This window comes from Paraburkholderia sp. MM5384-R2, from assembly GCF_014201025.1.
GTDB classification, from domain to species: Bacteria; Pseudomonadota; Gammaproteobacteria; order Burkholderiales; family Burkholderiaceae; genus Paraburkholderia; species Paraburkholderia tuberum.
Map to the genome: position 1 here is coordinate 57,036 of NZ_JACHDI010000020.1, position 55,798 is coordinate 112,833.

Here is a 55,798-nt window from a genome sequence, read left to right on the forward strand (position 1 = left end):
CGGTGCCGCGATGGCCGTGGCTGCGGGCCTGCTCGGCGTACAGCTCTGGCTGTTTCTGTGGGCGCCGCTGCATGGGCGCATGCTCGAAGTGTCGCTCGGTTATTTTCTGCTGCCGCTCGTGATGGTGCTGGTCGGGCGCTTCCACTATCACGAGCGGCTCGACGCGTTGCAGTGGCTCGCGGTCGCGTGCGCGGCGGTTGGCGTCGCTCACGAACTGTGGGTGACGGGTGCGTTCTCGTGGCCGACGCTCGTCGTCGCGCTCGGTTATCCGCCTTATTTCGTGGTGCGTCGTCAGATCAATCAGGATTCGCTTGCAATGTTCACCGTCGAGATGGCGTTGCTGCTGCCGGTGGCCGCCGTGTGCATTCTCGGCGGCGGCTCGCTGCAAGCAATCGCCGGCCGCGCCGAAATGTGGTGTCTGCTATTGCCGGGCCTCGGTGCGTTGAGCACGCTCGCGCTCGCTTCGTATCTGAAGGCGAGCCGACTGTTGCCGGTCGCGTTGTTCGGCATCCTCGGCTACGTCGAGCCGGTGCTGCTCGTGTTCGTGTCGATCACGCTGCTGCGCGAAACGCTGAGCGTCGCGCAACTCGCGACCTATGTGCCGATCTGGATCGCCGTCGCGCTGACCGCGCTGCACAGCGTGCGCTTCATTCGGTTCGCGTCGAACTGAGCTACGGCGCTCGCTCAGCGATGCGCGTCGGGCCTACCTCAGCCTCGATCGCATCGCGCAGCTCGGGGCGCCAGCCGACACCGAACAGCGCTTCGGCGAGCACGAATAGCGGGCCGATCAACAGGCCGATCACGTCGTCGACGAATGCCGGCTTGCGATGTTCGTAGGCCACGTGGCCGACGAACTGGAACACCCAGCCGACCACGAACAGCCCAATGCCGGTCGCGAGCCACACGAGCGTCGTTTGCGCGGCGATCCACTCGCCGAACCCGACACAGAGCGCCGAGACGCAGGCCATCAGCACGCCGAGCGGCACGTCGAGCGCGAGGTAGTAGACGGTCGCCGCCACGAACAGCAGCCACGCCGGCGACAACGTGACCGGGAACGTCCCGGCGCCAAACGACGGGCGGCTCAGCAACACCGCGAGCGCGAGCACGATCATCGGAATGCCGACGAAGTGCGTGGCGATATTGCGCCGGTCGCGATGGTAGGCCGCGTATTGCGTCAGTTGCTGCGTCAGCGTTCTCATCAGTGCCGCTCCTGTGTCAAAGTCAGCATAATCGCGGGCAGCGGATTTTCAAACCATCGGGTAGCCGACAATCAGCAACGACCGTCTACGGATATCGTCCATGACAGAGCGTTTTGCATCGAAGGAGCTTGCCGGGCTGCTCGAGCGCACGCCGGCTTACTGGCATGCGTTCGGTCTGCTGCTCGCGCACAAGCTGCGTCTGGCGTTCGAGGCGATCGAGGAAGCCGCGCTATTGCCGGCCGCACCGCGTGTCGCGCGGCGCCTTTTGCTAATGGCGGGCGGCTATGGCGAACCCGGCGCATTGCGCAACGTGCTGAAGGCCCCGCAGGAAGACCTGGCGATGATGCTCGCGTTGTCGCGGCAGACGATCAATCAGGTGCTCAAGCACTTCGAGGCGCAGGGCGCGTTGAAGCTGCGTTATGCGGAGATCGAAATCGTCGATGCCGACAAGCTGCGTGAACAGTCTCTCGTCGAGCGCATTTAACGCGCGCTCGGGTGGCTGACGCGACGTTTCAATGGACCGATCGTCGCGGCGGGCAACGTGGTGAGCAGCATGTGCAACGTGAAGTGGAGATCTTCGCGCGCGATGTCGAGTTGCACGCGGTCTTCTTCGCGCACGGTTTCCGTGTTGATTACATAGACGCCGAGCGGCGAATGAAGCAGTGCGCGCAAGTGAGCGTGCGGCAGCGTCACGAGTAGAGCCGCGCGCGCCGACGGAAACGCAATGACGTTGCTGTGTTGAACCTGCTTGCTGGCAGGTTGCGGCGAGAGCTTGTCGAGCGATTGGGTAAGAGCCATGTGATGCGGCGTTGGTGCGACGCGATGGTGAATTGGAACAATTCGAGAGTAGTCGTCCGCGAGTAAAGATGGTGCAAAAATTCGCGCGTTTGTTGGCAAAAAGATACGACGGGGAATGAAACGCGGCATAAAAAAGGCGAGTCATAAGACTCGCCCTCCCTGAACGGCACAGTCCGGCTTCGATCAACTTCTATTTGAACAGCACCTGCATGGCCGGTCAGCGCCGAAACCGATCACGTGTTATTGCGTTTTGGTCGTGTCGGCTTGTGCGCCGTCGGCTTTCGCCGGGGCAGTGCTGGCCTCTTTCGCACTCTCCGTTTTAGTCTTCGCTGCGCTCGTTTCGACGGCATTTTTGGCCGTGGACTTGTGGGCCTTCTTCGTATGGGCGGAAGTCTTTTTCACGTGCTTTTGCGTAGCGGCTTCGGCAGGCGCTTTCGTTGCGGTCGCGCCGGCTTGTACCGCGGTGCTTGCCTTCAGATTCGCCTGGCCGGTGGCTGGCAACTGCGTGGTTTGCGCGGGTTGTGCGGCAGACGGTGCGGCCGTTTGAGCAAAGGCGGTCGACACGAGCAGTGCGGAAGCAACAGCGGCGAAAAGCGTCTTCATGATGTGACTCCAGGTTGAATCGGTGGATTCGTTTGTCGCGGCTGAATCATTTCAGCGCTGCCGGTTTAACGTCGGGCGGAATACAGGAGTTGACGCCGCGCTGGTGACAAAACGTAAGTAGTGCGTCAGCGCGGATACATGTTGCGACTCACAAAGCGAATCCCCGGAGAGGCGCCACGCTCAATGAAGACGCGACCGCGGTCTTGCCGAGCAATTGCGCTAAAGCCTCCGGCGAGACCGCTGGGCTAAACAGGAAGCCCTGGGCCACCGTGCATCCGTGACGGACCAGAAACTCGCGCTGGACATCGAGTTCGACCCCTTCAGCGACGACATCGAAGCTCAGCGTTTCAGCAATCGCGATGATGGCAAGCGACAGAGCTTCGAGCTCCTTGTCTCTGCCGATTTCGCAAACGAAGGCGCGATCGATCTTGATGCGGTCGACGCTAAAGCGTTTCAGATAGCTGAGGCTCGAATAACCGGTGCCGAAGTCGTCGATAGCGATGGACACACCGAGTTCGCGCAGTTCACGAAAAGCTCGTTGCGCTTCTTCAGCGTTGCGCATCAACGTGCCCTCGGTGACTTCGAGCTCCAGCAGTTCGGCGGGCCAATGGGCATCGTCGAGTGCCGAGCGCACTACGCCAGGAAGGTCCGCCCGTTCGAGTTGAAGTGGCGAAACATTGACCGATATGCGCACGGGCGGAAGCACCGAGCGTACCCATGCGCTCGCCTGCAGACACGCCTGCCGCAATACCCACGTGCCGATGCTCTGGATCAGACCGGTTTCTTCGGCAAGCGGGATGAAGACGGCCGGCGAGACTTCACCGAGTTCGTCGTCGTGCCACCGCAAAAGTGCCTCGGCACCGACGATGCATCCGGTTTTCATGTCGATTTGCGGCTGATACGCCAGATACAACTCATTGGCTTTCGCCGCGCGCCGCAGTCGCGTCGTGAGCCGCAACTTCCCGGCGGCCGCCCGGCTCAGCTCCGGTTCGTAGAATTGATAGCCGTTTCTCCCGCGCGATTTCGCCACGTACAACGCGGCATCGGCATTTCGCGTGAGCAGTTCCGGCTGGGCGCCGTCTTGTGGAAAAGTACTGACGCCGATGCTTGCTTCGAGATAAAGCTCGTGCTCGCCGATGCGATACGGCTCGCTCATCTCGTGAATCAGCGTGTCCAGCATTTCGGTGAGTTGCTTCGCGTCGGCCCGTTCCGCGACGATGACGAATTCATCGCCCCCGTAACGCGCGACGAAATCCGTCGCGCGCAGCAGACGCTGAAGCCGTCGCGCCACGGCCTGTAGCAGCAAATCGCCAATGCGGTGTCCGAGCGAATCGTTGACGTCCTTGAAACGATCGAGATCGAGGAACAGGACGGAAATGTTCTGAGCTGTCGCTGCCGCGCGGACGAGCGACTCTGAAAGATGTTCGCCGAGCAGCACCCGGTTCGGCAGATCGGTCAGTGCGTCGTATCTGGCTTGATGCTCGAGTCTTGTGAGCGAACGACGAAGATGCGCTCCAATTCGCCCGTTCCAGTGAATCAGCGAAAGCAGCAACAAGGCCGAAGCGACGCCGCAGCTCAACAGCATGCGCGTAAACCACTTCCCATCCAACGAGGATTTGCTGACGACTAAAGCGACCTTGGCGTCGGCCGCGAGTCGTACGTCGACGACCCGCTCGAGAACGCTATAGAAATAGGCGTCGATTTCTTCGAGTCTGGGGTCGCCCACTGCCACACTGCCGGGATGTTCCGCGATCTTGCGCGCAAGACCAAAGCTCAGCTCGCTAAGTCTGCCGATCATGTCGTCCAGATCCGACAGCCTCGATATGCATTCCTGATTCTCGCTGCAGCTCTCGCGCGCATCGCGCGTCAACGCGAGCAGTTCCAGCATCGGAAAGCTATAAGCGGCGCGCTTGTAAAGCGGCACCGTTGCGATCGAGGTGTAGAGCGTCGCATGCTCATCGAGCATGACTTGCTGAACCTGGTCGAGATCATGGCGCAGCCGCCCGGAAGCCTGGATCGTCCGAAGCGAACTGTCCTGCTCGCTGCTCTGGCGGATTGCGAGGAAGGTACTCGTCGCAATGACAGCGAGAATGGCAAGTACGGCTATGACAGTACCGGCTTTGCGCGTTGCTTCCTGTCCCAAGGCCCTTCCCTTTCCGTCAACCCGGCGCGGGCGAACACCGACCCGCCCGGATAGTGAATGTTTAGGTGGCTGCATGACTTGCCTTAGGGCGCTGCGGATCTGCCTGTAACGGCGCGCGATGGGTCTGCTTATCCGCCTATCGATCGGCAAATTCCACGCGGTTGCGCCCGCTTCGCTTGGCGCGGTACAGAGCCGCATCGGCGAGGCCATATGCGGTGTCGAAACAGGTTCCGACCTCGTTGATGCTGACGCCAAAGCTGGCCGTGATGCGGCGCTCGACGGGTGGAACGACCAGCGAGTCACCGATGGCTTCTCGCATGCGCTCGGCAAGAATGGCACCGCTGGCCGGTTCATGACCGGGCAGCAGGACGGTGAACTCCTCACCGCCCACTCGCCCGATGAAGCCTTGTTCCCCGACGATTCTGCGCAGACAATCGACGACCCCCGAAATGACCGCGTCTCCGGTGGGGTGGCCGTAGTCGTCGTTGATCCGCTTGAATTCGTCGATGTCGAGGATGATCATCACCGCGCTGCTGATGCGCAAGACCTTGGTGGTCCGTTCGATCACGGCACTGCGGTTCAGTACGCCCGTCAACGCGTCGTGCGATGCGCGATACGCCAACTGCTGGGCCAGCGCCTGCATCTCGCGTTCGGCCCGGTCGCTGTGGCCGATCAGGCGCCGTGTCTCGCGCATCAGGCGCTGGAAGTGCTCGATCAGTTCGCCCAACGACTGGCGATACTCCGCGGGGTCCGCATCGATGATCGAATGCATGGCCCGAGCCTTTGCCAGCGCGGTGCTCTCGTTCTGGAACAGATCGGGTGCGCCGCCCGACGACACGTCAAGGGAAGAGGTCGAACGCACTTTACTTTCCCTGCTGCGCAATGGGACGATCGGTGAACTCGATCGCGCGGAAATCGGCTTTCAGTTCTTCGCCGAATTCGGCAATGGTCTCGTCTTCCTCGTCGCGATACCAGTTCATCGACACGCGGCTTCCCGATTCCGCCGCCTGATCGAGCGCGTCGAAGATGCTGAACAGCATTTTGGTACTCGAGCTGTTGAAGTACGTCAGCGCGACGTCGATGGTGATCTCGGCCCCGGCGTTCGCGGCGAGGTATTTGCGCATCTGCTCGATGATCGGCGCGTAAAAGGCGGCTGCGTTTTCGGGGTAGGACTCTCCCCTGATCGACAACGCGTGTTGGTCGAAGCGAAAATCGACTTCGGGCGACGTCGTCGTCGCCGGGATGTGTAGGTTTTCCATTGTTCGTGTGCCTTCCTGCTCAGATGATGGCCATGAGGCAAAACAGCGTGGTGCCCGGTTCGTCGGCACGCGGATGAAAAGCGAATTCAAGCGGCGCGCTCGCATCGCGCGCCATCGTCAGGAAGCCGAGCCCGGCGCCCTTGCTGTCTTTCGGAGCATCGGTGCGCAATGAAACCTTGTACGCTTGCTTGATTTCTTCGAGTGACATGTTGCGCAGAGGCTCCAACCTGCTTCGCAGGTCCTCGACTTCGGCGGTCGCGATGGGATTGACGCACAACATTACGTGATGTTCGCCGTGCCTGGAGATGCACACCGCGCCCTCGCGTATCTCGCCTGCCCGTTCGCCACCGGGCTCCAGCGCGTTCGACGAGTAATGAACGATGTTCTGTGCCAGCTCGATAAAGGACGAGAAGAGTTTGCGGCGAGTAGGACCGCTGACGCCGGCGACTTCGAGCTGCAGTTTCACGACTTCGCCCATCGACGCGACGATGTTATGGGAGAAGTAGCCCTTGTGATAGAAGAGCACGTTGCGCCGCTGCGCGAGTTCGAAAAAGGCGCTGTCTTGTTCTGGTAGTTGGGACATTCTGGGAATTCGCTAAATGCGGGCACAGAAAAGCGTGACGTCGTCACGGCGCGGTTGCTTGCCTTGCCACTGCGCGAGCGCGAGCCGGACGCGCTCGCAAATCGTCGCCGGCGTTTCGGCGCGGTTTTCGAGTATCAGGTCGAGCGCACGGCGCCGGCCGAAAGAAATGTTGCGCGGGCCGCCGATCTGATCGGCGAGGCCGTCGGTATAGATGAACAGCAGGCTGCCCGCCGTGACCGGAATCGAGCGCAAGCTCCACGCATAGTCGGCGCGACTGTCCACATAACCGACACCCATGCGGTCGGCGACGATCGTTTCGAACTCCGCGGCATCGGGCGACAGGATGTGCAGAGCGATCCTCGCGCCGGCAAAATGCAGCACGCTCTCCGTGGCGTCGAACCAGAAGAGTGCGGTATCCAGACCGTCGTTGGATTGGGTTCCTTCGTCGGCACTGTTCACTTGCCCAAGCAAGCCCTTGACGTATTGATTGACGGCCGCCAGTAGCGCGGCGGGGTCGCGCGGACCGATCTGTTCGAGCGCCTTCGACAGTGACGCCGAAGCAAGCAAGGTCATGAAGGCGCCCGGGACGCCATGTCCGGTGCAATCGGCAACAGCGCCAAACCAGCCGTTCGGAAAGGCCGCGAAATGATAGAAGTCGCCGCCGACGACGTCGCGAGGTTCCCAGACCATCGCCGCGTCGCGCAGCTTCATCGACAGGGTCTCGCTGGAAGCACGCAACATGGCGCGCTGTATCACGCTGGCGTACTCGATACTCTGCATGATCTGGCGGTTCTTCTCCGCCTGCATTTCCGCGACCGCACCGATAAGCTGCAGACCACTGCCGAGACCCGAGAAGAGTCCGTCACGTGTCACGATGAAACCATCGACCAGCGCTTTTTCTCCCGCCTCGACGGTCCTGAACGTCAGCGCTTCGATGCTCACGTCGGCGTCGACGATGAGCGGTTCCTTGTCCATGAACGCGATGCAACTCTTCTTGTCGTAAAGCTCTCGATGGAACGGCTTGCTCATTTGCGACATGAAGATATCGCGGTTGATCAGGCCGATGGGACGGTGGTCGTCGATGACAGCGAGACTTTGCATGTCGCGGCGTGCCGAGAAGATTTCCATGACCACGGAGTTGGGATCTTCAACGTCTACGGATGGAACTTCCTGGCACAAGTCTCCGGCAGTGCGCGGATTACCCTGTGCGGAAGAACGGCGAAATCTCGAGAACGCAGCATGCATGGCGACGCCAGTCGATGTGTGAAGAAACCTCGCACGCTAAGGTTTCTCTATGTACATTATGTGACAGAGGGGAGGCGATCCGCTCTATTGGCGCGAGATTAGAAAACTAGCGGTCACGCAAAGGTTTGCGTGACCGACATCAGTAAAAATTGCGATCTGCGAGGTTGCGCAAATGCAACGCCGCCGAATCCGTTATTGAAACGGGTTCTGCACGATACCCGGTTTAGCATCCGGCTCGTCGTGCACCTTTGCCGGTAAATCCTTCTGTGCCTGCAGGCTCGCGACGATCGCATCGAGCGCTTCCTTCAGCGCGAGCGCCGCCTTCAGTCCGCGTTGATCGCGCGTCAATTCGAGCGTGCCGTTCAGCACGACACGCGTCGTGCCATTGCTGAGCGTGAGCGCATCGCCTTGAATGTTGAGCACGTCGTCATCGTTCGAATAGGGCTTAAACACCTTTCAGTCCTCCTGGCCGCTGGTCCTTGAGGTTGTCCGGAATGCCCGGAAAGCGGATGCCCGACATCGCTTCGAGTTCGTGAATCGTGCGGATGTCGTAGCGGTTGGTCGCTACATTATCAACCACGACTGCGAAGGCCAGTTGACGCGACGGCACGTAGACGACCTTGTACAACTGGGTGGGCACGAACACGCGCGTCGGTCCGATCGTCTGCAATTGCTGGCCGGTGAACAGCGGTCCGGTGACGACGTACGTGTCGTCGTAGGCGAGTGCGATCTTGCGCACGGCAGTTTCGATGCGTGCCCACAATCGTTGGTTGTTCTGACGATTTTGCGGAACGATGTTCGCGAGCGAGAACGATTGCGCCATCGCCTCGTCGTTCCACCGATTACCCGCCGGACTCATATGACCGCGATCGAAGCCGCTGCGTTTGTAGTCGGCGAGTGTCGCGCCTTCGCCTTCGGGCAGACGCGCGTCTTCGAAGAACTTGTTGGTGCGCACCATGTCCTTCGCTTCTTCGATGTGCTCACGCGTCAGATGCTCGGCAGACCACAGCGGACCGTGCGTGATACCCGAATGCAGCACCGCGAAATCGCTATAACAAAGCAGGCGCGTTTTCGGCGCCATCTTCTGATTGGTGAGGACGGGCCATTGCGCATTCGGCGTGAATCCGGTGCAGGAAGGCGCCGCGCTCGCATGAGCGGCGACGGCGAGTAACAGACAGGCAAGCCACTTCTTCATGTGTCGGTGGTTCGATGAACGGGGACGCAAGTATAGCGTCGTGGCCCGCATCGAGCGACTGCACAATGCGAATCGAAGGAAGGGAATTGGAAACGGCAGAGGCGGCGTGCGCCGGACAAAAAAATGGGCCGCTTTGCAGCGACCCGAATGCGTGGACTTCCGAATCTACGCACGCAAGCTTAAGAAGGTCTTAAGGCGTGCGCTATCGCGGCAGGTTATGTTCGATTGCGCACGAACAGATTTACGCGTATGAACAGTGCTCGCGCAATGAGCCGGAAGTTTCGACCGGAAAAGAGAAGCGCGACGAATCGCGCCAGAACTTAATTACCGAACACGCTGTTTTCAGCGTGCACTTTTTGACGATCCACCGCCTGCAAACGCCAGAAGCCGCTAGTCGCCTTGCGTGTTTGCAGCGCGGTCCATGCAGCGGCGCCTTGCGCGGCGCTCACTCGCTCCTTGCGATCGACGTGCAGACCGCGCAACGTACAAAGCGGCGCGTCGGCGCTCGGTGCGCACAGCGTGGTCACGCCGTTTTCGTCGCGCAGTTCGCCCCATGGGGGCAGGTCGATCCCTTGATGCGCTTCTCTCGACCACCGATGTTCATCGGTATCGAGCCAGAGCACAGCGTAATCATGGCTTACGGTGGGATCGGAACCGTTAATCAGGATGGTCAGTCGCATATCAGTTCCGTTCATAAATTGCGAAGCGCCTTATCAGTCTAGGCGGCGCGGCGCTTTATGCAAGACAAAGGCATGCTGTGCGAATGGAAAATCAAGTCGCCAAAAGGTGTGGCGAGGTACGGTGAATCCTTACTGCGCCGCGGCGTACGCGATATGCATGCAGTAACGACCACATGCAGACCGCGAGCCGCGACAAATCAACGCAGCCGAGAGGGGCTCAAGCAAGATCGAGCGAAGCGGTCAGATCGCCGAGCGGCGCGAGTCCGTTGCTTGCGAATGCCTTGTCGCGCGCGACCACGCCATCGAGTGGCGCGAGTCCATGCACACGGTTAATGAAACGCAGAATCGAGTTCGTGTCGTACATCGTGTGATCGACATAAGCCTTCTTCGCCAGCGGCGAGATCACGAGCGCGGGAACGCGCGAACCCGGGCCCCAGCGATCGCCGATCGGCGGCGCGACGTGGTCCCACCAACCGCCGTTCTCGTCGACGGTGACGATCACGACCGTGTTCTGCCATTGTGGGCCGCGCTGGATGTGCTCGATCAGCGTCGCGATGTGACGGTCGCCCGAGGCGACGTCCGCATAGCCCGCGTGCATGTTCAGGTCGCCCTGCGGTTTATAGAACGTCACGGTCGGCAAACGTCCCGCGTCGATGTCGGCAATCAGGCGATTGGTCGACGCGTCGTTACCCATGCCGCCGTCGCGCAGATAGCGGCGGCGCGCGGCGGTGCCCGGCGCGTAATTGGCGAAGTAGTTAAACGGCTGATGGTGGTACTGGAAGTCGGGCATCGACCCCGTATCGCGATGATCGAGCGCGAATTGCCACGCGCCGCTGTACCACGCCCAGTCGATGCCCCTGCCGGTCAGCCGGTCGCCGATCGTCGCGTAATTCTGCGGCGGCATCACCCGCGGGTTCGACGGATCCGCGAAAGCCGGGTCGCCGCCTTCGGCCGGACGCACACTGCTCGGCTGATACGGCGGCGCCATCGTGTTGACGGCATAGCCGTCGGCGGTGAAAGCGCCGTCATTGACGAACTTCGGCGGCCCGTCGAGCGCCGACGCAGGCGAATTGGGCGCGAGCTTCAAACGGGTGCCGGTCGGATCGTCGCCTTCCACGACCGACACCATCTTCTTCGCCGGACTGTTTTGGATGTCCGGATAGTAGGGCGCCTGCGCCGAAATCAGGAAGATATGGTTCAGCCACGAGCCGCCGAAGGCGGCCATGAAGAAGTTGTCGCACAGCGTGTACTGCTGCGCGAGATTCCACAGACGCAGCGTGTCGGCGGAATTGCGGTAGTGCCCCATCACAAGGCCGCCGGAATCGCCCCACGCGGCGAACTGGTTGTTGCGCCCCGCGTTGATCTGCATCTGGTTCTGATAGAAGCGATGGATGAGGTCGCGCGTGATCACGCCGGTCGGCAGCGGCGCGCCGTGCGCATCGACGATGCGGAACGGCCGGTTGCGCAGATGATCGAGATCCTTTTCGCCGATCATGTAACGCTTGCCGTCCACTTCCTGCGCCTGCGGCACGAGCCCGCCCCAGATCGCCGGCAGCCGCGGCAGCGGCGTCTTGCCGTCGCGGTCGAGCTGGACGTATTGCTCGGCGGTGACCGCGTCGAGCGGATGCTGGACGCCCGGGTAGTTGCCGTACAGGTTCGCGAAGCTGCGATTCTCCGCGTAGATCACCACGATGTTCTTCACCTGATCGTGCAGCGCAGCGTTGAGCCGCAAGTCGGCGGCGCTGCGCGGCGGCCCGTTGCCCGCGAGTGCCTCGCCTGTTTTGCAGCCGGTCAGCGCAAGGCCGAGGCCGACCGCCGCGAGACCGGTCAGTACGCGCCGGCGTTCGGGATCGTCGGGGGCGTCGTCGGTGTTATCGATTGAATCGGGGTTGTCCAGTTTCGGCGGCAGGTGAGGATCGTGGTCGGTCATCGGTGAGTTCCGAAGGAGACGTGACAGTCGCATCGGGGCCGCTCGAAGCGGCGCGCGCGACACCGGTTACGGGTCCGCCGAGGGCGGCAGGGCTTGCGGCTTTACGGCAGCCGACGCTTGACGCACCAACTGTGATGCGTGGCATCGACGGCCAATAGTAGCCAGTGCCGTGCGTCGATCGGATGACGTTTTTGCGTCGCATAACGGTCGACGGTCAATTCGAGTTCGTCGTGTGCGCGCCGATGGCAGGTGGCGTGCGCACCGGAACCGTCCGCGAATTCGACGCGCGCCTCGGCGACGTTTGACGCGCAGGCCGGCTCGGGAAGATTCGCGACGCGCACCGCGCAGCCGGGATAAAGATGCGAGTCGGCAACCTGAATCTGGACCGCGTTGGACATGACGTGGCCTCCTACGCTTGGGCGGCGCGAGCGAGCGGCTGGAATACACCGCGCCACCGGACCGGATCAAAGCATAGCACCGCGCATGGCCGATTCGCCGCATGCTTCGCGCTATCATCCTGAATTGAACCCGATGAACCGCATAGAGACGGCAGCCAAGATGGCAAAAGAAGAGCAGACAGGAGTGGGACGCAGGCAGGCCAAACCGCGTGCGGCAGTGTATGAACGGGTGCGCGAGAGCGCGGCGCTTGGCTATGCGGTCAGCGAGGCGTCGTTCGAGCGGGGGATTTCGGTGGTGAGCGCGCCGGTGCGTGACCAGAGCGGTAAGATCGCCGCCGCGTTGACGGTGACGATCCCGCGTTCGGATATCGGCGAGACCGCCGAGCGCGAACCGCTGATCATCGCCGGATGCCATGCGGCGCTGGAGCTGTCCGAGCGCCTGAGCTATCGCCCGAGGCAGGACGATCCGACCGCGATGCAGGCGCGCCGCAGATCGGTTGCCGCGCATTGAGTGCGCGCTGCCTTCACGGCGCAACTACTTCAAATACTTATTTCATATCTGTCGGCGAGTCCTGCTGCACTGCACAGCCGGACTCGCCGTGTCACGTCGTCAAAATCATCAGAACGACGATCTTCGCGCCGGCGATCGTGTCGAAGACGATGATCGGCGGCAACCTGGAAGTGGCGTTCTATATCCTCGCCGCCGTGCCGTTCATCGCGGCGGTGGCGGTGCACTTCCTCGGTATCGAAACCAAGGGCAAGGTGCTGGAGCAGCTCGAGGCTTGACCGGGACTGCGTGATGACCGCTTGAGCAGTAAAACGAAAGGCGCACCGGGTGGTGCGCCTTTCGCCGTTAATAGGCCTCTCTGATGAAGCGCGGTGCGTTAGAGCGCTCTGCGATACACAACGAAGCCGGACTTATCCGCGACCTTGTCATAGAGCTGCATCGCGGTGTGATTCGTCTCGTGCGTCTGCCAGTAGACGCGTTGCGCACCGTCGGCTTTTGCGCGCGCATAGACGGCCTCGATCAGCGCACGGCCGACACCCTTGCCGCGCTCGCTATCGAGCGTATACAGGTCCTGTAGATAGCAGATCGGCCCCGCCATCGTCGTATGACGGTGATAAAGAAAATGCACGATGCCCTGCAACTGCCCGGCGCGTTCCGCGACGAACGCATGCATCGGCTCGTAGCCATCGAAAAAGCGATTCCACGTGATTTGCGTGATCTCGCGCGGCAACGCGGTCTCGCCCGAGCGGCCATAAAACGCGTTGTAGGCGTCCCATAGCGGCAGCCATGCATCGAAATCGTCACGGGTGACGGCGCGAATCTGCAGCGGGGCGGACATGTGGATGGTTCCTTTGAAAAGCTGTGGAACCGCCAGCATAAAAAATTTGCGACGCGATTGTTAGCTCCACCATGCTCGCAAAATCTGGAGCCACGACGCGTGCGACAGTGCGGTGAGCCGATGAATCACCGCATGCCGCGAGTCAGTGCTTGCTATGTTGCTTGTGGCGCAGCTCGTTACGGACCTTCTTCGCGGCGAACAGCGGCACGTAGTCGAACACGCGCGCCTCGTTCCGGAATTCGGCGAGCGTATCGGCGTACATGCGCGACACCGTTTCCGCCGGCGTGTCGGTTTCCTCGGCGATGCTTCGGACCACTTCGTCTACATTCGGCTCAGGCTGCGACATGGGCTCTCTCCGGGTAGGGCGGCGGGCTGGATGGACGGTACGCGGACGGCAGGAGTCCATTACAGGATGCGAACCGCGAGCGCGCCAATTGAATCGACCTATCGTTCGACTGATTTCACAGAGATTTTTTTCTTGCGCTGCGGCAAGCGCCCACGCGGTGAGGGCGTGCGGAAAATCAACTGGCTGCGCGGTGGTGAATACCCGGTGAATCTCTGGGAAGCGCGCAGGGTGAAGCGAACGGCGTCTCTACTTCTCGACCTTCTGCGCCACATGCGCGATCCGGTCGCGCACGAGGCCGATCGCCTGCTTCAAAGCGTAAACATCCTGAAAGTAGCGGTACGGAATTCGGATCTGACTAGCGTTCGCGTCGATGCTTTCAATCTCCTCACTCCATTGCGCGATCTGCGCGCGAGACGGCTCGGCGTTCTTCCACACTTCGTCCTCGAGCGCCTTGATCGCGCGGTACCAAACGATCAGGCGTTTCTTCATCCGCGCTTCGAGCATGCGCGGCAGCGCCTGCGCGAGGCCGATCAGCAGCGCGAGGAACGGCACCAGAATCAGCAGCCGCCGTTCGATCAGACTCGCGAGCCAGAACGGCAGGTAGCGATACAGAAACGGCCGGCCCGATTTGAAGTACCGCACGCTTTCGTCGGAGATCGGGAATTCTTCGGTGTTCAGATTGGGGAACCTGCCGAGCGGCGTGAAGTAGTCCTCGCCGCCGTGTACCGTGCGCGCCGCGTCGAGCAGCAGATAGACGAGCGCCGGATGCAGCGTGTCCTTCGACACGAGCAGCGCCGTCGCCGCGAGCAGCGTGACGTCGCTGCGCGGCAGATCGTCGGCGACGCTCGTCGAGGCACGCGGCAAGATGATCTTCGACAGCGATGGGAATTTTTGCGCCAGCGCATCGGCCTGCGCGAAGCTCATCAGCTTCAGGTTGCTGGTGAGCAGCGTGTGCTGCATGTCGGCGTCGGGCCGGCCAATGAAGAATGCCGCGTCGACCTGACCGCTTTCGAGCCCCTGGTATGCGGCGTTCGCGTCCATCTGCAGCAGCGTCGAGTTCTGACTCGTGACGCCGCTATAGCCGAGCAGCACCTGCGAGACGTTGAGCAACCCGCTGCCTGGCACGCCCATCGAAATGCGCTTGCCGCGCAGTTGCGACAGCCGGTCGATCGTCGCATCGCCGCGATAGAACACCCAGATCGGTTCGTACGACACGGCGGCGATGGTTTGCAGATTGTCCGTGTCTTTCGGACTGGTCGTGCCCGACTGGATGAAGCCGACCTGATAGGCGCTGTCCGGGTCCGCGAGCCGCTGGTAGTTTTCGACCGAGCCCGACGAGCTACGGATGTCGAGCTTGATGCCTTCGCGCTTGAGCACCGGCGCGTAGCGATCGGCGAAGCCGCGATAGATGCCGCCGTCCGCACCGGTGGTGATGACGATCGTGCGCTGGAACGCGGGCTCGAGCACGAGCGAGAGCATCCAGCCGAATGCGGCGATGAGCACGATCGCGCCGACGATCAGAAGACACCGGCGCCGCCGCGTCGTCGGGGTTGTCGGGCTGCGGTACAGCGCGGGGTCTGGTCTCGGCATCGTTACACGGTTTGGTCAGGTCCGGCCTTGGTGACTAATGGGATGGAGGCGGTCTCTATTTCCTCAACTTTACGATATCAGGGGGTTTTATTGGATAGTCAGTGATGTGCATTGAAAAGGTCTGGCTGACACTGTCATCGGGGCACAGGTCGGTTGGCCCTGATGTCGAAGATTCCGGTAACGACGCCGTTGCTGCCGTCTTGGGCATACTGGACTATGTATTCCTTCTTCCCCCCGGCTGCCCGATCATCATCTGGACCGTCACGCGTTGCGCCTCGGATCGTTCTGACTTGCGTCCGCGTTGATTGCACTATTCGGCAGACGGTTTCACTTGCGTCCAGACTAGTGGTGCTTCAGTCGTCACTTGCAGGCGTGCCCGAAGCTCGGGGTGCGCCTTAGTGTGGCAGAGCATCGCCATGCTTCCGAGCTTCCGTGCGTCTTCATCCGTAATTGGGGTGTCGGAGTTTTCGGGCGCATCCGGGGGGACCGGAATTGTAAGCGCGCGATCGATCGCAGATTGCACGTGCGCACGCTGAACGACGCAAAATTTGATTTGCTGCGCTTGCTCGTCGTAATAGGAAATGAAGGCGGATTCGTTAATTACTAGAACGCTCTGCAAGTCTGGTAGATGGAGAACGCTTTTCGCTTGCACAGTAGGTACGTTCGGGAATCTGTGAATGTAGCGCCGATCATGTCGCACGCCATCATATCCTGCTCGTACTTCGCAATGCATTCCGCTTCATGCCCTTCACTCACTCCGCGCGCTGCAATGGTCTGCACGAACCGCGGCAGCTATAAGCCCGGTTGCCATTTTTCGTTATCCAAATCCATTTAACGAGAGGTGCAGTGAACAGCAAAGGGTCTGCTCGTGGCTTCGCAGGTCCGAGCCCCAACAGCGTGAATCACAACAGTGCTGTTAGTGCCGTGGTAGCGGCATACCAGATAGGGGTCAACGCCCGTTAAATCCCACTGGTCAGATGTTTTTCCTGACGCAGGAATAAGGTCTGCCTCGTGCTCTGGAGGGCCATCGAACAGGGATGCGTTATCCAGAACATGATGTTGCCCTCCTGAGGAAAGCGCGTTTGGGCATTTGAATTGGACCTGTGTTGGCGACGCGCACGCGGCGCTTGTTGCCAGGAGGCAAACTGCCAGGAAAAGCACCTTATTCGACAACATAATATCGGCTGCCATCATTAACGGGCGAGCCCTTGCCGCGACGGAAGTGGATAGTACGCCGATGCGGAGGTTGTTTGGTATGTCCGTTCCACTGGTCAATCACAGTGATTCCAGCCAGTGTTTGCCCGAGATAAATTGCCGCGTGGCTGGTTCCGTTCGTGTGATTTCCATAGCGTCCATTGCTGTCGAATGTAGCTATTACGGTTCCTTTGTGGATGAGGACATTGCCCTGGACCCGGTCTCCCTTTTTCCACAAGGAAGACGGCGGAATTTTCACAACAGCATGAACTAGTGTAACGCACTGGCCATTCCCGACCAGATGCCCTTGGTTGATCAGATCATCTGCCTTTTCCGTATCAGCGACATAGCGCATCTTTTCTACTTCTCCTTTGCCAGTAAAAGGGACAAGACTCAACGCACACACTAGCGAGCCCAGCCCATCCAAACAAGCAGTACTCGAGTTTTCAGATATTGACGATCCACTGATTAGTCCGTCCAGATTGCGATTCAGCTTCTCGCGAGCGAGAAACAGCCCTCCTGCTCATTGTGTCGCAATGTGTCGGGTAGCTCCGCCTCGAGTCAACCGCTGTGCTGCACTACGCCCCCGCCCCCACCCCCACCTCACCCCCCAACTCCCGCGCAATAAACTCGACAAACGCGCGAATACGATTCGACATCTGATGCCGCGGCGAATACACCGCGAAGATATCCGCATTCGGCGTGTCGTGATCGGGCAGCAACTGAACGAGCGATCCTTCCGTCAGATACTGCCGGATGTCCCATTCCGCGCGCATCAGGATGCCGTGTCCTTCGAGCGCCCATTTGACGGCGATCTCGCCGTCGTTGGTGGTTAGCGTGCCCTTGATCCGCACCGCCTCGGTCTTGCGCGCGCCGCCGCGTCCCGAGGTCAGCCGCCACACGCCGTACGCTTCGTCGCCCTGACGAATGCCGATGCAGTTGTGGCGCGTCAGATCGTGCGCCGTGAGCGGCATGCCGTGCGCCGCGAGATACGACGGCGCCGCGCACAGCAGACGCCGGTTCGGCGCAAGCCGGCGCGCGACCACGCGGGTATCGGGCGGCTCGCCGAAGCGGATGCAGACGTCGAAGCTGTCGTCGGTAAGCGGCGGGGGCGTGACCGACAACTGCAGTTGAACCGACACCTGCGGATACCGCGCGACGAAGCGCGAGATCGCCGGCCCGACATGGCTGCGCCCGAAGCCGAGCGTCGCGTTCACGCGCAGCAAGCCCTTCGGTGTCTTCTTCGCCGAGCCGAGCAGTTCGGCCAGTTCGTCGATCTCGTCGAGAATCCGCCGCGCGCGCTCGAGGTATAGCTCGCCTTCGGGCGTCAGCATCATGCGGCGCGTCGTGCGGTTCACGAGCGCGACGCCCGCGCGCTGCTCCATCTGGGTCAGGCGCTTGCTGACGGCCGCCGCGGTCAGCCCCAGTTCGCGCGCGGCCGCGCTGAGGCTGCCGCCCGCGGCGAGCGTCGAGAAAAAGCCCAGATCGGCTGGCTGGACGGTGTCGCGCATCGTCTTTTCCGCGCCTTCGCATTTGTGAATGCAAGTTAAAGATGCTTTGAGTTTAGCACCGGTTTTTACCCGTGGCATCGCGCTAGAGTCCGCTCACGCCATTCACCAAGCACAGGACGCAGACATGAAGACCTATCGCATCGCAACCATCCCCGGCGACGGCATCGGCAAGGAGGTCGTGCCGGCCGGCGCGCAGGTGCTCGAGGCGCTCGCGAAGACCACGCGCGCCTTCACGTTCGAGTTCGAGAACTTCGACTGGGGCGGCGACTACTATCGTCAACACGGCGTGATGATGCCGGCCGACGGGCTCGACGCGATCCGCAACAAAGATGCGATCCTGTTCGGCTCGGCGGGCGACAAGGACATTCCCGATCACATCACGCTGTGGGGTCTGCGGCTAAAAATCTGCCAGGGCTTCGACCAATACGCGAACGTGCGCCCGACGCGCATCCTGCCCGGCATCGACGCACCGCTGAAGTACTGCAAGCCCGAGGATCTGAACTGGGTGATCGTCCGCGAAAATTCGGAGGGTGAATATTCGGGCGTCGGCGGCCGCGTGCATCAGGGCCATCCGATCGAAGCCGCGACCGACGTGTCGATCATGACGCGCGCCGGCGTCGAGCGCATCATGCGCTTCGCGTTCCGCCTCGCGCAGTCGCGCCCGCGCAAGCTGTTGACCGTGATCACGAAGAGCAACGCGCAGCGTCATGCGATGGTGATGTGGGACGAGATCGCGCTCGAAATCTCGAAGGAGTTTCCGGACGTCACGTGGGACAAGGAACTCGTCGACGCGGCGACCGCGCGCATGGTCAATCGTCCCGCGACGCTCGACACGATCGTCGCCACCAATCTGCACGCCGATATTCTCAGCGACCTCGCGGCCGCGCTCGCCGGCAGCCTCGGCATCGCGCCGACCGGCAACATCGATCCGGAGCGCCGCTATCCGTCGATGTTCGAGCCGATCCACGGCTCCGCGTTCGACATCATGGGCAAGGGGCTCGCGAATCCGGTCGGCACGTTCTGGTCGGTCGTGATGCTGCTCGAACACCTCGGCGAATTCGACGCGGCCAGGCGCGTGATGCAGGCCGTCGAGGCGGTCACCGCGAACAACGCGTTGCATACACGCGACCTCGGCGGCACGGCCACGACCGCGCAGGTGACGGCGGCCGTGTGCGGGTTCATCGAGCGGGCGGCGACGCCCGCGGCGAACGCGGCTTGAGCGCCGGCTTCGCGCGAACTGAAGCGGACTGAGCGGAACCGCGCGCAAATCAGGCGCGCGGTCTACGCCCCGGCCACGACGTGGCCGGCACACAACCTTGACTCGATTAGCTCGGCCCAACGTCGGCCGGCGCGAGGCTCGCGCGCGGTCAACAGCCGCGCGCCGCAGGAGGAGACAATGACTTCGGAACTCGAAAGCCGGGTGTCCCGCAAGCTGATGCTGCGGATCATCCCGTTCGTCATGCTGTTGTACTTCGTGAGCTTTCTCGATCGCGTGAATGTGGGTTTTGCCGCGTTGTCGATGAACAAGGCGATCGGTCTTTCGCCGACCGCGTTCGGCCTCGGCGGCGGGCTCTTCTTTATCGGCTATTTTCTGTTCGAAGTGCCGTCGAACCTGATCCTGCACAAGGTCGGCGCGCGGCGCTGGATTGCTCGCGTGATGGTGTCGTGGGGGCTCGTGTCGCTCGCGTCGGCGTTCGTCGTCGGGCCGAACAGTTTCTACGCGCTGCGCTTCATTCTCGGCGTCGCGGAAGCGGGCTTCTTTCCCGGCATCATCCTGTATCTGAGCCTGTGGTTTCCGGCGCGGCAGCGTGCGGTCGCCGCGGCATGGTTCATGGCCGCCGCGCCGATCTCGACTGCGATCGGCTCGCCGATTTCCGGCGCGATCATGAAACTGCCGCCGATTGCCGGACTCGTCAACTGGCAAATGCTCTACATACTCGAAGCGTTGCCCGCGATCATCCTCGGCTTCTGCGTGCTCAGGTATCTGACCGACAAGCCCGCGCAAGCCGAGTGGCTGCAGCCTGAAGAGCGCGACTGGCTGATCGCGAGGCTGAAGCTCGAAGCCGACGCGCGGCACGCGCATGCGGGCCACACGGCCGGCGCGCTCAGCGCGTTGCGCGATCCGCGCGTGCTCGCGCTCGCGCTGATCTACTTCGGCACCTCGGCGGGACTTTATACGCTCGGCTTGTGGGCGCCGCTGATCATTCGCCAATACGGTTTCGGCACGTTCGAAACCGGCTTGCTCGCCGGCGTGCCGAGCGTGCTCGCGGTGATCGCGATGGTGCTATGGGCGAAGCACTCGGATCGCACCGACGAACGGACGTGGCACGTCGCGATTCCGTGTGCGCTTGCTTGCGTCGGCTTCGTGTTCGCCGGTAATGCGACCACCGCGTTGATGATCGTGCTTGCGCTCGTCGTCGTGAACGTCGGAATCAGTGCCGCAAAGGCGCCGCTGTGGGCGATGCCGAGCATGTTCCTGTCGGGCGCCGGAGCGGCGGCGGGCATTGTCATGATCAACTCGATCGGCAATCTCGGCGGCTTCGTCGGGCCGTTTGCGATCGGCTGGCTCAAGCACGTGACGGGCGGCTATACGGCAGGGCTTTATGTGGTCGGGGCGACGTTGGCGGTGTCGGCGGTCGTGACGCTGATGTTGAGCCGGCAGACGAAGCATGCGCCGGTCGCAGTGGGCGAACGGCCGGGGCATTGAGCGAAGCACCGATGAAGCGAGCGCGCCGCCGGTTGAAGAGCCGGCGGCAACCGCGAATTCATCCGATACGTCAGTACCCCACTACCGGAAGCCGTAGACCAGAACCTTCTTCCCTTCGAACGCCTCCTGCACACCTTGCACGCAATCCATCGGGCAACTGTAGCCGTCGGGGGCCGACGCGGCCGACGGGATGCTCGCCCGATAGACGACGGATTCGACCTGCGTGCCGTCCGAAGTGACCACGATGTTCAGGTCGGTCACGACGCCGGCTGGCGTGGGTCCTCCGGCGATATAGACAATCGACATGGTGCCGGTGCAATCGGAGTTCACCGAGTAAGTGCCTTTCTGCGCCGGATTGAAGGTTATCTGCCCACCTTTCGGCACGCCGTTGATGCTCCCGAAATCGGTGCGGGTAAATTTGCCGTTGCCGTCGAATGTCACGAGGGCGACGTCATCGAGGATCGACTGGGTGGCGAACGGATGCAGCACGTTGCTCGAATCCAGCAACCCAAGGATCACGCCGTGACCGATGAACCCATAGGGTCCTTTTAGCGTTGCGTTCGAGCAAAGACCGCCGCCACCGCCACGGCCCCGGTCGCCGTCATCACCACCGGCCTGCGCGGTGCCACTCAGCGACAGAAGTGCAACGGCTACAGCCGACCAAATGCTTAATTGCCGGGTCTTCATCTTCATCTCCTTGTCAGCGAATCAGGCGCGTGAAATCGCGGCGTGCAAGGGGCCTATCGGCTGCCGGATCAGGCGCCTGATTCAATCAAGCGAAAATAGTCGATTTGAAATGGCCGCAGCGATACCTGGTCGCCGTCGTGTGAGGGACCAGGGGCGGGCCAAAGTGGTGAATGGCGAAACGCTTTCACCAAGCAGTCGTATTTCGCCCGGTGTCGGCGGATACGTGCGGAAGGGATGCACGAAAGTCCGCGCAATGGTGACCTCGTGGGTCAGCCACGCTTTAAAGTCGCATAGCGAAAACCAGTGTAATCGATGCTACTTGCGGCGACCTGATGAATATCGGACAAAAGGAAGGCACATTCAGATCGCGCGCTGCGAGTCGTCGCGCTGTCTTTCGGGAGCCCCTCACCGAACCTTGTCCTCGGAATACGCTCGCACCCGTCGACGCCGCACCACCGTCAACAAACAAACCCCACTTGCCGCCACGATATTCACCGCCGGATAAAACGCCACGGCCACACTCCATTTCGGCAGCGCAAGAATCGCGAGCGCGTATTTAAAAACACAGAGCGCAAAGTACAAAAGACTCTCACTCCACGGATCACGAATAGTCTTGCGAACCGTCGGCGCGAGGCCGACGAGTTCGATCAGCGTCACAAGACAGATCGACAACGTCGGATCATTGGTGAGTATCCAGAGCGGAATGGCCGACAAGGCAGCGGCAAGGCAAAGCCAATCAAAAGCGGTCCGCTGCCGTTCACCCCGAAAGACGCTCGATACGAGAACAAAGAAGCAGGTGGCCGCGATCGCCGCCGTACACCACGCCGAAGGACCCGCACCGGCGACGAACTGTCCCACAGCCGCAATCGCCGTGACGAGCGACCAGATCAACCAGGTAAAAAGATGAGGGCGTACGGTGCCGCGCCAGATCGCAAGTCCATAAGGCAGAAACGCGACCACGGATACGATCGATCCCATGACACCGAACAGTCGAGTCATGTCCTGATCGATGCTCATCATAGGACGATCACACCCGGCATCGCCCCCGATACCGCGCCGGCGGCGCCCCACATGCACGCGTAAAAAACCGCGTAAACGCCGTCGTCGAGGCAAAGCCGACCCGTTCGCTGATCTCGCTGATCGACATCGGTGTATGCGCGAGCAGCATGCGTGCTTCGTCGATACGCGTTTGCATCAGCACCTCGCTGAAGGTTTTGCACTCCGCCGCGAGCTTGCGTTGCAAGGTCCAGCGCGTCAGCGACAGCCGCTCGCAGACGATCGTCTGCAGGCTCTTCGGCTCGATCGCATCCGCGTGCTCGCGCAGCACGTCACGCAGACATCGCTCGACCGTCGGAGAAAAGCGGCCCTGCTCGCGAATCCGCTGCAAGATTCCATGCGCGGCATGCATGTGAATCTTCGCGAGCGGCGCGTTGTAGACCTCGAACGCGCGATCCAGCGCGGACGACTGCAACACCATCCGATTGCGAGCCTGATCGAGTTGAACGCGCACGCCCAACGTCCCGCTCAGCGCCGCGATCGCCCCGAGCCGCGCATCGGTGACACCCGCGTCGCGCACGCGCAGGCGCACGTCGTAGAGCTTTGCCACACCCGCTATCAGCGCGAAGTTGCCGAGCGCGCTCGATGCGTTGCGCCCCTCGCCCTCCGTCACATATTCGAATGCGACTTCGTCGCCGTGCTCCTGCATGACGAGCCAGTCGACATTACCGATCAGGTCGCGGTACGTGACGTAATTGCGCAATGCATCGCGCAGCGTCGGTCTATTGCAGAGCACGCCCGCAAGCTCGGGGAAATACAGCAGACCATCGAACACGTCGCCCTCGGGCGCGCCGCGCATCAGGCAGCTTTCCGCAAGCTGGAGCATTGCGACGTGCTTGTCGCCCGGCACTCGCGCATCGGCCGCGGCGATGTCGGCCTCGTCGATGCCGATATCGTGGGCCACTTTGCTGCGATCGAGGCCCTCGCGCTCCGCCGCGTCGAGCAACCCTCGATAGATGCGCGCTGAAACGGACTTCTGACGCAAATCCACTTTGCCTCCTCCGGTCGAAACCTGCCTGCGGGTTTTCCTGACTCTTCATCGGTCAAGTGCTGCACCTATCGGTCAAGCGCGTTTCGGGCGCATCCCTAGAATTTCTTTCGGCGCATTACCACGAGCGCTTAGCGTAACAGGACGCGTCACGTGCCGGTAGCGCGTCGATACAACGTGACGCAATGCAAATCACATGACCGACAACGACAACACGGAGCGAGATGATGAGAAGGAAGCTGACGATACCCTTTGCCGCAAGCGCCATCGCCTGCGGTGCCGCGCTGGTACTCGCCGCCTGCGGCAATGGCAGCAACATCAGTGACCCGCCGTTGCCGTCCGATCCCGATGCGCGCGCCGATGCGCGTGCCGCCGCGCTCGTCCAGAAGATGACGACCGCCGAAAAGATTCAGCTCGTGCACGGCGTGGGCATCCCCAACGCGGGACTCGGCGGTCCGTATCCGGCCGGCGTCAACGGAGCCGGCTACATTCCCGGCATCGCGCGGCTCGGCATTCCGGGCCTTGCGATGGCCGATTCGGCCGGCGGCGTCAATGTCGTCAACTCGAACGCGACGGCGCTGCCCGCGCCGGTGGCGCTCGCGGCAAGCTGGGACCCTACGCTGGCGAACCAATACGGCGCGCGTATCGCGACCGAGCTGCGCGTGCTCGGTTATGGCGAAGGTCTCGGCGGCGGCGTCAATCTCGCGCGCGAACCACGCAATGGCCGCACCTTCGAGTACATGGGCGAAGATCCGGTACTGACCGGCACGCTGAGCGCCGCGCGCACGATCGGCACGCAGGCGCAGAACGTCATCGCGACGATCAAGCACTACGCGATGAACGATCAGGAAACGAACCGCATGACCAGCAACTCGGTCGTCGACGAACGCACGATGCGCGAAACCGAACTGCTCGCGTTCGAACTCGGCGTCACGCAGGGAACGCCCGGCAACGTGATGTGTTCGTACAACCTGGTGAACGGCGTGTACGCGTGCGAAAACCCGTATCTGCTGACCACCGTGCTGAAGAACGAGTGGGGCTTCAAGGGCGTGGTGCAGTCGGACTGGACAGCCACGCACAGTACGGTCGCCTCGGCATTGGCTGGCCTCGATGAAGAAGAGCCCGGCGATCTCGGCGGCGGAGCGTCGATTCCGGGCTTTACGCTGACGTCGTATTTCAACACCGCGCTGACGAGCGCGGTCAACGCCGGCAGCGTGCCGATGTCGCGACTCAACGACATGGTTCAGCGCAAGCTTCGCACGATGATTCGCTATGGCGTCTTCGATTCGCCGCCAAACCCCGGAGGAAGCGTCGATCAAACCGCGGGCAATGCGCTCGCGTTGCAGGTCGCGCAGCAATCGTCGGTCTTGCTGAAGAACGCGGTGGCGAGCGGCGATTCGCAACCGGTGCTGCCGCTGAACGCGGCGGGGCTGTCGTCGATCGTGGTGATCGGCGCTCACGCGGATGCGGGCGTGCTGTCGGGCGGCGGCTCGGGCGCGGTGCCGGCGGCCGCGGGCAACGCGGTGTCCGGTTGCGTGTCGCCGTCGCCGCTGTTGAGCACCTGCGCGACGTGGTACAAGTCGGCACCGCTGGCCGCGATCCAGGCGAAGGCGCCGAACGCGAGCGTGACCTTCGTCGACGGCACGAACGCGGCGGCAGCGGCGACCGCCGCCGCGAAGGCGGACGTGGCGATCGTGTTCGCGACGCAATGGGAAAGCGAGGGCGCGGATCTGCCGAGCCTGAGCCTGCCGAGCAATACGACTGACAGCTATAACCAGAGCTACGATCAGAACGCGCTGATCAGCGCGGTCGCGGCGCAAGCGAAGCGCGTGATCGTCGTGCTCGAGAACGGCAGCCCGGTCCTGATGCCGTGGCTATCCAACGTGCACGGCGTGCTCGAAGCGTGGTATCCGGGCGTGCAGGGCGGCCAGGCGATTGCCGATCTGTTGTTCGGCGCCGTGAACCCGTCCGGCAAATTGCCGATCACGTTCCCGATGCAGGACGCGGATCTTCCGCAACCGACGATCTCGGCCACCGATATCACCGTTACCTACAGCGAAGGGCTCCTCATGGGTTATCGCTGGTATGACGGCAAGCAGATCGCGCCGCTGTTCCCGTTCGGTTATGGGCTGTCCTACACGAGCTACAGCTACTCGGGCCTCAACGCGCAAGTGGATGCGAGCGGCAACGTGAGCGTGACCTTTACCGTCAAGAATACGGGCTCGCGCGCGGGCGCGGAAATCGCCGAAGTTTATGCCGCGTTGCCGAGCGGTCTGGGCGAACCGCCGAAGCGTCTGGTCGGCTGGCAAAAGGTCGCGCTGCAGGCGGGGCAGTCGCAGCAGGTCAGCGTATCGATTGCGCCGAAGCTGCTGTCGACGTGGGACGCGACCAACCACGTATGGAAGCTCAACGGCGGCGTCTATCAGATGATCGCGGGGGCTTCTTCGCGCGATCCGGATGCGTTGACGGCGTCGGTGACGATCGCGGGGCATTGAGCGCTGAGGTTTTGAACCGGAAAGCCTGGTAGCGGGGTACGGGGTCGAGCGCCGTATCCCGCCGGCACGCGTTCGGCATGTCAGTCGCCGGGCAGACGATAAGCGAACTCGTACGAATGCGCGCCGTCGACGATGTCGATCCTGAACTCGCCTTCAATGCCGCTCAGCTCGCCCGTGCCTGAATCCGGCACGACCGTCACCGTCAGCGCCGCTGCGCCGCGATTCATCACGCCGATATGCTGCAGCACGAACGTGCCCTGCTTGCCCGCCAGCGTGCCAGTGACCTGTTCGAGCGCGACATAGCCGGCCGAGCCTTTGACGTTCGTCATCGCGCTCAGCATTTGCCCTTGGGTGGTCGCGGCGAGATCGCCGGAGATCTGCTTGTCGATCGACATGCGGCCGAGCTTCGATTCGGCCTCCGCGTTTTCGAACGGCATCGGTTGAAGGGAGACGATGAAGGTGCCTTTTGCGACGTGGTGAGTCATCGGAATTTCCTCCTGGCTTGAACGGGCGACGGCGAAGCGGCGAAACGAACCGTGACGCTTCCGAACCGTAGCACACGTCGCTGTCAGGGCGCTGCACGCGCAGTGCCGTCGCTCGTGCCGAACGCGTCCGCGAACTCGCGCTTCAACCACGCGAGCGCCGGGTCCTGGTCGTGCGCCGCGGCCCACATCAGCGAAACCTCGTAGCCCGGCACCTCGAATGGCAGCGGACTCAGCGCGAGACCGAGCGTATCGCGCCAGACGCGGCCGATGAACTCCGGCACCGTCGCGATCGCCGCCGTGCGTTGCACGATGAACGGACTGGTCGCGAAGTTCGAGCTCGAAAACACGACGTCGCGCTTCAGTCCCTGCAACTCGAGTCGTTCATCGATGAAGCCGCGCAGCTCGGCGCTGAACGAAGTCAGCACATGGCGGTGGCGCAGAAACTCGTCCATCGACAAATGCTTGCGGCGCGTCCTGACGAGCTGGGGGTTGTAGACGCTCACGAAGCGCCATGAAAACAGCGGCGTGAGTCGCTGCCACGGCACGCATTCGCGGAATACGCCGACCGCGAGTTCGATCGCGCCATCGTCGAGCATCGCGGCGGCGCGCGTCGAATCTGTGGAGCGCGCGATCAGCTTCACGCCGGGTGCGGTGTCGGCGAGGCGCGCAATGATCTCCGGCATCAGCAGCAGTTCGAGCGAATCGCTGAGGCCGATGCGGAACACGCGCTGCGCGCGGGCCGGATCGAAGACTGACGGCTGCGTGAGCGCCTGATGCAGCGATTGCAGGAACGGCTCGATCTGCCGCGCGAGTTCGAGCGCGCGCGGCGTCGGCGTCATGCCTTGCGGCGTGCGCACGAACAACTCGTCGCCGAACGTCTCGCGCAAGCGCTTGAGCGCGCCGCTGACGGCCGGTTGCCCAAGAAACAGCCGCTGCGCGGCCCGCGTGACGCTGCGCTCTTCCAGCAGCGCGCGGAAGGTCAGCAGCAGGTTCAGGTCGAAGCGCCGAAAATCATTTTCAATGATGTTGGCCATGACTTTAAACGATTTGAGTGATGGGCTCGCACCGCGCATTCTACTGCCACGGGGTCTTCCGTTCACACTCAGGAGCAAAGACATGGACTGGCAAAATCAGAAGGTCGTGGTGCTAGGTGGCTCGTCGGGCATTGGGCTCGCGCTGGTGAAGCGGCTCGTGACGGCTGGCGCGAGCGTCGTCGCGGTGGGGCGCGACCGCGCCAAACTGGACGATGCGCTGATTGGCATCGGTGGACAGATGACGAGCGAGGCGCTCGATTGCGCCGATCGCGCGGCGCTCGGACACTTCTTCGGCGGCCTCGGCCGGATCGATCATCTGGTGATGACGCTGTCGGGCGGCGAAGGCGCGGGGCCGTTTGCCGAACTGGATCTGGCCGCGCTGCGGCGTGGCTTCGAGGCCAAGTTCTGGCCGCAGCTCGAAGCCGCGCAGACCGCGCTGCCCACGTTGCGTCGCGACGGCAGCCTGACGTTTCTGACCGCGATTTCGGCGCGTATCGCGAATCCGGGCACGGCGGGTCTGGGTGCGATCAACGGCGCGCTCGAAAGCATGATCGGCACGCTGGCGCGCGAGCTTGCGCCGCTGCGCGTGAACGCGGTGTCGCCGGGTGTGATCGATACGCCGTGGTGGGACAGATTTCCCGCGAGCGTGAAGAGCGAGCTGTTTCGGCAGCAAAGCGAAACGTTACCGGTGCAGCGCGTCGGGCAGGCCGACGATGTCGCGCACGCGCTGCAGTTTCTGCTGGAGAACACGTTTATGACGGGGGCGGTGATCGAGTGTGATGGCGGCTTGCGGCTATTGTGAAGCTCGGGCGCGGGAATGCGTGGTCAGGCGTTCTTCGCCCGCTGAACGCGAACCGGCAGAAACATCGCCGCCGCGAAGCACGACAAATGCAGGCCGGCGAGCAGCACGAACGTCGGCAGAAAGCGGCCGGGCTGTGCACCCGAAACACCGTGCAACGTCGACGCTATCGCCATCGAAAGCAGCGTCGTCGCGAACGGACCGCCCACTCTCTGCGCGATGTTCAACGCAGTATTCGCAACCGCGAGCCTTTCTCTCCCGATCGACGAATACGCGGCCGAGATCGACGGCACGCTGATCGTCCCCTGACCGACGCCCGCAAAGAACAGACCGACCGCGGCCCATCCGGCGGAGAACGAATCAACGCTCAGCCACAGAAACACGAGCGTGCTCAGAAACGCCAGCAGTGCGCCGCCCGCCGCGAGCGCGCGGCAGCCGAGCCGCTCGGTCAACCATCCGAGCAGCGGAAACGAGCACATCATGCCGACGCCGGTTGCCGCGAGCAGGCCGCCCGCGTGCGCGGCCGACAAACCGCAGCCCGCGATCAGAAAAAGCGGCACTACGAGCTGCCGTCCATACATGATCGCGTTCGCGAAGAACTGCGCGAGTGCGGCGACCGAGAACGTACGTGTCGCAAACATGCGCACGTCGATCAGCGCGGTATGGCCTTTGCGCGCCGCGTACAGCGCGAAGCCGGCGAGAAACGCGACGCCCGCGAGCAGACACGCCAAGCCCACCGCTCGCGACGCGTCCTGAAGTCCATAGACAAGCGCGACGAGCCCAAGGGAGATCAACGCAAAGCCGGTGAAATCGAACGGTCGCTTCTGCGACGCGGCGGCATCGCGCGGCAGCAGCAACACCGCCATCGCGACGCCGAAAGCGCCCACCGGAACATTGACGAAGAACAGCCAGGGCCAGCTCGCGTGCGCGAGCACGAGGCCGGCCAGCACCGGGCCGAGAATCGGACCGAGCAGAATGGGTAGCGCGGTGTAGCCCATCACCCGCTCGAGGTTCTTGCCGGCCACGCGTCCGATCATCATTTGTGCCATCGGCACGAGCACACCGGCAACGAGGCCCTGGAAGATGCGCGCGCCGATCAGCTCGCCGATCGTCTGCGCCGCGCCGCACAGCATCGACGCTATCGTGAACGTCGAAAAGCAGAACAGGTACAGCCGCTTCGCGCCGATGCGGTCGACCAGCCAGCCGTTGAGCGGCAACATCAACGCCATCGCGAGCAGGTAGCCGCTGACGATCCACTGCGCGGAAGCGATCGACGCATCGAGCGTATGGCCGATCGCCGACAGCGATACGTTGACCAGCGTCGAGTCCATCTGCGACATGAACGAGCCGATCGACACGACCGCCGCGACTTTCCACACGGTCGGATCGATCCGCGTGGAAGCGGATGCGCAGGCGCGCTCGCGCATGCCGCTCATCGGTCCGCGCGTGTACAGATGAAGGTCTGGCGTTCGGTCGAGCTCATGTGCCGGCTCACGCTGCCTTGCCGCTCGCGCTCGCCGCGGCCGCAGGCTGTACCTGCTCGAGATGGCGCAGCAGCTTCGTCACCATCACGACGACGACGAACGCGAGGACCACGAAGAACAGCGCGAGCGGCGTGAGCACCTGTACCGACACGAAGCCGGCCAACCCCATCATCGCCGATGAAACCAGCAGCAGCGCGCAGCCGAGAATCGCGCTCGTCAGACCCGCGATGTGCGGGAACAGCGAGTTGCCCTTCGCCATCAGCGTCGGATACATTGCGCCGGCGCAGAAGCCCATCACGAGCACAGGCGTCGCGAGCGTCCACACGCGCAGACCGACCGTCAGCGCGAGCAGCAGCATCGCTAGCGACGCGGCCGCCATCAGCCGTGCGCCGATGCGCAGCCGCTGCTCGGCGCTCGGCAGGCCCGGACCGTGCAGGCGATTCGACAGACCGCCAAGGAAGTACATCATGCCGATGCCGAGCGCGAGGTAGCCGAAGAAGGTCGGCGGCTTGTGCAGCGTGGTCTGCACCATGAACGGCCCGACGATGTTGAACACCAGCAGGATGCTGTAGCACAGGCCCTGCGCGAGGAAGCAGCTCTGGAACACGGGGCTCGCGAGCACTTTGCGCGCGTTCGCGGTCAGCGTGCGCGGTTCGAGATGGACGGGCTGCGGCAAGGTCTCGCGATAACGCCACAGCAGCGCCCACATCACCAGCGAATAGATCAGCAGAAACACGAGGCACGCGCGCCAGCCGAACGCGGTCTGCAGATGCGCGCCGATCACCGGCGCGACGATCGGCGCGAGCCCCCACGCGATCGACATGTACGTGAACGCATGCAGCAAGGCCTGGCCCGCGAACGAATCGGTGATGATCGCTTTCGCCAGCAGGTTCGTGCTCGCGATGCCGAAGCCCTGCAGTGCGCGGGCGAGGATGAACGTCTCGAGATTGGGCGCCGCGAGCGACAGCAGGCAGCCGACCGTGTAGACCGTCAGACCGAACGCGAGCACGCGCTTGCGGCCATACGCGTCGGCGATCGGACCGAAGATCAGCTGACCGAACGCGTAGGCGACCATGTAGCCGGTGACGCTGGTCTGGATCGCTTGCGGCGAGGTGCCGAAGTAGCGCGCCATCGCGGGCAGCGCGGGCACGTAGATGTCGATGGCGAGCTGTCCCGCGGACGCGAACAGGCAGATCAGGAATAGCAGGAAGCGCGGCGAGTTCGGGGCGGAGTCGGCGGAAGCGGGGCGGTCGGCGGTGGCGTGGCTCATGGGTGCATCGAAAGGGAACACTGGCGGCGCGGGCATCGATGGGTTCGGATATCGAACGGAAAAGGCGCGAATGCCCCCGGCATTATCGCCGGGTATTGTGCCTGTGGTATGGCAGGAAGTGGGGTAGTCCCTGGCGGCGGTGTGGGATGGCGCGGCCGACGAGCGCGCTATCCCGCCGCAGCGAGGCTCATTTCGCGCAGTCCTCGATCGAGCGCAGCAACGCGCCCTGGTCTGCCGGGTCCTGGAAGAACGCGACGAAGCTCGCATGCTCGTCGTTTGCGATGCGGCCGGAGCAGTCCTTGCCTTTGAGCGGGGGGCGAGACGCCGTCCAGATCATCGCCATCACGGCGAAAGCCAGCACGACGCCTGTAAAGACGAGCCCGAGCAGTAACGACCTGGCGTCGTCCGATATTGCGTCTAGCCGATGCGAAGCCTCCCGCGGCTCGCAACTTCTGGTTGAAGGTGAGTTCATGCCAATGGCCCCCATGGTGAGCGTTGAAAAAACCAGCGCCACCATCTTCCGTCTGCACGTAAGATTGGAAAAGTTGAGTTTGCTGACCGCGTGATTCAGCTTTTCTGACCAATGCCATTCCGATTCCCATTCCGATGAGAGAAATCAGTCTCGACCGTCTGCGCACCCTTGTCGTCGTCGCCGACCTCGGCTCTTTCGCCGAGGCCGCTCGCGTTCTGCATCTCGCGCCGCCCACGGTCAGTCTGCATATCGCGGATCTCGAGAGCCGCGTCGGCGCGCCGCTGTTGTCGCGCAAACGCGGTCAGGTGCGGGCCTCGGCGATCGGCGAGACGCTGGTGGCCTATGCGCGTCAGATGCTGGCCAATGCCGAGCAGGCACTGGAGGACGTGCGGCGACAGGTGGAAGGGCTCGGCGGACGGGTTCGGCTCGGCGCTTCCACCGCGGCCATCGCGAATCTGCTGCCGCAGGCGTTGGAACGACTGGGCGCCGGGCATCCCGGCATCGATGTGCAAATCGCCGTGCTGACTTCGCAGGAAACGCTGACGCGACTCGCCCAGGAGTCGCTCGACGTGGGCATCGTGGCGCTGCCGCAAGCGCCGCTGCGAGGGCTATCGATCGAAACATGGCGCCGCGATCCGGTGGTCGCGTTCATGCCGGCCGGGTGGACGTGTCCAGCCCGCATCACGCCGCAATGGATCGCCGCGAAGCCGCTGATTCTGAACGACGCGACCACGCGGCTTTCGCGTTTGACGACGGAATGGTTCAGCGCGGCGGGGCAGCACCCCACGCCGCGCATCCAGCTCAACTACTCGGATGCGATCAAGAGTCTCGTCGCAGCGGGATACGGCGCCGCGCTGCTGCCGCAGGAACCGAGCCGCTCGTCGGCCGACGCGCGCATCGTCACACGTGCGCTGCGCCCTGCGCTATGGCGACAGCTGGGCCTGGCCTTTCGCGCGGGTACCGTGGAGCGTCCGACTCAGTATGTGCTCGACGTATTGCGGAGTTTGCGGTTGAGCTAGCGGGCCGTGTTACGTCGCCGACGCTTTCCGCCTCTCCTGCTCCTCGCGATAAAGCACGAACTCTTCCGCCAACGCTTTTGCAACGGAAGCCCTACGCGTGATTCAAGGCGGTGTCGCGGCGTGCTCCATACTCAGGTCTCGATCAGATGCAGAAACTGCCTTACCCGTGGACTGCTGCCTTCACCAAAGAAGGCTTGCGGTGTCGTGTCTTCGGCAACCACGCCGCCATCCATAAAAACAACCCGATCCGCTACATCTCGCGCAAACCGCACTTCGTGCGTGACGATCAGCATCGTCATGCCCGCTTTGGCAACGTCGCGCATGACGGTCAGGACATCCTCCCGCAGCGCTGGATCGAGGGCAGACGTGGGCTCGTCGAAGAAGATGACCTCTGGATCCATCGCGAGCGCCCGCGCGATCGCTACGCGCTGCTTCTGACCGCCGGACAGCCGTGCCGGATATTCGTTGGCTTTTGCGGCCAGGCCAACCTGTGTCAGCAGGTGAATTGCGCGCTCCGACGCTTGCGCACGAGGGACACCCTTGACGCTGACCGGACCTTCCATCACGTTTTCCAGTGCTGTCCTGTGCGGAAAGAGGTTGAACGACTGGAACACCATCGCGGTGCGCTGGCGGATCGCGCGGATCTTCTTCTGATTCTGGCGTGACGGTTTTGACAAACCGTTGCATTCGACATCAATGCCGCATACTGTCACGCTGCCGGCATCCGGTACCTCGAGGAAGTTCAGCGAGCGCAGCAGCGTGGTCTTGCCCGACCCGGAGGGACCCATTACAACGACAACCTCGCCTTTCGATACGCTGAAATCGACGCCGCGCAAGACCTGGTTGTCGCCAAATGCCTTCGAAAGTCCACGGACTTCAATCGTCCTGATATCAGTATTCATACAAAACGCCTCGAAATGCGATTCTCGAGGACGGTCTGGACTATCGTGAGAATCTGGTTGATGCCCCAGTAGATCAGGCCGACCATCAGGAACATTTCCATGTAGCGGAAGGTGGAGGCGCCGACCTGGTCGGCGACGCGGGTCAGCTCTACCACCGTAATTGTCGAAGCGAGGGATGTATCTTTGATTAGCGCAATCATGCGGCTGCCGACAGGCGGAATGGCGATGCGTAGTCCTTGGGGAAGAATAACCCGCGACATGGCTTTCCAGTAACCCATGCCCAGCGACATCGCAGCTTCCCACTGGCCTTTGTCCACCGCGTTGATGCCGGAACGGAAGTTCTCGCTCAGATACGCGGCCGAAAACAGCGTGAGCGCGAGGAGCGCGGCGGGAACCGGGTCAAGTGTCAGACCGTACCGGGGCAAACCGAAATAGATCAGCAGTATCTGCACGAGCAGCGGCGTGCCACGGAAGATGGATACATATGCGAATGCGAAGGCGCGTAGTGCACCTATGCTGGAGATACGAGCCAAGGCGACCAGCAACCCTAGCGTCGAACCGAGCACAAACGACAACAAACCGAGAAAGAGTGTCATCAGCACCGCACTCTTTAACAGCGGAAGCGAGCGCATGAAAAGCTCGATCATGACTACTCCTTTTGCGCCTTCGCTTTGGTGATCGTGCCGGGCATATCGTAATCCCGCCCGACCCACTTCCTGGCAATGGCCTCGATCGTCCCGTCAGCCATCATGTCTGCAATCGCCTTATCGACCGCTGCGAGCAGGGCCGGTTGGCCTTTCTGCAAAGCCGGCGCTGATAGCTGGTAGATCAACGGTTCGCCCACTTCCTTGACCGGTAAATGGTTGACGTTGGCGTACTTCATGCCGCCGAAGTGCGAGATGATGACCGCGTCGATACGTCCATTGCCCAGATCGCTGAAGACGAGTCCCCCGTTATCGTACGAACGGATGTCGGAGTCATGCAGGTGTGCTCGTGCCCATGTTTCATTGCTCGAGCCAGTGACCACTCCCACTCGCTTGCCTTTAAGGGTTTCCTGGCCCTTGATGTCTGTGTTGCCGGCGGGTACGAAAATGCGGAAATCCTCCACGCCGTATGGATCGCCGAAATCAACCTGTTGTTCCCGTTCAGGTGTAGGTGTGAGATCGTTCATCACGAGGTCGTACTTGCCCGTCTTCAACCCTTCCACGAAGTTCTTGAACGAATCGGCGACGAATACTACGTTCGGCACGCCAATGCGCTTGCCGACTTCCTTTGCAATTGCAACGTCATAGCCGACAGGTTGATTGTTTTCGTCAAGCATGCTCCATGGGGGACTACTCTGGGTGTTGGCCACGCGCAATGTGCCATTCGCCTTCACCTGCGCGAGAAGATCCGCTGCCTGCACAGTAGCGGGTGAACTGAATGCCGCGGAAAGCGTGACGAAACTCGCTACCGTGACAAAGCGTCTCCATCTCTTGATTGATTTCATCTCGTACTCACTCATCCAGGTAAATTGAATTAAAAAATCTACGCAGCGGTTGCCCGGGCGCGTCCGAATGCGTCAAGACCGGCATTCAGATCCGCAAGCAGCATCGCCGGGTCCTCCAACCCGATCGAAAGGCGCACGATAGGCTGGTCGGTAAGCGGGAACGCACGCTCGGCCTGCAACGGGGCCGGGTAGTAGGCAGCGAGGCTATGCACGCCTCCCCAACTCGCCCCGATGGGGAAATACTGGAGCGTATCGAAGAATGCGTTGAACGCGTCCTCCGCCGCGGGCTGGAGGATCAGGGAGAAGAGACACCCGCTGCTCGCAAAATCCCGCTTCCAGATGGCATGACCGGCATCGGACTGCAGTGCCGGGAACAGCACCTTGCTCACTTCCGGGTGACGTTCGAGTTCCCTCGCAATCTGCAGCGTTGAGGCGCTCTGGGCAGCGAAGCGGACCTTCAGGGTTTGCAGGCCGCGCATGACGAGGAAGCAGTCATCAGGGCTGGTCTGCTGGCCGAGAACGCTCTGCGTCTCGCGCAAGGTCGCGTAGTAATCCGCGTCTTTCATGCTGATGCAGCCCGCCAGGAGATCCGAATGACCACCAAAAAATTTCGTCGCGGCTTCGACGCTGAAATCCACACCATGTTCGAGCGGTTTGAAAGCGAGCGGGCTTGCCCAGGTGTTGTCCATCATCGTCAATACGCCGTGACGTTTCGCGACTTCGACGATCGCCGGAATGTCGGGCATCTCCATCGTCACCGTCCCCGGCGACTCCATGCAGATCATGCGGGTGTTGGGCTTGATGTACTTTTGAATCGCAGCCCCGATTGCCGGCGGATACAGTTCGACCTCGACGTCGAAGTGCGCCAGCCACTTATGCGCGAATGTCTTGAGCGCGCCGTAGCAGGCAGCGGACACCAGCAGGTGATCGCCGCCGCGCACGAAGCCCATCACGGTCGTCATCAGCGCGGATTGACCGGAAGGCGTCACCACGCAATGCGCGCCACCTTCGAGCTCGGCGATGCGGTGCTCCAGTTCACGAGCCGTTGGCGTTCCGGTGATGCCATAGCTGTAACCGTCCGGTTGCCGCTCCTTGCGGCGCGAAAACTCGGCCAGAGAATCGAATACAACCGTCGATGCCCGCATGACGGATGGGGACAGGCTGCGGAACGGCTGCGGCGCTTTCTGGGGATTGCTTGTCATCTTGCTCCCGGCGATGCCTCGTGGTGGATTGATGATCGAAGTTTACTTTCACGCGGGATTGCATCAACATCGGAAATAATTAGCTCAATAAGTCTAGGTTATGCGGATCAGGGATATTGAAGTGTTCAGGGCGGTCATGAACGCAGGAAGCACGAGCAAGGCGGCGGCCCTGCTCGGCATTTCGCAACCGGCTGTCAGTCAGGCCATCAGGCGTCTGGAAACCATGGCGGACTTCGGCCTGTTCGAGCGGATACGCAGCCGGCTCGTTCCCACCCAGGAAGCCGTCGCACTGATGCGTGAGGTTGACCAGTACTTTCGCGGATTCGAGGTCATCGAGCATCGAATCCGTAGTTTGCGGTCCTACGGATTGGGCCGCATGGCGATCGCCTCTCTGCCGGCACTGGGCACAGGCTTTCTGCCACGTGTCATCGCGGCGTTCGATGCCCCGTCCAGAAACGTGCAAATTTCGCTACAGGTGATGAGTTCGCGCGAAGTGCATGAGAAGGTCTCGGCTGGACAGGTGGATTTCGGCCTGATGTCCGACGAGATGTCGATGGCCGGCCTCGAACACTCGGTGTTCGCGCGTATGCGGGCTGTCGCAGTGATGAACTCGCATCATCCTTTGGCCACGCGTCCTGTCATCGCTGTTGCGGACCTGCCTGAATTTCCTTTCATCGCGCTGAATCCCGAAGACAGCACCAGGCTACGCCTGGAAACGCAACTCACGGCACGCGAAATCCGTCTCAAACCGGTCGTCGAGACGCCGTATTCGCACACGATCTGCGAACTGGCGCTCGCGGGAGTCGGTATAGGAATCGCTCATCCGCTCGTGACGTTGGACTTCGCAGAGCGGGGACTCGTCGTGAAGCCGATCGACATCGAGGTAATGTTCACAGGAGTGCTGGTGTTTCGCCCTGGTACCCCACTCACGGAAGCCGCGAGGCAGTTCATGCGGCACATGAGAATGCAGCTCGAACGTGACCAGAAGGCGCTCAAAAGGGCGCTGGCGAATTGATCGGATAGAAATCGGAGACGCTTGATCGCTACATCGCGCCTTGCCTCGTCACGTTCGACACCGCGTTCGAGCGACGGCTCGAACGCGCGCAAGCGCGAGGTGAACTCGATGCTGCCGCGAGTCCCGCGCTGATCTGCGGGACGCCAGCCAGAACATGGGCCAAAACACCAGCTAAAAAGCAGCCACGCGAGTGCGATTTGCGCGCGCGTCGTGCATCCTAAGCCGGAAACAAACTGAAACACGCAGGTTAAGCGCTTTGCGGAATAAAACGGCACACTTGGGCGTTTGCCTGATACCGGTAGCGTCGATTTTCAAACAGCTTTCACGGCATTCATCGCCCTCGCGAACGGAACCCCCATGAACACCCAAGCGAATTCCCTGACCGATTCGACCGATGCCTCTCGCCCGCCGCGCTATACGCGCACCGCGATGACGCTGCACTGGCTGATCGCGTTGCTGATGTGCGTCAATGTCGTGCTCGCTCTGTCCGCCGATTCGCTGCCCGACGACTGGGTGCGTCCGGTGATCGACACACACAAATCGATCGGCATCACGGTGCTCGGGCTCGCGCTGCTGCGCATCCTGTGGCGCGTGTCGCACAAGCCGCCGCCGTTGCCGCGCGAGTTTCCGTCGTGGGAAAAGATTGCCGCGCACCTCGCGCACTTCGCGCTGTATTTGCTGATGATTGCGTTGCCGCTGTCCGGCTGGCTGCACGATTCCGCGTGGAAAGACGCGGCCACGCATCCGATGCAGTGGTTCGGCCTGTTCCAATGGCCGCGCTTCGGCTATGTGATGCATCTCGACCCGACACTGAAAGAGACGTTGCACGATCGCTTCGGCGCGCTGCATGCATGGCTCGGTTATGCGCTCTATGCGTTGCTGGCGATGCATATCGGCGGCGCGCTCAAGCATGAGTGGCTCGATCGCAAATCGGTGTTGAAGCGCATGACGCCGTGAAGCCGCCGCGTGTTTTTGATGGCGCGCGAACACAGCTTCGCCAACTAACCGCAACCCAACTGAACCTGAAACACTCGCCTTGAAGAAGACTCTCGAACAGGCATTCGCTGTCGCGTCGCCGCGCATTCTGCCGCGTCGCGCGACGCTATCGAGCACGCTGATCCATTCCAGCGTCGTCGTGCTGTGGGCACTGCTGTTCGCGCGAGCATTCTTTCTGCGTGGCGCGCTCGCGTGGTCGACCGGTATTGCGTATGTCGCATACGACACGTTGCTGCTCGCGTTCGTCACGTGGAAGTCGTTGCCGCTCACGCGCCGCGCGGCGCCGCTCGAAGCCGACCACGAACGGCGCGAGTTGCCGGGCATGGGTGTCATCGTCGCGTCGCGTAACGAGGCGGCCGTGTTGCCGGTCACGCTCGCCGCGCTGCTGCGGCAAACGCACGGCCCCGCGCAGATCGTGATCGCCGACGACGGCTCCACCGACGCCACCGCCGAGCTGCTCACGCAACGCTTCGGCCTCACGCCCGCCGCCGATGGGGTGCTGAGCGCGCCGAGCTCGCTGCATCCGAACCTGTTCTGGCTGCGCGTGCCGCACGGCGGCAAGGCCCGCGCGCTGAACGCCGCGATCACCGTGATGACGACCGACACCGTGATGACCGTCGACGCCGACACGCTGCTCGACGACGACGCCACCTACGCGATGCGCGCCGCGTTCGCGAGCGAGCCGTCGCTCGTCGCGGCAGCGGGCATTCTCGTGCCGGTCTGCGGCAAGTCGCTGTCGGGCCGCGTGTTCCAGTGGTTCCAGACCTACGAGTACATGCGCAACTTCATCGCGCGTTTCGCGTGGATGCGCGCGGACAGCCTGCTGCTGATCTCGGGCGCATTCGCGTCGTTCCGGCGCGATGCGCTCGTCGCGGTCGGCGGCTTCGATCCGCAGTGTCTGGTCGAGGATTACGAACTGATTCACCGGCTGCGCCGCTATTCGGTGGATCACGAGCTCGGCTGGGACGTGCGCGTGGTCGGCGAAGCGCATGCGCGCACCGATGCGCCCGACACCCTCGCAAGCTTTCTGCGCCAGCGCCGCCGCTGGTTCGCGGGCTTCCTGCAGACCCAGTACTGGAACCGCGACATGACCGGCAATCCGCGCTACGGCACGCTCGGCATGCTGATGCTGCCGGTCAAGGCGGTCGACACGATGCAGCCGATCTACGGCCTCACGGCATTCGCATTGCTACTCGGTTTTCTGTTCGGCGGACACGGGGCGATCGTCGTGTCGATCTTCAGCGTGATCGGCCTGAAAACGGCGATCGATCTGGCGTTTTACCTGTGGAGCATCCATCTCTACCGGCGCTGGACCGGCGAGCGCAGTGGCAACAGTCTCGGCATGGCGATGCTCGCGGCCGTTGCGGAGCCGTTCACGTTCCAGCTCGCGCGTCATCTGGGCGCCGCGCTCGGCTGGCTGCATTTTCTGCGCGGCGGCCGCGCGTGGGGCGTGCAACGGCGCTCCGGGCTCGTCGCGCTCGACGAGGATTGAGCAGCTCGAAGTGCAGGTCAATGTTTCTGTAGGGCGGGTGTGGTAAAGGTAGCTCGTTCATCCTGATGCGCGCTGCCGCGCAATGTGTGCTGCGATGCATCGCGCATGCCGGCGAAAGTGCCATGCGACGGCTGCATCAAGTAGACTGGTGAAGATGCCGCGCTGCCTTGCAGCGCGGCAACCTTCCATCCGCTGGTGCACGGAGGCTTGACCTATGCATGCAGTTCCCCCGCTCGAACAGGAACAGGAATCCGCAGGCGCAACGCTCGCTGCCGCGCCTGCTCAAGCCACTCACGAGGCGCCGGTGCGCGATCTGCGCCGCGTCGCCATTCATCCGGATTACTGGTACCCACTCGCGTGGTCGCATGAAGTGAAGCGCGGCAAGACGCTCGGCGTGACCTTCGCCGGCGATCCGATCGTGCTCGCGCGCACCGAGAGCGGCAAAGTGTTCGCGCTGGAAGATCGCTGCGCGCATCGGCAGGTGCCGCTGCATCAGGGCGTGGTCGACGGCGAATCGATTCGCTGCGGCTATCACGGCTGGACCTACGACTGCTCCGGCAAGTGCATCGACGTGCCGTACCTCGGCCGCGAGCGTCTACCGAACGGTGTGCGCTCGTATCCGTGTCAGGAAGTGGAGGGGCTGATCTTCGTGTTTCCCGGCGACGCCGCGCTCGCGGAGGAGCGGCCGTTGCCGGGCTTTCGCTCGGTGTCCGACCCGAAGTACAAGACGCGCCGATTCGGCCGTCCGGTCAAGTGTCATTATTCGTTCATGCACGAGAATCTGATGGACATGAATCATCAGTTCCTGCATCGCCGCCAGATGGGGCGCATGCGCGCGCGTTCGCTCGGGCGGCGGCGCGGTGAGGGCTGGGTCGAGGTCGACTACACGTTTGCGCGCATGGAGGGGCAGCAGCCGCTAGGCGAGGCGATGGTGTTCGGCGAGAGGCGCAAGACCGGTGGCTCCGGCGACAAAGACGTCATGACGATCCGCACCGAATACCCGTTCCAGACGCTGCAAATCCGCAACGACGAGCAGACGCTGGTGATGGACCTGTGGATCGTCTATGTGCCGCTCGACCGCGAGCAGCGCACCAACCGAACGTTCGGGCTGCTGTCGATCCGCAAGCCCGGCATTCCGGGTGTGATGAATCTCGCATGGCCGCTGCTGGTGTGGTTCACCGAACGCATTTTCAAGGAGGATCGCGAGATCGTCGAGGCGGAGCAGCGCGCCCACGATTCGCAGGGAGCGGACTGGAATCACGAGGTGTTCCCGGTCATCAACGACTTGCGCGCGCTGCTGCGCGAGTGCGGCGCGCCGGACCAGGTGGTCGGCGCGGGCACCGGCGATACGGCGGTGATCCGTTTCTGGGATTCGCGTCACGGCGATCCGCTCGCCAAGACCTGAGCGCGGCGCGGCGCGGGTGTGTTCACCGGCGCCGCGCACCCCGTCCCGCCACGGCTTTCCCCCTCGCCTGGAATTAATCCATCTCCCCACGGTAGACAATGCGCGGCGCGCGAGCGGCGATAATATCGCCCGGTACTTTGATTGCGCGCGAGTTTGCGCCAATCGACATTCGTCGCGTCCGCACCCGTGTACCATTGCGCTTTTTCCGAACTTCAAGACTCGCTCGTGACCACGCAACAAACCCCCGCCAACTCGCGTAAATCCCTCACTCTGCTGCAGTTGCTTGGCCTGATCGGCGCCGCTGGCCTGATCGCCTCGATCGCGCTGAATCTGCTGGTCCACGCGCACTGAAGCAGCGCCCGCGTCGCGCGGGCAGCCTTGTGCCGGCGCGCGTCGCCGGCTTTCTCGAGATTTTTGATTGCCATGTACAAGAAGGGCGTAGCCGTAGAAATCCAGTTTTCCCCCGAGCGGCTCAACGACGGCGCCGGCGATCCGTACTGGATCGATCTGACCCGCGACGAAGCGCAGCGCCTGCTCGACAGCCTGAAGGCGCGGCTCGCGGGAACCGGTAGCGGCACGGTCGCGCCGCTCGTCGTGAGCCTCGATGCGACGGCGCGCACGTGCGCGGCGGATGCCGCTGCGACCGGTACGCCCGATGCGCCGTCGGCCGCGAACGTCGCCACAGCCGACGACTTCAAGCAATGGGTCTGCGTGATCTGCGGCTGGGTCTACGACGAAGCCGCCGGCGTGCCGGAAGAGGGCATCGCGCCGGGCACGCGCTGGGCCGATGTGCCGGCCGACTGGCGCTGCCCGCTGTGCGATGTGGGCAAGGAAGATTTTGCGCTGGTGGAGTTTTAAGCGGCGGGCCGAGGCTCGCCTGATAAACCTGCTCTACGCCGTCCCTTCCGGATAATCCGCCCCCTCGCTCGTCGCTCGCCAGGTGTCGAAATCGCCGCGCAGAAAGTCAAGCTTCGTGTACGCGAGATCGAGCGCGGTCTTGCCGAGCAGCAGCCGCAGCGGCGGCGCGTCCGACAACGCCGCATCGATGATCGCCTGCGCGGCGCGCACCGGGTCGCCGGCCTGCTTGCCGCTGCGCGCTTCGGTCTGCTTGCGGCGCTCGCCGGCGGTCGACGCATAGTCGTCGATCAACGTTGCCGACTGCTTGATCGACGGACCCGCCCAGTTGGTGCGAAACGGCCCAGGCTCGACGATCAGCACGCCGATGCCGAGCGGTTTCACTTCCAGCGCGAGCGATTCCGACAGCCCTTCCACTGCGTACTTCGTCGCATGGTAGTAGCCGGTCGCCGCGAAACTCGCAATCCCGCCAATCGACGACACGTTGACGATCAAACCGCTGCGCTGCTCGCGCATGATCGGCAGCACGGCCTTCGTGATGTCGACGAGGCCGAACACGTTGGTCTCGAACATCGCGCGGACTTCGCTGTCCTCGCCTTCCTCGATCGCGGCCAGATAACCGTAGCCCGCGTTGTTGACGAGCACGTCGACGCGGCCGAAATGGCGCTTCGCCTGCGCGACCACCGTTTCTATCTGCGCGCGATTGGTCACGTCGAGCGGCAGCACCAGCGCGCGCTCGCCGTGCCCCTCTGCGATGTCCTTCACTTTCGATGCATCGCGCGCGGTGACGACCGCGCGCCAGCCGCGTTCGAGCACGAGCTTCGCGAGCTCGCGGCCGAAGCCGGTGGAACAGCCTGTGATCAGCCAGACGGGATTGTCTCGATTCATCATTTGGAACACTCCTGTTGAGGGTCTATGACGTGAAGGCTGGGAAACGGCGCTAAAAACGGCGCCCCGATGCGGCGCAGACGCGCGGCGCGTCGGCAATCGGTATGCGGGTGATGTCAGCTCGAAGCGTGCCCGGTTCGCGCGGCGGACGGTTCGGGCGGTGGCCCCGCGCGAACGCGCGTCGCGCTGCGCGGATTCGCCCGGCGATGAAGCGGGGACGCCGCCGTGACTGCTATGAATGCGATGACCGCTTGGGGCTGGTGTGGCGCTTCAATTGTAGTCGCAGCGCGGCGGCTTCGCTTTGCAGCGCGCCGACGAATGCGTCCGCGAGCGGATGCGCGGGCCGGTGCTCGGGACGGATCACGCTGACGCGAAACGGCAGCGACGACGCGAGCGGCCGGATATGCAGATTGTGGCCCGCGAAATCGAGCGCGGTCAGCGGATTGACGATCGCAATGCCGAGCCCTTGCCGCACGAAGCTGCACACGGACACCGCGGTCGGCGTTTCGATCAGCAGGCGGCGCACGATGCCGGCTCGCGCGAACGCTTCGTCGATTTGCAGCCGGTATGGATCGTTCGCGGACAGGCTGATGAACGCCTGATCGGCGAAATCTTTCAATGCGATCACGCGTTTCGCGAGCAGCGGGTGAGCGTCGGGCAGCACACACACTTCATCGACGGCGATGAGCGGCGTGAGGCGCGTGCCGGGCGGTGGCGCGTCGTGCTCGGTGAGGCCGAGGTCGTAGCGCTGCGCGCTCAGCCATTCTTCGAGAAACGGCGACTCCTGCGTCGCGATCGATACGCTGACGCCCGGCTGCACATCGTGAAAGCGTTTGACGGCGCCCGGCAGGATCGAATGCGAAAACACCGGCAGCGCGATCAGGGATAGCTGGCCACCCTTGAATTCGCGCAGCGCGGCCGCCGTCGACGCGACGCGTTCGAGCCCGACATACGCGCGCCTGATCTCGTCGAACAGCGTCAGCGCGGATTGCGTGGGACGCAGCCGGCCCTGCACTCGCTCGAACAACGCGAAGCCGATGCTCTGTTCCATGCGCGCGAGTTCGCGGCTCACGGTGGGCTGCGACGTGAACAGCATCTCGGCTGCCTTGGTCACGCTGCCGGCCGTCATCAGCGCGCGGAAGATTTCGATGTGCCGGTGCGTGAGCGCCATGGTGGGTCCGTGCTATATCAAAAGTGAATAGGCGAGCAATAGATTGGTATTTTACTGAATGATCGCCGCGGATCATCATGTCGGCTATCGCTTTCGCAAAGCATCGACATGCAACCGACCATGACGCCATTCGACTCCCGTCAACTCGCGGACCTCGCGCGCCAGCACGGCACGCCGCTATGGGTCTATGACGCCGACACGATCCGCCAGCGCATCGCGCAGTTGCGCAGTTTCGACACGATCCGCTACGCGCAGAAGGCCTGTTCGAACGTGCACATCCTGAAGCTGATGCGCGACGAAGGCGTGATGGTCGATGCGGTCTCTTTGGGTGAACTCGCGCGCAGTTTTGCCGCGGGCTATGCGGCTCAACCCGCATCGAACGGTGGGCCCGAAGGCGTCGTCTTCACCGCCGACGTGCTCGACCATGCGACGCTGGCCACCGTGCTCGACGAGCGAATCACGGTCAACGCCGGCTCGCCCGACATGCTCGAACGGCTCGGGAGACACGCGAGCGAAGGCCATCGCGTGTGGCTGCGGATCAATCCCGGCTTCGGTCACGGCCACAGCAGCAAGACCAACACAGGCGGCGAGCACAGCAAGCACGGCATCTGGCGCGATGACCTGCCAAGCGCGCTCGAACTGGTGCGGCGCTATCGGCTGAAGCTCGTCGGGCTGCACATGCATATCGGCTCGGGTGTCGATTACGCGCATCTCGCGAAAGTGTGCGATGCGATGGTCGATGCGGTGTCGCAACTCGATCAGGATATCGAGGCGATTTCCGCGGGTGGTGGTTTGTCGGTGCCGTATCGCGATGGCGAAATGAGTGTCGATACCGCGCATTATTTCCGGCTGTGGGACGACGCGCGGCGCCGCATCGAAGCACGCGTCGGGCATCGCGTGCGACTCGAAATCGAACCGGGGCGCTTTCTGGTCGCGCAGGCAGGTGTACTCGTCGCCGAAGTGCACGCGCTGAACCGGCGGCCGTCGCGGCAATTCGCGTTGCTCGATGCGGGCTTCAACGACCTGGTGCGGCCGTCGTACTACGGCAGTTATCACGAGATCAGCGTGCTTCGGCGCAACGGCACGCCGAGCGATGCGCCGGCCGGCTCGTTCAGCGTGGCGGGGCCACTGTGCGAAGCCGGCGACGTGTTCACGCAGGCGCAAGGCGGTGTCGTCACGAGCCGGTCGATGCCCGCGCCTCGAGTGGGCGACCTGCTCGTGTTCCATGACACAGGCGCGTACGGCGCGTCGATGTCATCGAACTACAACAGCCGGCCGCTCGCGCCCGAGGTGCTGATCGAGCGCGGCAACGCGCGGCTGATCCGGCGCAGGCAGCGCATCGAAGAATTGATAGCGCTCGAAGCAACGGCGGCTTGAGCGGCGCATTGGAGCTCAACACTCAACACTCAACGCTCAATGCGCCCGCACCGCGCGCGTGTACGACGCGATCATCGTCGCGAACTCCTGCGCGGCTGGGGTCAGCGGAATCGCGGCGCGTTGCAGCAGACAGACGTTCTGCTGCAACGCGCGCTCGCGCACGGGGATCGTCGTCAGCACGTCCGCGAACGGCCCGCGCTTCGCGATGACCGATGATTCGAGCGACAGGCAATCGGTCGCGGCTACCAGGTGCAGAGTCTCGTACAAGCCCTCGACGGTCGCGACGATCTTCGGCGGCGGCAAGCCGTAGCTGTCGAACAGATGACTCAACCGGTTGACGTGCGGCTCCTCGGTCAGATTCGGCGAGCGCGTCGTCACCCACGTGCAACCGACGAGTTCGGCGAGCGACTTCGCGCGCGCCTTCGGATGACCGCGCCGGCACACGATCACCGGGTCGGACGGATAGAGCGGCGTGACCGACAGATCGGCGGTGTCGGTCTGCTTCGATACGAGCGCGACAGCGAAATCCAGCGTGCCTTCGCGGATCCACGAGATCATCATGCGCGACGTGCCCGTGCGCAGATGCACGGCGACGCGCTCGAAGCGCGCACGAAATTCCATCAACACGGGCGCGAACGCGTCGACGAGCGGCTCGGTCGTCATGCCGAACGTGACCTCGCCCACGTAGTCGCCGCGCAGTTGCCGCACGTCCTCCTCGGCACGCTCGCATTCACCGAGGATCGCGCCGGCCCGCTGCAGCAGCCGCTGGCCCAGCGCGGTCAGCGCAATGCCGCGATTGGTGCGCGTGAATAGCGTCGCGCCGAGCATCGATTCGAGGTTCTGCAACTGCTGCGTGATGCCGCTTTGCGCGATGCCGAGCGCGCGCGACGCCGCGCGGATGCTGCCATGCTCGGCGACCGCCGTGAACGCGCGCAGCTGGGAAATCGTCAATGCCATGGCGACAGGGTTTGGTGATCGGTAAAAGTGATCATGATATTCCGAACGGGACTTCTTTGAGGCGCCACAGCGGCTTACGATCACGCTGTCCTGATCCGCTCATCGTCGCCTTCCATGAAAACTCCGCTGATGACTCTCTGCGCCGCGCTGGCATTCAGCAGCGGCGCGTTCGCCGCTGACGCCAACACGTTGCGCCTCGGCATCGACCCGACCTATCCGCCGATGGACTCGAAGGCGCCCGATGGCAGCCTGAAGGGCTTCGACGTCGATCTCGGCAACGAGATTTGCCGGCGCATCCACGCGCATTGTCAGTGGGTCGAACTCGAGTTTTCGGGCATGATTCCGGCGCTGCAGGCGCGCAAGATCGACGCGGTGCTGTCGTCGATGGCGATCACCGAGAAGCGCGAGCAGCAGATTCTGTTTTCGTCGAAGCTGTTCCAGTTCAAGTCGCGGCTGATCGCGCGGCAAGGCTCGTCGCTCGCGCCTACGGCGAGCGGACTTGCCGGCAAGCAGATCGGCGTGCAGTCGGGCACGCAGTTCGAGGGCTACGCGCTGAAGAACTGGACGCCGCTCGGCGCGAACGTGGTCGCCTACAAGAGCCAGGACGAGGTGTTCGCCGATCTGCAGAACGACCGGCTCGACGGCGCGTTGCTCGGCACCGTCGAGGCCGATTACGGCTTCCTGCGCACGCCCGCGGGCAAGGGCTTCGCGTTTGTCGGCGAGCCGCTTTCGATGGGAGATCGCGGCGTCGGCATCGGCTTGCGCAAGGACGAAACCGCGGTGCAGGCATCGATCGACGCGGCGATCGCGTCGATGCGCAAAGACGGCACCTATGCGCAGATCGCGAAGAAGTACTTCGACTTCGATCCGTACGGCAATTGATCCAGATTTCCAACATTATCTTCGCGGCTTTCCATTCATGAACAGGCAATCGATTCCGCTTGTGTCGCCAGCCATCGGCACGCACCGCGAACTGGTGTCGTTTCATTTCGGCCCGGCCGATAGCGGGCAGAAGATCTACATCCAGGCGTCGCTGCATGCCGACGAAACGCCCGCGATGCTGACCACGGTGCTGCTGAAGCGGCGTCTGCGGGAGCTCGAGGAAGCCGGCGCGCTGAACGCGCAAATCGTGCTCGTGCCGGTGTCGAATCCGGTCGGGCTCAGTCAATACGTGCTCGGGCAGTTCATCGGCCGCTTCGATCTCGGCAGTGGCAAGAACTTCAACCGGCATTTCGTGCAGTTCGCAAAGCTCGTCGCGAATGCGAAAGAGGCGCTCGGCGCCGACGCGAACGAGAACCGCCGCATCGTGCGCGAGCTGCTCGCGGCCGAACTCGCGCAACAGAAGCCGCTGACCGAATTCGAGTCGCTGCAACTGGCGCTCTTGAAGTTGTCGTGCGACGCGGACGTCGTGATCGATCTGCATTGCTCGCTCGAAGCGGCGATGCATGTGTACACGAGCGAATCCGCCTGGGCCGAGTTCGAGCCGCTGTCGCGCTATCTCGGTGCAGAGGCGTCGTTGCTCGCGACCGATTCGGGCGGCGGCGCGTTCGACGAAACCCACAGCCTGCTGTGGTGGACGTTGCAGCAGCAGATGCCGGCGAGCAAGCCGGTGCCGACCGGCTCGATCGCGGTGACGGTCGAATGCCGCGGCCAGCGCGACGTGTCGTATGAAGTCGCGCAGCAGGATGCCGACGCGCTCGTCGACTATCTGGTGTGGCGCGGCGCGATTCGGGGCGAGGCCAGGCCGTTGCCGCCGCTGCTGTCGCCGGCGACGCCGCTCGCGGGCAGCGAGCAGTTCTATGCGCCGGTGAGCGGGATTCTCGTGCACCGCGCGAAGATCGGCGACAAGATCCGCGTCGGCCAGCCGCTGTTCGATATCGTCGATCCGCTGACCGACGAGACGACCACGATCGCGAGCCAGACCGAAGGGGTGCTGTACATGCGGCGCGCGATCCGTTTCGCGACGGCCGGTGCGCCGCTCGGCCGCGTGACCGGCACGCGGCCGATCCGAACGGGCGTGTTGCTGGGCGCCTGAGCGCGTAGCGGCTATGCCGGACTCGGCATCCAGGGGCCGCCTCGACGCCTCACGCGACGGTGCTGACGTGCGCCTCAGCCGCCTTGCTGCGAAGTAGTCGGCGCCGCCCGGCCGGCGATCCGGCGCCTCGCCTGTTGTGCGGATTTAATCTCTTTCAGTCACGAAAAAGCCCAAGCCCGCCTCCGGAGAAAGGCCGATACTCGTCGTCATACTCAACGTGTGTCGGCGCGGCCGGCTTTTTGAAGGAGACGGACAAAGTGAGCAAGGCTATCCAATGGAGCGGTGTGTTTCCCGCCGTCAGCACCCAGTTCAAGCCGGATTTTTCGCTCGACATCGACGCGACGCACCGAGTGGTCAGCAATCTCGTCAAGGACGGGGTCTCGGGTCTGGTGGTCTGCGGCACGGTTGGCGAAAACACCTCGCTGAGCACGTCGGAAAAACTGCAGGTGATCGAGGCCGCGCGCGACGCGGCTGGCGGCAAGGTGCCGGTCGTCGCGGGTGTCGCCGAGTTCACGACCGAGTTCGCGCGGCAGACGGTGCGTGAAGCCGCGCGTGTCGGCGTCGACGGCGTGATGGTCATGCCGGCGCTCGTCTATTCCGCGAAGCCGCACGAAACCGCCGCGCATTTCCGCTCGGTCGCGACCAGCACCGATCTGCCGGTGATGATCTACAACAACCCGCCGATCTACAAGAACGACGTCACGCCGGACGTGCTGATCGCACTGCAGGACTGCGAGAACATCGTCTGCTTCAAGGATTCGTCGGGCGATACGCGACGCTTCATCGATCTGCGCAACGCGGTGGGCGACCGCTTCGTGCTGTTCGCCGGCCTCGACGACGTCGTCGTCGAAAGCATCGCGGTCGGTGCGCAAGGGTGGGTGTCGGGCATGTCGAACGCGTTCCCGAAGGAGGGCGAGACGCTGTTCCGCCTCGCCACGCAGAAGCGTTTCGATGAAGCGCTGTCGCTGTACCGCTGGTTCATGCCGCTGTTGCACCTCGACGCGCGCCCCGACCTCGTGCAATGCATCAAGCTGTGCGAGGAACTGCTCGGCCGCGGCAGCGCCGTCACGCGTCCGCCGCGCCTCGCGCTGCAAGGCGACGCGCTCGCCGAAGTCAAAGACATCGTCGCCAAGGCGCTCGCCACGCGTCCGGCGCTGCCGGACGTCGGTCTCTAAGCACCGCGTTTCAATACGGGCCTCAAAAAACATCGGCACCCTGTCCGCCACGTAGGGGGGACAGGATGCCGAATCTTACTGCGAGTAAGCAGGGCTGGCGGTGGTTGCCTCAACTCGCGCTCAGCACCGGCGCAACCGCAGCCGGATCGCTGATACTCGGCCGGCCGTTCTCGACGTGACCGGCAAAGCGGCGCGAGAAGCTCGCGTCGTCACTGCTCGTCACCGTCAGGTCGTACCAGTGATGGCTCGACGCAAGCACCCAGCCTTCTTCGATACGCGCATTGGCCGGCACGACCACGGTGCGCGGGCGCGCGCCGTACGCGTTGTCGATCACCGTCAGATGCGCGATGCCGCCGCCGCTGTTGGTGAACTTCAGGAACACGTTGCCATTCGCGACGTCGTATTGCGCGCTCACTTCAGGCCGCGCCGGCTGGTTGTCGCCATGACCGTTGCCATGGCCATTCTGCGTGCTTTGCGTGCTCGCCTGGGTGTTGCCCGCGAACCTGCGTACGAAGCCGTTCGGGCCGAACACGTCGAATCCATACACGCCGTTCGTCGTGCTCAGGTCGAACGTGTCGCTGAGCGACTTGCCCGCTTCGACCGTGTAGCGCCACGGACCGTCGGTGTGATTCGTCGCGTACACGTAGAAGTGCGCGCCCTGGTCGCCGGTGTTGCCGATCGTGATTTCGAACGTGTCGTTGCCCGCGTTCGCCGCGCCGTTCACATGCAGTTCGTACGGCAACGCGCGCGCGAAACGGATGCCCGCTTCCTGCGCATCGACCGGAGTCGGCGTCGTCGGCACGGTCGGCTTCGGTTGCGTCTTGCACTGGTTGTCGGCCATGTTCATGTAGTTGCTGGTGTCCGGCAGCGACGGCATCTTCGCATCCGGCGTGCGGAAGTCGAACGCGGTGGTCAGGTCGCCGCATATCGCACGACGCCATGCCGTGATGTTCGGCTCATGCACGCCGAAGCGCGTTTCGATGAAGCGGATCACCGAGGTGTGATCGAACACCTGCGAGCACACGAAGCCACCCTTGGTCCACGGCGACACGATCGTCATCGGCACGCGCGGGCCGAGGCCGTACGGATAGCCGTCGGCGGTGTAGCTGCCGCCGCGCAGCGGATTGACGACATTGTGGATTTCGCCGTCGGTCGTCACCGTCGACTTGCCCTGGGTGGAGGTCGTCGGCGGCTGCGGCGGCACGAGGTGATCGAAGAAGCCGTCGTTCTCGTCATACATGACGAAGAGCACGGTCTTGCTCCACACCTCGGGGTTCGACGTCAGCGCGTCGAGAATCTGCGAGGTGTATTCGGCGCCGTACGCGGGCGTGTAGCTCGGATGCTCCGAGTAGGCGGCCGGCGGGCACAGCCACGACACCTGCGGCAGCCGGTTCGCGAGCACGTCGGCTTTCAGGTCGTCGATCGTGCGCACGGTTTGCGCGCGCTCGTAGAGCGGCGAACCCGGCTGCGCGTTGATGAAGTTCGTGAAGTTCTGCAGGATGTTGGTGCCGTAATTGCCATTCAGCGGATCGACGCCCGACGTGCCCTGCTGATAGATCTGCCACGAAATGCCCGCGGCCTGCAGACGCTCCGGATACGTGGTCCACGACAGCAACTGATAGTTCGGCGGACCATCGCCGTCGACCCAGTCGTTGTTGTCGAGCAGCGGGCCGCCCATCGTGCCGGTCGGGTCGACCATGCCGGTCATCAGATACGCGCGGTTCGGGTGCGTCGGTCCCGGCAACGAGCAGAAGTACGCATCGCAGATCGTGAACGCGTCGGCGAGCGCGTAGTGGAACGGGATGTCGCTACGCAGGTGGTAGCCCATCGTCATGTCGGTCTTGTTGGCGGGCCACTGGTCGTAGCGGCCGCCGTCGATCGCGTAGTGGGTCTTGTACCATGTGTGATCGAGATCGCCGACGCACTGCGCGCTCGTCGTCGCGGTGTTCAGGTGGAACGGCAGCACCGGCTTGGTCGGGTCTTCCTTCGACGGCTGATTCCACACCGGCAGGCCACTCGGCAGCGGAATCGGGAAGCGGTCGTTGTAGCCGCGCACGCCGCGCAGGTGGCCGAAGTAGTGGTCGAACGAGCGGTTCTCCTGCATGAACACGACGATGTGCTCGATATCGCTAATCGTGCCCGTGCGCGAAAACGCGGGCACGGCGAGTGCGTTGCGGATCGACTCGGGCAATGCGGTCATCGCGGCGGCGGCGCCCGCGGATGACGCCATGGTTTGCAGGAAACGGCGACGGCTAGTTGATGTCATCGAATATCACCTTCTGCGTAGGGGAAGAATAGCGCGCGTGAGCGTGCCTTGGGGTGTTTCGTGGTCGGTTACGCGTTGCTCTTGCTGATCAGTTGCGGACTAGTTGTTCGCGCTGTCGCCGGGCGCGTAGCGCATGACCGGCGCGACCTGCTGGCTGTCGGCCGCGAGACTGGCCTGCACGTTTTGCGTGATCGCGTCGGTGGCGGCTGCGCCACTTGCCGCGTTGCTCGCCGTGTTGTTCGCCGCGTTGTCCGCGAATGGCGCTGAGGCGTTGGGAGTCGCCACTGCCGCTGCCGCCATTGCGGGTCGTTGCGCCGCGTCGTTCGGCGCAAGGCTCGTGGTCGTCGCGATGCTCGTGGAAGAGGAGTCGTCCGCGCCGCAACCGTTCAACGCTATCGTGGTAAGCGCCAGCAATGCGGCGCTCGCGATGCAACTGATTTTTCTCATGTCCGCATCCGGTTCGATGAAAGCGGGTGCAGTCTCCATTCCTTTCAAGAAATAATTGTGAAACGTTTGCGCCCGGCATAACTTTCGATAAATCGTCGGTTGATCGAAAGAAAATGGAAAGTATCGGGAAGGTCAATGTTCATGGCGCTGCCATCTGCGCTATGTTTGCTGCTTTATCGTTCGCGCATGGGCACGATTCAATGACTCGCATCGATTCACCCATCGACATCTCGCAACTCGAAGACGAATGGCTCGAAGCCGACGGCTTCGGCGGCTTTGCTTCGGGCACGCTCGGCATGTTGCGCACGCGCCGCTACCATGCGCTGCTGCTAGCCGCGACGCGCGCGCCGGGTGGGCGCATGGTGCTCGTCAACGGCATCGAGGCGTGGGTCGAGGCGGGCGGCGAGCGCTTCGCGTTGACCATGCAACGCTATGGGCCTGACGTGATCTATCCGGATCTGCGCGGCCGCCTTGCCAGCTTCGACACCGCGCCGTGGCCGACATGGCGCATTCAACTCGGTGCGCACGCGGCGATGATCGCCGATGTGTTCGTCGGCAAAGCGACGTGCGAAACGGTATTGCGCTGGCGGCTCGAAGGCGGCGAACTCGATGCGCCCGTGCTGAAGATCAGACCGCTGCTGTCGGGCCGTGACTATCATGCGCTGCATCACGAGAATCCGTCCTTCAACTTCGGCGCGCAAGTCAGCGCCGATCAATCTTGCGCAAGCTGGCAACCGTATGGCGGACTGCCGGTCGTGCGAGCGGCGACGAACGGCGCCTATACGCATGCGCCCGACTGGTATCGCAACTTCTGCTACGTGCGCGAGCAGGAGCGCGGTCTCGATTGCAGCGAAGATCTCGCGACGCCCGGCGTGTTCAGCTTCGATCTCGCGGAGGGCGACGCGGTGATGATTCTGAGCGCGTCGAGCACGTCCGCCACCGAATGCGCGAACGACAAAGCCCAAACCACCGCCCACGCCGCCCAACTCGCCCACACCGAACAACAACGCCGCGCCGCACTCGGCTCGCGCCTGCAACGTTCGGCCGACGCCTACGTCGTCACGCGCAACGAAGGCCGCACGATCCTCGCGGGCTTTCCGTGGTTCACCGACTGGGGCCGCGACACGTTCATCGCGATGCGCGGCCTGCTGATCGAGTCGAACCGTCTCGACGATGCCGAAGCGATCCTGCTCGAATGGTCGGGCACGCTGTCCGAAGGCATGCTGCCGAACCGCTTCCCCGACTACGGCGACGCGCCCGAATACAACTCGGTCGACGCGTCGCTATGGTTCATCGTCGCGGTTCACGACTATCTGGCGACGCCGCATGCGGGCGCGCAAACGCGCGCGCATCTGCAGCAGGCCGCCGAAACGATCCTGACCGGCTACACGAACGGCACGCGCTTCAACATCGGCGTATGCGCGGACGACGGCCTGCTGCGCGCCGGCATCCCCGGCGTGCAACTGACGTGGATGGATGCGAAAGTCGGCGACTGGGTCGTCACACCGCGCATCGGCAAGCCGGTCGAAGTGCAGGCGCTGTGGATCAACGCGCTGCGAATCGCGTCAGCATGGAACCCGCAGTGGCGGCAAGCTGCCGAGCGCGCGACGCTCGCGTTTCGCCGGCGCTTCGTCGAGCCGGCCACCCAGGCGCTGTTCGATAACGTCGACGTCGATCATGTGCCGGGCACGGTCGACCGCTCGATCCGGCCGAATCAGATCTTCGCGGTCGGTGGCCTGCCGTTTCCGCTGCTCGAAGGCGCGGCGGCGCGCGCGGTGGTGGGTCAGGTCGAAGCGCAATTGCTGACGCCGCTCGGCCTGCGCACGCTCGCGCCGTCCGATCCCGCCTATCGCGGCCGCTACGGCGGCGCGCCGCGCGAACGCGACGGCGCCTATCACCAGGGCACCGCGTGGTTGTGGCTGATCGGCCCGTTCGTCGAAGCGTGGCTGCGAGTGAATGGCGCGAGTGCCGATAATCTCGCGCAGGCGAGGGCGCGTTTTCTCGCCCCGCTGTACGCGCATCTCGATCACGCGGGCCTCGATCACCTGTCCGAGATCGCCGCCGGCGACGCGTCGCACGCGCCCGCCGGCACGCCGTTCCAGGCCTGGTCGCTAGGCGAATTGCTGCGCGTCGAAAGTCTGCTTGCCCGGTTCGAGCACAACGGCGCGTAAACCGCGCTACGATGTGGGTCCCACCGCCAGGCCTGTTGCAAGGACGTTTTCATGCCACCGCTGCGCGCTGCCAATCTGCTCGCCACGATCGAAGGTTCCCGACTGCATTCGCCCGAATGCGGCCACTGGCAGCGCTGGGGGCCGTATCTGAGCGAGCGCCAGTGGGGCACGGTGCGCGAGGACTACAGCGCGAACGGCACCGCCTGGGACTCATTTCCGCACGACCATGCCCGCAGCCGCGCCTACCGCTGGGGCGAAGACGGCATCGCCGGTTTCGGCGACGACCGGCTCAGCTGGTGCGTGTCGCTCGCGCTGTGGAACCGCAAGGACCCGATCATCAAGGAGCGCCTGTTCGGCCTGACCAACTCGCAGGGCAATCACGGCGAGGACGTCAAGGAGTTGTACTTCTATCTCGACGGCACGCCCACGCATTCCTACATGCGCATGCTGTACAAATACCCGCACGCGGCCTATCCCTACCAGGACCTGATCGACGAAAACGCGCGCCGCGGCGGCGATATGCCAGAGTACGAAGTACTCGATACCGGCGTGTTCGACGATCAGCGCTATTTCGACGTCCAGATCGAATACGCGAAGCACACGCCCGACGACATCGTGATGCGTGTGACGATCGAAAATCGCGCGGACGAAGCGGCGTCGCTCGATGTGCTGCCGCAGATCTGGGCGCGCAACTCGTGGTCGTGGAAAGAGAACAAGGACAAGCCGAAGCTCGTCGCCGGTACCGGTCATGACGGCGCGGTGCGTCTGCTTGGCCATCACCATGTGCACGAACCGATCGTCGTGACCGCGTGGTCGAAGGACGCGCCGCAACTCGCGTGGCTGTTCTGCGAGAACGACACCAACGTGAAGCGGCTGTTCGGCGTGGACGGCGCGGGCCCGTTCAAGGACGGCTTCAACGACTACCTCGTGCACGGCGACGCGAACGCGATCCGTCACGACGCGGGCACCCGCGCCGCCGCGCATGCGGCGCTCGAGTTCGGGCCGCACGGACGCGCGGTCGTGTATCTGCGTTGGCACCCGCAATCGGCGACCGATGAAGCGCCATTCGATGCCGACGCGTTGATCGCGCGCCGCCTCGCCGAAGCCGACGAATTCTATGGCGCGTTGCAACACGAGATCACCGACCCCGATGCGCGTCTCGTGCAACGTCAGGCGCTCGCCGGCTTGCTGTGGTCGAAGCAGTACTACCAGTACGACGTGCAGCGCTGGCTCGACGGCGATCCGCTGCAACCGAGCCCGCCCGCCGCGCGCAGGCACGGCCGCAACACCGACTGGCGGCATCTGTGCAACGCGGACATCGTGTCGATGCCGGACAAGTGGGAGTACCCGTGGTACGCGTCGTGGGACCTTGCGTTTCACGCGGCCGCGTTCGCGCTGATCGATCCGGCGTTCGCCAAGAAGCAGTTGCTGCTGCTCGT

At 63.2% G+C, this 55,798-nt stretch carries 55 protein-coding genes and 3 pseudogenes (2 of these 58 only partly in view); 22 read left to right on the forward strand and 36 right to left on the reverse strand.

What is annotated here, in order from left to right:
• Positions 1-670, forward strand: partial view of an EamA family transporter RarD gene (rarD, locus tag HDG37_RS27075; protein ID WP_184052778.1) — the 3' portion only. The gene continues 227 nt to the left of window position 1, outside the view; the window shows 670 of its 897 coding nt (coding positions 228-897); the start codon falls outside the window, past its left edge; its stop codon occupies positions 668-670.
• A gap of 1 nt (position 671) precedes the next feature.
• Here rarD and HDG37_RS27080 read toward each other — a convergent pair whose 3' ends face one another.
• Positions 672-1,199 carry a DUF962 domain-containing protein gene (locus HDG37_RS27080; RefSeq protein ID WP_184052779.1) on the reverse strand — a complete coding sequence of 176 codons (528 nt, stop codon included), beginning with the start codon at positions 1,197-1,199 and terminating at the stop codon, positions 672-674.
• A 127-nt stretch (positions 1,200-1,326) separates the two neighbouring features.
• Here HDG37_RS27080 and HDG37_RS27085 point away from each other — a divergent pair.
• Positions 1,327-1,683, forward strand: a pseudogene (locus tag HDG37_RS27085) (Crp/Fnr family transcriptional regulator); the annotation flags it as partial.
• On the opposite strand, the gene HDG37_RS27090 reads toward HDG37_RS27085, so the two are convergent.
• From HDG37_RS27090 to HDG37_RS27100, 3 genes are all read right to left on the reverse strand, one after another.
• Entirely contained in the window at positions 1,680-1,997 is a 318-nt protein-coding gene (locus tag HDG37_RS27090) for a hypothetical protein (protein WP_184052781.1), read from the reverse strand. The pseudogene HDG37_RS27085 and the gene HDG37_RS27090 sit on opposite strands and share 4 nt — an antisense overlap.
• A 240-nt stretch (positions 1,998-2,237) precedes the next feature.
• Positions 2,238-2,600: a hypothetical protein gene (locus HDG37_RS27095; protein WP_090808080.1), complete on the reverse strand. Its 363-nt coding sequence runs from the start codon at positions 2,598-2,600 to the stop codon at positions 2,238-2,240.
• A 148-nt stretch (positions 2,601-2,748) separates the two neighbouring features.
• On the reverse strand, positions 2,749-4,566 hold the full coding sequence (locus tag HDG37_RS27100) for a bifunctional diguanylate cyclase/phosphodiesterase (RefSeq protein WP_260335060.1): 1,818 nt from the start codon (positions 4,564-4,566) through the stop codon (positions 2,749-2,751).
• Here HDG37_RS27100 and HDG37_RS39525 point away from each other — a divergent pair.
• A complete protein-coding gene (locus HDG37_RS39525) occupies positions 4,552-4,797 on the forward strand; it encodes a hypothetical protein (protein WP_260335061.1) in 246 nt (81 codons plus the stop codon). The genes HDG37_RS27100 and HDG37_RS39525 overlap by 15 nt on opposite strands.
• A gap of 82 nt (positions 4,798-4,879) precedes the next feature.
• Here the strand turns inward: HDG37_RS39525 and HDG37_RS27105 are convergent, their stop codons facing one another.
• From HDG37_RS27105 to HDG37_RS27145, 9 genes are all read right to left on the reverse strand, one after another.
• Positions 4,880-5,605, reverse strand: a complete 726-nt coding sequence (locus HDG37_RS27105) for a GGDEF domain-containing protein (protein ID WP_184052785.1) — start codon at positions 5,603-5,605, stop codon at positions 4,880-4,882.
• A gap of 1 nt (position 5,606) precedes the next feature.
• A complete protein-coding gene (locus HDG37_RS27110; RefSeq protein WP_090808074.1) occupies positions 5,607-6,002 on the reverse strand; it encodes a DUF1987 domain-containing protein in 396 nt (131 codons plus the stop codon).
• Positions 6,003-6,021: 19 nt separating this feature from the next.
• A complete protein-coding gene (locus HDG37_RS27115) occupies positions 6,022-6,585 on the reverse strand; it encodes a SiaB family protein kinase (RefSeq protein ID WP_184052787.1) in 564 nt (187 codons plus the stop codon).
• A gap of 12 nt (positions 6,586-6,597) precedes the next feature.
• Positions 6,598-7,713 carry a SpoIIE family protein phosphatase gene (locus HDG37_RS27120; RefSeq protein WP_184052789.1) on the reverse strand — a complete coding sequence of 372 codons (1,116 nt, stop codon included), beginning with the start codon at positions 7,711-7,713 and terminating at the stop codon, positions 6,598-6,600.
• 309 nt (positions 7,714-8,022) lie between these two features.
• A complete protein-coding gene (locus tag HDG37_RS27125) occupies positions 8,023-8,283 on the reverse strand; it encodes a hypothetical protein (RefSeq protein ID WP_184052791.1) in 261 nt (86 codons plus the stop codon).
• Positions 8,276-9,025 (reverse strand): DNA/RNA non-specific endonuclease, encoded by a 750-nt coding sequence (locus HDG37_RS27130; protein WP_090808067.1) that lies wholly within the window; start codon positions 9,023-9,025, stop codon positions 8,276-8,278. The genes HDG37_RS27125 and HDG37_RS27130 overlap by 8 nt, the downstream gene beginning before the upstream one ends.
• Positions 9,026-9,345: 320 nt before the next feature.
• Positions 9,346-9,705, reverse strand: a complete 360-nt coding sequence (locus HDG37_RS27135) for a DUF3564 domain-containing protein (protein ID WP_129956126.1) — start codon at positions 9,703-9,705, stop codon at positions 9,346-9,348.
• 217 nt (positions 9,706-9,922) lie between these two features.
• Positions 9,923-11,635, reverse strand: coding sequence for an acid phosphatase (locus HDG37_RS27140; RefSeq protein WP_184052793.1), 1,713 nt, complete (start codon positions 11,633-11,635; stop codon positions 9,923-9,925).
• Positions 11,636-11,736: 101 nt separating this feature from the next.
• Complete coding sequence (locus tag HDG37_RS27145) at positions 11,737-12,033, reverse strand: hypothetical protein (protein ID WP_184052795.1); 297 nt, start codon at positions 12,031-12,033, stop codon at positions 11,737-11,739.
• A 217-nt stretch (positions 12,034-12,250) separates the two neighbouring features.
• Between HDG37_RS27145 and HDG37_RS27150 the strand changes: the two are divergent.
• Together HDG37_RS27150 and HDG37_RS27155 are read left to right on the forward strand one after the other, a co-directional pair.
• Positions 12,251-12,544 (forward strand): annotated as a pseudogene (locus HDG37_RS27150) (IclR family transcriptional regulator C-terminal domain-containing protein); the annotation flags it as partial.
• A gap of 119 nt (positions 12,545-12,663) precedes the next feature.
• Positions 12,664-12,819: pseudogene (locus tag HDG37_RS27155) on the forward strand (MFS transporter); the annotation flags it as partial.
• Positions 12,820-12,917: 98 nt separating this feature from the next.
• Here the strand turns inward: HDG37_RS27155 and HDG37_RS27160 are convergent.
• The 6 genes from HDG37_RS27160 to HDG37_RS27180 all read right to left on the reverse strand — a co-directional run bounded on the left by HDG37_RS27160 (position 12,918) and on the right by HDG37_RS27180 (position 18,020).
• Positions 12,918-13,379: a GNAT family N-acetyltransferase gene (locus HDG37_RS27160; protein WP_184052797.1), complete on the reverse strand. Its 462-nt coding sequence runs from the start codon at positions 13,377-13,379 to the stop codon at positions 12,918-12,920.
• A 142-nt stretch (positions 13,380-13,521) separates the two neighbouring features.
• Positions 13,522-13,725, reverse strand: a complete 204-nt coding sequence (locus HDG37_RS27165; protein WP_184052799.1) for a DUF3562 domain-containing protein — start codon at positions 13,723-13,725, stop codon at positions 13,522-13,524.
• Between the two features lie 246 nt (positions 13,726-13,971).
• Positions 13,972-15,315, reverse strand: coding sequence for a TAXI family TRAP transporter solute-binding subunit (locus tag HDG37_RS27170; protein WP_184052801.1), 1,344 nt, complete (start codon positions 15,313-15,315; stop codon positions 13,972-13,974).
• Positions 15,316-16,146: 831 nt separating this feature from the next.
• Positions 16,147-16,509 carry an STY0301 family protein gene (locus tag HDG37_RS40430; RefSeq protein WP_409260249.1) on the reverse strand — a complete coding sequence of 121 codons (363 nt, stop codon included), beginning with the start codon at positions 16,507-16,509 and terminating at the stop codon, positions 16,147-16,149.
• Entirely contained in the window at positions 16,478-16,864 is a 387-nt protein-coding gene (locus tag HDG37_RS27175; RefSeq protein WP_184052803.1) for a BPSL0067 family protein, read from the reverse strand. The genes HDG37_RS40430 and HDG37_RS27175 overlap by 32 nt, the downstream gene beginning before the upstream one ends.
• Positions 16,865-17,087: 223 nt before the next feature.
• Entirely contained in the window at positions 17,088-18,020 is a 933-nt protein-coding gene (locus tag HDG37_RS27180; RefSeq protein WP_184052805.1) for a LysR substrate-binding domain-containing protein, read from the reverse strand.
• Positions 18,021-18,144: 124 nt separating this feature from the next.
• Here HDG37_RS27180 and HDG37_RS27185 point away from each other — a divergent pair, with 124 nt between their 5' ends.
• Both HDG37_RS27185 and HDG37_RS27190 read left to right on the forward strand, forming a co-directional pair.
• Positions 18,145-19,239 (forward strand): tartrate dehydrogenase, encoded by a 1,095-nt coding sequence (locus tag HDG37_RS27185; RefSeq protein WP_184052807.1) that lies wholly within the window; start codon positions 18,145-18,147, stop codon positions 19,237-19,239.
• Positions 19,240-19,416: 177 nt separating this feature from the next.
• Entirely contained in the window at positions 19,417-20,727 is a 1,311-nt protein-coding gene (locus tag HDG37_RS27190) for an MFS transporter (RefSeq protein WP_184052809.1), read from the forward strand.
• An 81-nt stretch (positions 20,728-20,808) separates the two neighbouring features.
• Here the strand turns inward: HDG37_RS27190 and HDG37_RS27195 are convergent, their stop codons facing one another.
• From HDG37_RS27195 to HDG37_RS27205, 3 genes are all read right to left on the reverse strand, one after another.
• Positions 20,809-21,414 carry a hypothetical protein gene (locus tag HDG37_RS27195; RefSeq protein WP_184052811.1) on the reverse strand — a complete coding sequence of 202 codons (606 nt, stop codon included), beginning with the start codon at positions 21,412-21,414 and terminating at the stop codon, positions 20,809-20,811.
• 405 nt (positions 21,415-21,819) lie between these two features.
• Positions 21,820-22,434, reverse strand: a complete 615-nt coding sequence (locus HDG37_RS27200; protein WP_184052813.1) for a hypothetical protein — start codon at positions 22,432-22,434, stop codon at positions 21,820-21,822.
• Positions 22,435-22,441: 7 nt separating this feature from the next.
• Positions 22,442-23,461 carry an AraC family transcriptional regulator gene (locus tag HDG37_RS27205; RefSeq protein WP_184052815.1) on the reverse strand — a complete coding sequence of 340 codons (1,020 nt, stop codon included), beginning with the start codon at positions 23,459-23,461 and terminating at the stop codon, positions 22,442-22,444.
• A 224-nt stretch (positions 23,462-23,685) separates the two neighbouring features.
• Between HDG37_RS27205 and HDG37_RS27210 the strand changes: the two genes are divergently transcribed.
• The gene (locus HDG37_RS27210) at positions 23,686-25,953 is read left to right on the forward strand and encodes a beta-glucosidase (RefSeq protein WP_184052968.1); all 2,268 of its coding nucleotides are present in this window, start codon (positions 23,686-23,688) and stop codon (positions 25,951-25,953) included.
• An 80-nt stretch (positions 25,954-26,033) separates the two neighbouring features.
• On the opposite strand, the gene HDG37_RS27215 is transcribed toward HDG37_RS27210, so the two are convergent.
• Positions 26,034-26,438 carry a DUF3224 domain-containing protein gene (locus HDG37_RS27215; protein WP_184052817.1) on the reverse strand — a complete coding sequence of 135 codons (405 nt, stop codon included), beginning with the start codon at positions 26,436-26,438 and terminating at the stop codon, positions 26,034-26,036.
• Positions 26,439-26,521: 83 nt separating this feature from the next.
• Positions 26,522-27,472, reverse strand: coding sequence for a LysR family transcriptional regulator (locus HDG37_RS27220; RefSeq protein WP_184052819.1), 951 nt, complete (start codon positions 27,470-27,472; stop codon positions 26,522-26,524).
• Positions 27,473-27,554: 82 nt separating this feature from the next.
• Here HDG37_RS27220 and HDG37_RS27225 point away from each other — a divergent pair, with 82 nt between their 5' ends.
• Entirely contained in the window at positions 27,555-28,274 is a 720-nt protein-coding gene (locus HDG37_RS27225) for an SDR family oxidoreductase (protein WP_184052821.1), read from the forward strand.
• 23 nt (positions 28,275-28,297) lie between these two features.
• Here the strand turns inward: HDG37_RS27225 and HDG37_RS27230 are convergent, their stop codons facing one another.
• From HDG37_RS27230 to HDG37_RS27240, 3 genes are all read right to left on the reverse strand, one after another.
• Positions 28,298-29,707, reverse strand: coding sequence for a DHA2 family efflux MFS transporter permease subunit (locus tag HDG37_RS27230; protein WP_184052823.1), 1,410 nt, complete (start codon positions 29,705-29,707; stop codon positions 28,298-28,300).
• A gap of 55 nt (positions 29,708-29,762) precedes the next feature.
• Entirely contained in the window at positions 29,763-31,025 is a 1,263-nt protein-coding gene (locus HDG37_RS27235; RefSeq protein WP_184052825.1) for a multidrug effflux MFS transporter, read from the reverse strand.
• A gap of 187 nt (positions 31,026-31,212) precedes the next feature.
• Positions 31,213-31,497 carry a hypothetical protein gene (locus tag HDG37_RS27240; protein ID WP_221312147.1) on the reverse strand — a complete coding sequence of 95 codons (285 nt, stop codon included), beginning with the start codon at positions 31,495-31,497 and terminating at the stop codon, positions 31,213-31,215.
• A 134-nt stretch (positions 31,498-31,631) separates the two neighbouring features.
• Here HDG37_RS27240 and HDG37_RS27245 point away from each other — a divergent pair, with 134 nt between their 5' ends.
• Entirely contained in the window at positions 31,632-32,516 is an 885-nt protein-coding gene (locus HDG37_RS27245; RefSeq protein ID WP_184052827.1) for a LysR family transcriptional regulator, read from the forward strand.
• A gap of 131 nt (positions 32,517-32,647) precedes the next feature.
• On the opposite strand, the gene HDG37_RS27250 is transcribed toward HDG37_RS27245, so the two are convergent.
• From HDG37_RS27250 to metC, 4 genes are read right to left on the reverse strand one after another with little or no spacing between them, the layout of a single operon-like run.
• Positions 32,648-33,418, reverse strand: a complete 771-nt coding sequence (locus HDG37_RS27250; protein WP_184030627.1) for an amino acid ABC transporter ATP-binding protein — start codon at positions 33,416-33,418, stop codon at positions 32,648-32,650.
• Positions 33,415-34,065, reverse strand: coding sequence for an amino acid ABC transporter permease (locus HDG37_RS27255; RefSeq protein ID WP_090808002.1), 651 nt, complete (start codon positions 34,063-34,065; stop codon positions 33,415-33,417). The genes HDG37_RS27250 and HDG37_RS27255 overlap by 4 nt, the downstream gene beginning before the upstream one ends.
• Positions 34,066-34,067: 2 nt before the next feature.
• Positions 34,068-34,907, reverse strand: a complete 840-nt coding sequence (locus HDG37_RS27260; RefSeq protein ID WP_260335063.1) for an ABC transporter substrate-binding protein — start codon at positions 34,905-34,907, stop codon at positions 34,068-34,070.
• A 38-nt stretch (positions 34,908-34,945) separates the two neighbouring features.
• Positions 34,946-36,109: a cystathionine beta-lyase gene (metC, locus tag HDG37_RS27265; protein WP_184052831.1), complete on the reverse strand. Its 1,164-nt coding sequence runs from the start codon at positions 36,107-36,109 to the stop codon at positions 34,946-34,948.
• Between the two features lie 100 nt (positions 36,110-36,209).
• Here metC and HDG37_RS27270 point away from each other — a divergent pair, with 100 nt between their 5' ends.
• From HDG37_RS27270 to HDG37_RS27295, 6 genes are all read left to right on the forward strand, one after another.
• On the forward strand, positions 36,210-37,124 hold the full coding sequence (locus HDG37_RS27270; RefSeq protein ID WP_184052833.1) for a LysR substrate-binding domain-containing protein: 915 nt from the start codon (positions 36,210-36,212) through the stop codon (positions 37,122-37,124).
• Between the two features lie 357 nt (positions 37,125-37,481).
• Entirely contained in the window at positions 37,482-38,081 is a 600-nt protein-coding gene (locus HDG37_RS27275; RefSeq protein WP_090807993.1) for a cytochrome b, read from the forward strand.
• Positions 38,082-38,160: 79 nt separating this feature from the next.
• On the forward strand, positions 38,161-39,612 hold the full coding sequence (locus tag HDG37_RS27280) for a glycosyltransferase family 2 protein (protein ID WP_184052835.1): 1,452 nt from the start codon (positions 38,161-38,163) through the stop codon (positions 39,610-39,612).
• Between the two features lie 214 nt (positions 39,613-39,826).
• Positions 39,827-41,017, forward strand: a complete 1,191-nt coding sequence (locus HDG37_RS27285) for an aromatic ring-hydroxylating dioxygenase subunit alpha (protein ID WP_184052838.1) — start codon at positions 39,827-39,829, stop codon at positions 41,015-41,017.
• Positions 41,018-41,242: 225 nt separating this feature from the next.
• Complete coding sequence (locus tag HDG37_RS39530) at positions 41,243-41,368, forward strand: hypothetical protein (RefSeq protein ID WP_260335064.1); 126 nt, start codon at positions 41,243-41,245, stop codon at positions 41,366-41,368.
• 72 nt (positions 41,369-41,440) lie between these two features.
• Positions 41,441-41,875, forward strand: coding sequence for a rubredoxin (locus tag HDG37_RS27295; RefSeq protein ID WP_184030601.1), 435 nt, complete (start codon positions 41,441-41,443; stop codon positions 41,873-41,875).
• Positions 41,876-41,908: 33 nt separating this feature from the next.
• On the opposite strand, the gene HDG37_RS27300 is transcribed toward HDG37_RS27295, so the two are convergent.
• Positions 41,909-42,763 (reverse strand): oxidoreductase, encoded by an 855-nt coding sequence (locus HDG37_RS27300; protein ID WP_184052841.1) that lies wholly within the window; start codon positions 42,761-42,763, stop codon positions 41,909-41,911.
• A 229-nt stretch (positions 42,764-42,992) separates the two neighbouring features.
• Positions 42,993-43,931 carry a LysR family transcriptional regulator gene (locus HDG37_RS27305; RefSeq protein ID WP_184052843.1) on the reverse strand — a complete coding sequence of 313 codons (939 nt, stop codon included), beginning with the start codon at positions 43,929-43,931 and terminating at the stop codon, positions 42,993-42,995.
• A gap of 120 nt (positions 43,932-44,051) precedes the next feature.
• Between HDG37_RS27305 and lysA the strand changes: the two genes are divergently transcribed.
• Entirely contained in the window at positions 44,052-45,308 is a 1,257-nt protein-coding gene (gene lysA, locus HDG37_RS27310; RefSeq protein ID WP_260335065.1) for a diaminopimelate decarboxylase, read from the forward strand.
• A 36-nt stretch (positions 45,309-45,344) separates the two neighbouring features.
• On the opposite strand, the gene HDG37_RS27315 is transcribed toward lysA, so the two are convergent.
• On the reverse strand, positions 45,345-46,265 hold the full coding sequence (locus HDG37_RS27315; RefSeq protein WP_184052847.1) for a LysR family transcriptional regulator: 921 nt from the start codon (positions 46,263-46,265) through the stop codon (positions 45,345-45,347).
• 114 nt (positions 46,266-46,379) lie between these two features.
• On the opposite strand from HDG37_RS27315, the gene HDG37_RS27320 reads away from it, so the two are divergent.
• The 3 genes from HDG37_RS27320 (at position 46,380) to HDG37_RS27330 (ending at position 49,475) form a co-directional block, all read left to right on the forward strand.
• Positions 46,380-47,147, forward strand: a complete 768-nt coding sequence (locus HDG37_RS27320; protein WP_184052849.1) for a transporter substrate-binding domain-containing protein — start codon at positions 46,380-46,382, stop codon at positions 47,145-47,147.
• Positions 47,148-47,184: 37 nt separating this feature from the next.
• Positions 47,185-48,300 carry a succinylglutamate desuccinylase/aspartoacylase family protein gene (locus HDG37_RS27325; RefSeq protein WP_184052851.1) on the forward strand — a complete coding sequence of 372 codons (1,116 nt, stop codon included), beginning with the start codon at positions 47,185-47,187 and terminating at the stop codon, positions 48,298-48,300.
• Positions 48,301-48,557: 257 nt separating this feature from the next.
• Positions 48,558-49,475, forward strand: coding sequence for a dihydrodipicolinate synthase family protein (locus HDG37_RS27330; protein ID WP_090807963.1), 918 nt, complete (start codon positions 48,558-48,560; stop codon positions 49,473-49,475).
• A gap of 109 nt (positions 49,476-49,584) precedes the next feature.
• Here HDG37_RS27330 and HDG37_RS27335 read toward each other — a convergent pair whose 3' ends face one another.
• Both HDG37_RS27335 and HDG37_RS27340 read right to left on the reverse strand, forming a co-directional pair.
• Positions 49,585-51,741: a phosphocholine-specific phospholipase C gene (locus tag HDG37_RS27335; RefSeq protein ID WP_184052853.1), complete on the reverse strand. Its 2,157-nt coding sequence runs from the start codon at positions 51,739-51,741 to the stop codon at positions 49,585-49,587.
• A gap of 99 nt (positions 51,742-51,840) precedes the next feature.
• Positions 51,841-52,188: a hypothetical protein gene (locus tag HDG37_RS27340; protein WP_184052855.1), complete on the reverse strand. Its 348-nt coding sequence runs from the start codon at positions 52,186-52,188 to the stop codon at positions 51,841-51,843.
• Positions 52,189-52,388: 200 nt separating this feature from the next.
• On the opposite strand from HDG37_RS27340, the gene HDG37_RS27345 reads away from it, so the two are divergent.
• Together HDG37_RS27345 and HDG37_RS27350 are read left to right on the forward strand one after the other, a co-directional pair.
• Positions 52,389-54,359 carry an amylo-alpha-1,6-glucosidase gene (locus HDG37_RS27345; RefSeq protein ID WP_184052857.1) on the forward strand — a complete coding sequence of 657 codons (1,971 nt, stop codon included), beginning with the start codon at positions 52,389-52,391 and terminating at the stop codon, positions 54,357-54,359.
• Positions 54,360-54,410: 51 nt separating this feature from the next.
• A protein-coding gene (locus HDG37_RS27350) for an MGH1-like glycoside hydrolase domain-containing protein (RefSeq protein ID WP_184052859.1) crosses the window boundary here: on the forward strand, positions 54,411-55,798 show its 5' portion. The gene runs 1,423 nt beyond the window's last position; only the first 1,388 of its 2,811 coding nucleotides appear in the window; the start codon lies at positions 54,411-54,413; its stop codon lies beyond the right edge, outside the window.

Excerpts from the sequence above, each read along its gene's own strand:
- HDG37_RS27210 (WP_184052968.1), top strand. The coding sequence starts at position 23,686 with ATGAGAAGGAAGCTGACGATACCCTTTGCCGCAAGCGCCATCGCCTGC.
- HDG37_RS27145 (WP_184052795.1), bottom strand. The coding sequence starts at position 12,033 with ATGTCCAACGCGGTCCAGATTCAGGTTGCCGACTCGCATCTTTATCCC.
- metC (WP_184052831.1), bottom strand. The coding sequence starts at position 36,109 with ATGACAAGCAATCCCCAGAAAGCGCCGCAGCCGTTCCGCAGCCTGTCC.
- HDG37_RS27190 (WP_184052809.1), top strand. The coding sequence starts at position 19,417 with ATGACTTCGGAACTCGAAAGCCGGGTGTCCCGCAAGCTGATGCTGCGG.
- HDG37_RS27305 (WP_184052843.1), bottom strand. The coding sequence starts at position 43,931 with ATGGCGCTCACGCACCGGCACATCGAAATCTTCCGCGCGCTGATGACG.
- HDG37_RS27135 (WP_129956126.1), bottom strand. The coding sequence starts at position 9,705 with ATGCGACTGACCATCCTGATTAACGGTTCCGATCCCACCGTAAGCCAT.
- HDG37_RS27235 (WP_184052825.1), bottom strand. The coding sequence starts at position 31,025 with ATGAGCCACGCCACCGCCGACCGCCCCGCTTCCGCCGACTCCGCCCCG.
- HDG37_RS27270 (WP_184052833.1), top strand. The coding sequence starts at position 36,210 with ATGCGGATCAGGGATATTGAAGTGTTCAGGGCGGTCATGAACGCAGGA.
- HDG37_RS27325 (WP_184052851.1), top strand. The coding sequence starts at position 47,185 with ATGAACAGGCAATCGATTCCGCTTGTGTCGCCAGCCATCGGCACGCAC.
- HDG37_RS27260 (WP_260335063.1), bottom strand. The coding sequence starts at position 34,907 with ATGAAATCAATCAAGAGATGGAGACGCTTTGTCACGGTAGCGAGTTTC.
- HDG37_RS27160 (WP_184052797.1), bottom strand. The coding sequence starts at position 13,379 with ATGTCCGCCCCGCTGCAGATTCGCGCCGTCACCCGTGACGATTTCGAT.
- HDG37_RS27320 (WP_184052849.1), top strand. The coding sequence starts at position 46,380 with ATGAAAACTCCGCTGATGACTCTCTGCGCCGCGCTGGCATTCAGCAGC.
- HDG37_RS27240 (WP_221312147.1), bottom strand. The coding sequence starts at position 31,497 with ATGAACTCACCTTCAACCAGAAGTTGCGAGCCGCGGGAGGCTTCGCAT.
- HDG37_RS27220 (WP_184052819.1), bottom strand. The coding sequence starts at position 27,472 with ATGGCCAACATCATTGAAAATGATTTTCGGCGCTTCGACCTGAACCTG.
- HDG37_RS27140 (WP_184052793.1), bottom strand. The coding sequence starts at position 11,635 with ATGACCGACCACGATCCTCACCTGCCGCCGAAACTGGACAACCCCGAT.
- HDG37_RS27115 (WP_184052787.1), bottom strand. The coding sequence starts at position 6,585 with ATGTCCCAACTACCAGAACAAGACAGCGCCTTTTTCGAACTCGCGCAG.
- HDG37_RS39525 (WP_260335061.1), top strand. The coding sequence starts at position 4,552 with ATGCTCATCGAGCATGACTTGCTGAACCTGGTCGAGATCATGGCGCAG.
- HDG37_RS27185 (WP_184052807.1), top strand. The coding sequence starts at position 18,145 with ATGAAGACCTATCGCATCGCAACCATCCCCGGCGACGGCATCGGCAAG.
- HDG37_RS27110 (WP_090808074.1), bottom strand. The coding sequence starts at position 6,002 with ATGGAAAACCTACACATCCCGGCGACGACGACGTCGCCCGAAGTCGAT.
- HDG37_RS27165 (WP_184052799.1), bottom strand. The coding sequence starts at position 13,725 with ATGTCGCAGCCTGAGCCGAATGTAGACGAAGTGGTCCGAAGCATCGCC.
- HDG37_RS27250 (WP_184030627.1), bottom strand. The coding sequence starts at position 33,418 with ATGAATACTGATATCAGGACGATTGAAGTCCGTGGACTTTCGAAGGCA.
- HDG37_RS27255 (WP_090808002.1), bottom strand. The coding sequence starts at position 34,065 with ATGATCGAGCTTTTCATGCGCTCGCTTCCGCTGTTAAAGAGTGCGGTG.
- HDG37_RS27095 (WP_090808080.1), bottom strand. The coding sequence starts at position 2,600 with ATGAAGACGCTTTTCGCCGCTGTTGCTTCCGCACTGCTCGTGTCGACC.
- HDG37_RS27215 (WP_184052817.1), bottom strand. The coding sequence starts at position 26,438 with ATGACTCACCACGTCGCAAAAGGCACCTTCATCGTCTCCCTTCAACCG.
- HDG37_RS27345 (WP_184052857.1), top strand. The coding sequence starts at position 52,389 with ATGACTCGCATCGATTCACCCATCGACATCTCGCAACTCGAAGACGAA.
- HDG37_RS27175 (WP_184052803.1), bottom strand. The coding sequence starts at position 16,864 with ATGCGCTATGTCGCTGATACGGAAAAGGCAGATGATCTGATCAACCAA.
- HDG37_RS27295 (WP_184030601.1), top strand. The coding sequence starts at position 41,441 with ATGTACAAGAAGGGCGTAGCCGTAGAAATCCAGTTTTCCCCCGAGCGG.
- HDG37_RS40430 (WP_409260249.1), bottom strand. The coding sequence starts at position 16,509 with ATGATGGCAGCCGATATTATGTTGTCGAATAAGGTGCTTTTCCTGGCA.
- HDG37_RS27275 (WP_090807993.1), top strand. The coding sequence starts at position 37,482 with ATGAACACCCAAGCGAATTCCCTGACCGATTCGACCGATGCCTCTCGC.
- HDG37_RS27315 (WP_184052847.1), bottom strand. The coding sequence starts at position 46,265 with ATGGCATTGACGATTTCCCAGCTGCGCGCGTTCACGGCGGTCGCCGAG.
- HDG37_RS27120 (WP_184052789.1), bottom strand. The coding sequence starts at position 7,713 with ATGGAAATCTTCTCGGCACGCCGCGACATGCAAAGTCTCGCTGTCATC.
- HDG37_RS27230 (WP_184052823.1), bottom strand. The coding sequence starts at position 29,707 with ATGAGCGGCATGCGCGAGCGCGCCTGCGCATCCGCTTCCACGCGGATC.
- HDG37_RS27335 (WP_184052853.1), bottom strand. The coding sequence starts at position 51,741 with ATGACATCAACTAGCCGTCGCCGTTTCCTGCAAACCATGGCGTCATCC.
- HDG37_RS27225 (WP_184052821.1), top strand. The coding sequence starts at position 27,555 with ATGGACTGGCAAAATCAGAAGGTCGTGGTGCTAGGTGGCTCGTCGGGC.
- HDG37_RS27090 (WP_184052781.1), bottom strand. The coding sequence starts at position 1,997 with ATGGCTCTTACCCAATCGCTCGACAAGCTCTCGCCGCAACCTGCCAGC.
- HDG37_RS27200 (WP_184052813.1), bottom strand. The coding sequence starts at position 22,434 with ATGATGAGCATCGATCAGGACATGACTCGACTGTTCGGTGTCATGGGA.
- HDG37_RS27130 (WP_090808067.1), bottom strand. The coding sequence starts at position 9,025 with ATGAAGAAGTGGCTTGCCTGTCTGTTACTCGCCGTCGCCGCTCATGCG.
- HDG37_RS27100 (WP_260335060.1), bottom strand. The coding sequence starts at position 4,566 with ATGCTCGATGAGCATGCGACGCTCTACACCTCGATCGCAACGGTGCCG.
- HDG37_RS27195 (WP_184052811.1), bottom strand. The coding sequence starts at position 21,414 with ATGAAGACCCGGCAATTAAGCATTTGGTCGGCTGTAGCCGTTGCACTT.
- HDG37_RS27285 (WP_184052838.1), top strand. The coding sequence starts at position 39,827 with ATGCATGCAGTTCCCCCGCTCGAACAGGAACAGGAATCCGCAGGCGCA.
- lysA (WP_260335065.1), top strand. The coding sequence starts at position 44,052 with ATGACGCCATTCGACTCCCGTCAACTCGCGGACCTCGCGCGCCAGCAC.
- HDG37_RS27340 (WP_184052855.1), bottom strand. The coding sequence starts at position 52,188 with ATGAGAAAAATCAGTTGCATCGCGAGCGCCGCATTGCTGGCGCTTACC.
- HDG37_RS27300 (WP_184052841.1), bottom strand. The coding sequence starts at position 42,763 with ATGATGAATCGAGACAATCCCGTCTGGCTGATCACAGGCTGTTCCACC.
- HDG37_RS27080 (WP_184052779.1), bottom strand. The coding sequence starts at position 1,199 with ATGAGAACGCTGACGCAGCAACTGACGCAATACGCGGCCTACCATCGC.
- HDG37_RS27245 (WP_184052827.1), top strand. The coding sequence starts at position 31,632 with ATGAGAGAAATCAGTCTCGACCGTCTGCGCACCCTTGTCGTCGTCGCC.
- HDG37_RS27170 (WP_184052801.1), bottom strand. The coding sequence starts at position 15,315 with ATGCCGAGACCAGACCCCGCGCTGTACCGCAGCCCGACAACCCCGACG.
- HDG37_RS27180 (WP_184052805.1), bottom strand. The coding sequence starts at position 18,020 with ATGCGCGACACCGTCCAGCCAGCCGATCTGGGCTTTTTCTCGACGCTC.